Here is a 55,424-nt window from a genome sequence, read left to right as displayed (position 1 = left end):
ATGTCTCTAGACGAATCTGCAAAACTAGATGGTGCTGGACACTTCCGCCGCTTCTGGCAAATTGTTCTCCCACTCGTTCGCCCAATGGTGGCTGTACAAGCTCTATGGGCCTTCATGGGACCTTTCGGAGACTATATCCTCTCTAGTTTCTTGCTTCGTGAGAAAGAATACTTTACTGTTGCCGTTGGTCTCCAAACCTTCGTTAGCAATGTGAAAAACATGAAGATCGCCTACTTCTCAGCAGGTGCTATCCTCATCGCCCTTCCAATCTGTATTCTCTTCTTCTTCCTACAAAAGAACTTTGTTTCAGGACTTACAAGTGGTGGCGACAAGGGATAATTTATCCCCGCCACCCTTTTTCATTTTGGATCTTACTTGTAAAGTTGAAAGATTAGACACAAGACCACAAATAGTAGCAAAATCCGCTTTTCAAAAAGCAATTTCTCTACTAGACTTGAAATAAAGCACATTTCTCTATATAATAATACTCATATAGAAAACACTTTTAGAAAGATGCCTATGCTTCCATATCCATTCTCGTATTTCTCTAGTATCTGGGGATTTCGTAAGCCCCTATCAAAACGTTTCGGCCTCAACTGGTTTCAGCTTCTCTTTACTAGCATTTTCCTCATCAGTTTGTCTATGGTTCCAATTGCCATTCAAAACAGCTCGCAGGAGACGTATCCACTGGATACTTTTATCGATAATGTCTACACTCCACTGACAGATGAAGCCATCATGGACTTGTCAGAGAATGCACAAATCGTAGATGGAAAGCTGAACTACTCAGGCACTAAGAATCAGCAGCCTTCTCTTTTGATTGGTCCAAGTCTAAGCAAGGAATTGCCAAAGGATTTGCAACTTCATTTTGATACGGAAGAACTCGTCATCAGTAAGGAAAGTAAGGAATTGACTCGCATTCGCTACCACGCGATTCAGACCGAGAGCTTCCATAGTAAGGAAAGTTTGACCCAGGCTATTTCTAAAGACTGGTACCAACAGAACCGTGTCTATATCAGTCTCTTTCTCGTCCTTGGTGCTAGCTTCCTCTTTGGATTGAATTTCTTCATTGTCTCTCTTGGAGCTAGTCTTCTCCTTTATATCACCAAAAAATCACGCCTCTTTTCATTTAGAACCTTTAAAGAGTGCTACCATTTTATCTTGAACTGTTTAGGATTACCAACTCTGATTACGCTTGTTTTGGGACTTTTTGGCCAAAATATGACAACCCTGATCACTGTACAAAATATTCTTTTTGTTCTTTATCTGGTCGCTATCTTTTATAAAACACATTACCGCGATCCAGATTATCATAAATAGGAGATTTTTATGCCCGTTACGATTAAAGATGTGGCCAAGGCTGCAGGTGTCTCACCTTCAACCGTAACCCGCGTTATTCAAAACAAATCAACAATTAGTGATGAAACCAAAAAACGAGTTCGCAAGGCTATGAAGGAACTTAACTACCATCCCAATCTCAATGCTCGTAGCCTAGTTAGCAGCTATACTCAAGTTATCGGTTTGGTGCTTCCTGATGACTCGGATGCCTTTTACCAAAATCCTTTCTTCCCGTCGGTCCTTCGTGGTATCGCCCAAGTCGCATCTGAAAACCACTACGCTATTCAGATCGCGACGGGGAAAGATGAGAAGGAGCGTCTCAATGCTATTTCTCAGATGGTTTATGGCAAACGTGTCGATGGTCTGATCTTCCTCTATGCTCAAGAAGAAGATCCACTGGTCAAGCTCGTAGCGGAGGAACAGTTCCCTTTCCTTATCCTCGGAAAATCCATTTCACCCTTTATCCCTCTTGTTGATAATGACAATGTACAAGCTGGTTTTGATGCAACCGAGTATTTCATCAAAAAAGGATGCAGACGGATCGCCTTTATCGGAGGAACCAAGAAACTTTTCGTTACACAAGACCGTCTAAGAGGTTACGAATTAGCTCTCAAACAACACCAACTTTCGATTGATACTAACCTGACTTACTTTGCAAATGAATTTCTAGAAGAAAAAGGTTATCAGTTCAGTGAACTCCTGTTCAATCACGATCCGCAGATTGACGCTATCATCACCACTGACAGTCTCCTAGCGGAAGGAGTTTGTGACTACATCAGTAAGCATCAGTTAACTGTTCCTGTCTTGAGTTTTGACTCTGTCAATCCACGACTGGACCTCGTAGCTTATGTCGATATCAATAGTCTGGAACTTGGACGTGTTTCCTTTGAAACCATTCTCCAAATCATCAACGATGCTAAAAACAATAAACAGATTTGTTACCGTCAGTTGATTGCCCACAAAATTATCGAAAAATAAATACCAGCCTCAAGGCTGGTATTTTGACTATTAATTGTCTGTTTCTACGAATCGTCCTAGGATGTGGACATTTTCGGATACAGAGACAAAGGCTGTCGGATCGACCTGTTTCATGATGTGTTTAAAATCATTAAACTCTGCTCGTGTGATAACCGTAATCAAGACTGCTTTTCTCTCATGATTATAGGTTCCTTCTGCATCGTGGATCATGGTTGCTCCGCGGTGCAATTTTTTATGGATTTTTTCGATTACCTTGTCAGGATTATTGGTCACAATCATGGCCTGCATCCGTTTTTGCTTGGTAAAGACCGCATCTGTCACACGACTGGATACAAAAATGGTAATCATGGAATAGAGGGCGTATTTCCAACCAAAGGTCAGACCTGCTATCAGCATGATGGTTCCATTTACCAGGAAAGAAATACTACCGACATTTCTTCCTGTTTTCTTTCGAATGGTGAGACTGACGATATCTGTACCTCCGCTAGAAATATTGTTACGGAGCGCAAAACCAATCCCCAAGCCCATGACAACACCCCCAAAAAGGGCATTGATAATGGGATCCTCTGTCAAGATCACAACTGGCACAAGCTGGATAAAGAGGGAACTCATGGATACTGTGATAAAGGTAAAGATTGTAAACTTATGCCCAATCTGATACCAAGCCAAAATCATCAACGGAAAATTAATAGCATAAAAGGTTAGCGATATCGGAATGTAAAACCCAAACCAGTGATGACTCAAGGCAGAGATAATCTGTGCCAGACCCGTCGCACCACTGGAGTAAACGTGTCCTGGTTGAAAAAAGAAATTGACTGCTACTGCTGACAAAAAGCCATAAACCAGAGAAGCCGATACTTTCTCATCATATTTTTCCCGAGAGATACTTTGTAAAACTCGTAAGATTTTTATCTGATAAGCAAAGCGGCGCAGATAATAGCGCCACCGCTTAGTTCGTTTCGCTTGTTTCATCTTGTTCTACTTGTAGACTGAGTTCTTCTAGTTGTTTGAGAGCGACTGTTGATGGGGCTTGTGTCATTGGATCCGTCGCCTTGTTATTCTTAGGAAAGGCAATGACTTCACGGATATTTTCTTCTCCTGCTAAGAGCATGACAAAGCGGTCAAGACCGATAGCCAAACCACCGTGGGGTGGGAAACCATAGTCCATGGCTTCCAATAGGAAACCAAACTGGTCATTGGCTTCTTCAGCTGAGAAACCAAGAGCCTGGAACATGCGTTCTTGAAGGTCTTTTTGGTTGATACGAAGACTACCACCACCAAGCTCATAACCGTTCAAGACGATATCGTAAGCAATGGCACGAACTTTAGCCAAATCACCTTCTAGTTCGTGAGCTGTGTCTGCCTGCGGAAGAGTAAATGGATGGTGGGCGCTCATGTAGCGACCTTCTTCTTCAGACCATTCAAACATCGGCCAGTCAACAATCCAAAGGAAGTTAAATTTGTCGCTATCAATCAAATCAAGCTCTTTAGCAATACGACCACGAAGGGCACCGAGCGTTGCATTGGCCACTTCAAGCGTATCCGCCACAAAGAGAACCAAGTCCTTATCTTTAAGACCAAGTGCTGCAATCAAGTCTGCTTGGATGCCCGTCAAGAATTTAGCAACTGGCCCATTCAATTCACCACCAACAACCTTAACCCAAGCAAGACCTTTAGCCCCGTACTGCTTGGCTACTTCGGTCATCTTGTCGATATCTTTACGTGAATAATTGTCCGCAGCCCCTTTAACCACAATGGCTTTCACAGCAGGTGCTTCTGAAAAGACTTTGAAGTCTACACCTTTGACCACTTCTGTCAAGTCCCGAAGCAACATGTCAAAACGAGTATCAGGCTTGTCAGAACCATAAAGAGCCATCGCGTCATCGTACTTCATACGAGGGAATGGAAGGCTCACTTCAATCCCTTTCGTTTCCTTCATCACGCGCGCAATCAAGCCTTCTGTGATATCTTGGATCTCTTGCTCTGTAAGGAATGAAGTTTCCAAGTCGACCTGGGTAAATTCAGGCTGGCGGTCTCCACGCAAGTCTTCGTCACGGAAACATTTGACGATTTGGTAGTAACGGTCAAATCCAGCATTCATCAACAACTGCTTGGTAATCTGTGGACTTTGAGGAAGAGCGTAGAAACGCCCTTTGTTGACACGAGATGGAACCAAATAGTCACGCGCCCCTTCTGGCGTTGATTTAGAAAGGAATGGCGTCTCCACATCGATAAACTCCAACTCATCCAAGTAATTACGGATAGAGTGCGTTACTTTAGCCCGAAGTTTAAGATTTTCCAACATTTCTGGACGACGAAGGTCAAGGTAACGGTAACGTAGACGTGTATCGTCATTTGCCTCAATACCATCCTTAATCTCAAAAGGTGTTGTTTTGGCTGTATTGAGCACTGTCAGAGCCCTTACGTTCAACTCAACTGCTCCAGTTGGCAATTTATCATTTGCTTGCTCACGCGCCACAACCTGACCCGTCACCTCGATGACAAATTCGCTGCGAAGGCTTTCAGCTGTTGCCATAACCTCTGCTGAAACTTTTTCAGGGTTGATAACCAACTGCATGATTCCTTCACGGTCACGAAGGTCGATAAAGATCAAACCACCAAGGTCACGACGACGGCCAACCCATCCTTTCAAGGTAATTTCTTGTCCGATATGTTCCTCACGAACACGACCAGCATACATACTACGTTTCATGTTTTCTCTCCTCTTTTATTCTGTTACTATTTTACCATAAAAGCGCAGGCTCTTCATGAAAATCAGCAGAAAAGTTTGATTGACTTTAGGAATCAAAACAAACAGACAAAAAATCCGATGAAAACGTCATCGGATTCCCTAAATATGATTTTTAACCTTTTTTTCGCTTTTCGGCAATCTCAGCTGCCTTTTTGGGTAGGACAATCTCCGTCGCATAAGCCGAAGCAAAACGTAAGATTCCAGCAATAGGCGCAAAAACCACTGCTAGATAGTTGTAAAAGAAATCGCCTTTAAAGGCATAGGCAAGGCCCCCAATAATAAAGAAGAGAACGACTGCCTGTATCACTGCTAATAAAATTACTCGTTTCATGTGACCTCCTGACTCTATTATAGCATGAGTATCATCAAAAAGCCGATTAAATTATTCAAAGCATGTAAAGAAATGCTATAAAGAAGACCTTTTCGGCTCACATAAGCCAATCCCAAACTCAATCCCAGACTGGCATAGACTAAAAACTGTTGCAAACTACCTGGAAAATGAATCAAGGCAAAAAGCACACTCGATACGAGGAGAAATAAAGCTGTCTGTTTGCTGTTGTTCTGCTTAGAAAAGAGATAGCGCGCTAACATCCCTCTAAAGATGAGTTCTTCCGTTAGAGGAGCAAAGACCACCACCATAAAGAAACCAAAGACAGGCTGAGCAACTGTCAGTTGTGATACGATTTGTTGATTGACCGACGGATCATCTGGCAAAAAGAACTGGGCTGTAATCGCCACTAGCAAAACCAGAGTAGGCAACCAGATATAACGATTAAAAACTGTCGTCTGGATGCTAACCTTTTCTGTCTGATACCACTTGTAAACTCCATAAACATAGGCCCCTGACAGGACGATATAGAGTGGCAAGACTCCAAAGATTGAAGCCCCTAGTCCAAGAGCTGACAGCGCCATACTCTGAACCAGACCATAGCCAAAGAAAAAGGATAGGACAGCTAGAAGAAACCAGCCAAGATTTTTAAGTAATTTCATATGAGGCTCCTATTTTCCTTTATAACTATTTTTCAATACAAAGAGATTTGCTATTCCTAGCACAACTACCCAGGCAAGTAACATACCAATATTAGAAAAAGAGATTTCCCCACCTTTTTTATTTAAAAGATTTGCAATAGGACCAATGAACGAGTAATCCAACACTTTTTGAACCGTATCATTTTGAAGAGCAATTATAGGTAAAAAAGAGACAATTAACATAGGAAAGATACTATAGACTTGCGCTTTAGACTGAGTATCTGACACCGCACCGATTAGAAGGTTGAGAAAAATAATACTAATAGTTGCTAGGATCAAATAGATAACATAGGCAAATAAGTAACCTGATACATCTACTTTAAGATAGATTGGTAGTAAAATCATTCCAAGCAACATAATCAACAAAGGTAGAACAAGCATACTGAAAGTATATTCTGTTGCTGTCACACCACTTAGAATGAGTGATTTAAGATTGCGCTTTTCCTTATCTTCTGCCATCATAATCGATACCATAAAACCACTTCCCATACTCAAGACCATTGTCAAACTCGTAGAGAGGAGAAACATACTCAATTCTCCATTCTTATTTAAGAATTCATTTTGTAGAATAGTTATTCCAAAAGGCATCAATAGAGTCGCCAACAAAGTTGAATTGCTGATAAGAACTTGTAATCTTAACCATAGTAGGGCATTTAATTTTCTAAACATCTAACTTTTCTCCTGTCAATCTAATAAAGATTTCTTCTAAAGTCGGTTCACAAGAATGAACAGCTATCAGATCTGTCGTATACAGATGAGGCAATTCTTCAAAAGAAACCACTTGTTCGCGTCCATCTTGATAGTTTAAACGAACCTTTTTATCCACATGGTATTTCTGGATAATCTCTTGTGGACTACCATACTCAATCAAGTTCCCCTTATTTAAAAGAGAGAGGCGATCGCAAAGCAAGGTTGCTTCATTCATATCGTGGGTTGTTAAAAAGATCGTTGTTCCAGTCTGCTTTAATTCTTGTAAGAGAGCATGAATCGATTTTGAAGTGGTAGGATCAAGACCACTTGTTGGCTCATCTAGAAAGAGGATTTCGGGAGCATTTAGAAGAGCACGAGCCAAGAACATTCGCTGTTTCATACCTGTAGATAGTTTTTCCGCGATAAGATTTTTAGCATCTGATAACCCAACTTGATCAAGCACTGTATCTACTCTAGAAGCTTTAAGGCCATATAATTTTGCATAAATGAGCAGATTTTTATAGAGACTCATCTTTTCATAAAAACCACTGTTATCACTAACAATCCCGATTTGTTCCAAATCATTTGAAGTCAAATTTCGAGAGGACTTTCCTAGGAGAACGGTCTCCCCCTGATCTGCAGCTAACTGCCCCGTCAGAACATTGATCATGGTTGTTTTACCTGAACCTGAGGGACCTAGGAAACCAAAGATTTCACCTTCTTGAATCTCAAAAGAAATATGATTCAGAGCTTTCTTGCCTCCAAAACTTTTGCTTACATTTTCAACACGAATCATAGGAACTCCTTTATTTGAAATAGCGTTTTACCATAGGTAATTGCATCACATTGATATAAATATGTATCGCTCCTACAAGCAAGAAGGCTAGTAACTGAATCTCTCCTGTCAGTAAGGAAAAGAGATCAATCAAAAAGTAGAGACCTGGCAAGACATACTGGTTTAATTGGAATAAAATCCGAAAACTCTGTTCCAAATTAGCCTGACGCTCCCCTTCATCATAGGAGTTTATGTAGTCCAAGACATCCTTTGGTGTAGAGAAGAATTCCAAATCAAACTGACGAACGATCGCAATGGTCTTATAGAGATATTTTTGAGCACTGAAAATCATCACTAATGCCAAAAAAGAAAGAGATAATGTTAGATGGCTTGCATTTAGTACAATTACTTCACTACCTGAGATGAAAAGAGCTAATAAAATCGCTACGCCTGTTATATTAAAAGCAATGGTTCCAAACTCAAGATTACGATACATTTGCACATAATAGGTTTCATTCAGATCATCATCCATTTCCTCTTGATACAAGGAGTGAAACTTTCTACTTTTCTTTAAGAAATTGAACGTCAAAACAATGCCAACGAAACCTAATAGTAAACAAATAGCTGATAGCCATGGAATCACGGTTTTGACATCTAAAATGCTTCCATAGTTTTCGGTATAGGCCTTAAACATCCCTGCAAACATGCCCAAGAAGCCTCCCAAGATAACAGCCATTAAAAATAACAATCCACGTTTCTTTTTCATATTCATCCTCTTTCTAAACTAGTCCAACCAACCACTGACCAAACGCTTTGCCTGATTCAAAAATAGATGTCAATCCCTCTGAACCAAGTGATACTAAAATCAAACAAACAGCAAACAAGAGAATAGCTTGGTTTCTCGCTTTTTTTGCTCCATCTCCCAAGGGTTCATTGCCAAGCCAACCTGCTAGATAAGCATAGAGAGTTACTGTTATAATCCCAATCTCTGTCGAAGAGAGAAACAGCAAGACTGTCACCAAACGAACGATATTGGCTTGAATGTTAAAATAATTGCCTAAACCTGCACAAACACCTGCAAGTTCTTTGTGTTCAGTATCTACTTGAAAATCTGCTAAAAACTTTTTCATATTCATTCTCCTTTTTCACTTGCTAGATTTTTGGTTTTCTTTTCAATCCATTCAACTACTGGGATGAGAGCAAAGTAGGCCCAAACAAATTGGTCACTTTGATACGGATTAAACCAGCCTAAGTCCATCCCAATCAGTAGAAATACGCTGACTAATAGAGCTATCGCAACTACATAATATATCACTTTATACTTGTTCATCACTCGTCCTCCTCCAAGCGAAATACTGATTCGACTGTTTCGTTGAAAATCTGGGATATTTTCAAAGCAATCACAATGGACGGGGTGTATTCGTCCCGTTCTAATAGACTGATGGTCTGTCTGGAAACCCCTGCTAGCTTAGCTAGGTCGGTTTGATTGAGACCATCGCGAGCTCGAAGCTCTTTTAGACGATTTTTAAGTTGCATGTTACACACCTACTCTCCGTCAAATTCAACGGTTTGGATATCCTCAATGCGTTGTAGTTTGAATTTTTCTTTTCCTTTTTTATCAACACGACGTAGCTTGACCCATTCCTCATCAACATCCACAACTTCCCAGTTATCTGTTCCAAAAACTTGTCCAACGATTGTCGGTGTTTTCCCAATCAATTCTTTTAATAATCTTGACATTTCTATATTTCCTTTCTGTTTTTGCTCAATTCTTTTGATTTTATTCTCTAGTTTCTTGACCTTTTGGAAATGGTAGATATAATACATAATCACAAGAGGTACAAATCCTAATGCTCACATAATCGTTCCTTTCTCCTTTTCTCTTAACTTGCTTACATTGTAACACATCTTTTTCTTTTTGACAATAATATTTGTCAAAAAGTTTATGATTTTTGTCATTTTGTAAAAGAAAAAGGTCAGGAATAAGATCCTGACCAGTTTTAAATACTATTAAAATCCTAATTTTTCAAAAATTTCTGAGAAGTTTTGGCTGATGGTCTCAAGTGACACTTGAACTTCTTCTCGAGTTTGGTTGTTCTTAACTGTCACTTGTCCGCTTTCGACTTCACTCTCGCCTAGGGTGATAAGAGTCTTAGCCGCAAAGACATCGGCTGACTTGAACTGAGCTTTAAGCTTCCGGTTAAGGTAATCACGCTCTGCTTTGAAACCTTGTTGGCGAAGAGCCTGTACCAATTCCAAGGACTTGACATTTGCTCCTTCACCCAAGACTGCGATATAGACATCTAGGGCATTTTCGATAGGGAGAGTCGCACCTTGCTTTTCAAGGATGAGAAGCAGGCGCTCTACACCAAGTCCAAAACCAAATCCAGCGGTCTCAGGTCCACCAAAGTAGGCAACCAAGCCATCGTAGCGACCACCTGCACAGACCGTCAAGTCATTGTCCTCAATCTCTGTGATAAATTCAAAAATCGTGTGGTTGTAGTAATCCAGACCACGCACCATATTGGTATCGATGATGTAATCTACTCCAAGATTTTCCAACATCTGACGCACAGCATCAAAGTGAGCTTGGCTTTCTTCATCAAGGAAATCCAAGATAGACGGAGCATTCTCCACTGCCACCTTGTCTTCTTTCTCCTTAGAGTCCAAGACACGAAGAGGATTTTCCTCCAAGCGACGTTGGCTATCCTTAGACAAGGTCTCCTTGAGCGGTGTCAAGTAGTCGATCAAAGCCTGACGATAGGCCGCACGACTCTCAGGATTTCCAAGAGTGTTGAGGTGTAATTTGACACCTTGGATGCCGATTTCTTTCAAGAAATGAGCTGCCATAGCGATTGTTTCCACATCGGTAGCTGGATTGCTAGAGCCAAAACACTCAACGCCAATCTGGTGGAATTGGCGCAAACGTCCTGCCTGTGGACGCTCATAACGGAACATTGGGCCCATGTAGTAGAACTTACTTGGCTTTTGCACTTCTGGGGCGAAGAGTTTATTTTCCACATAGGAACGGACAACGGGCGCAGTTCCTTCTGGACGAAGGGTGATATGGCGGTCACCCTTGTCATAGAAATCGTACATTTCCTTGGTTACGATATCCGTTGTATCTCCGACAGAGCGACTGATGACCTCGTAATGCTCAAAAATAGGCGTACGCACTTCTGCATAGTTATAGCGCTTGAAAATTTCACGGGCAAAGCCCTCAACGTACTGCCACTTGGCAGATTCAGCAGGTAAAATATCCTGCGTTCCTTTTGGTTTTTGTAATTTCATAGGAAATCCTCTTTAAACTTAATAGTCTTATTTTACCATAAATAGAGGGATTAAAACAGTGAGAAAAAATTAGAATTCAAATGTCATTTTTGAGATTAAGACTCGTCAGAAGGATAGCCAGCAAGGAAAGTCCAACAAATAAGATCCAGGTCAACTGCATATCCCATACGGCTACAAGTGAAAAACAGGCTGTTCCCACAGGAATAGAGAGGGTAAAGAGAAGATTTAAAAAATTGCTGGTACGAGCTAGAACCTCTGGAGCTAGATTTTTCATGAGCATGGCACTAATCTTTGGTGAAACTTTACCAGACACATACAGAGTTAAAAAGAGAAATAGTAAACCAAGCACAACTTGATTGAATAAATTAGCTAGACCAACTAGACTGAGTCCTAAGGTCGCCCACATCATCAATCTAGGCAAGGACTGCTTCCCAAAATAATCATTGCCCGTAAGGCTACTGATGATGATTGCTACTAAAACACAGACTTGATTGATAAATAGTGCCTCTGTGTAAGAAAAATTCAAGAGTGAATGGCTCAAAAAGAAGATGTTATAAATGCCTCCCAAAGCACCACCCAAGGCATTGATAAGCAAGACAGCAAAGAGCATAAAACCAAAGTTTTTCTGTCCACTTTTAAGAAAAACGAGATGTAAATTTCGGTAAATCGATAGAAACTGATCTTTGATAGAAAGAGTCTCATTTTTCAGTAATTCACCATCAGGAGATGAAATTGATAGGCTTAATTTGCTTTTTCCTAAAAAGAGAATAGCGGCTGATACTAGGAAAAAACAGGCATTGATTCCCGCAACGAGAGAAAAATTATTGACCGATAGCCCTAAGAGCCAGACTCCGAAAGCTTGACCACCAATAGCTGAAATATAGGTGATAAACTGGGAAAAAGAATAAGCCTCCATCAAATCATTTTCAGCTACCTTTTCCTTAATAAGAGGCATGCGCAAACCACCAGCAAAATCACTGATTATATCACTAATGACATTGATTAAACACAGGCTAGAAAAGGCAAATAAACTAGCTTGCTGAACAACTAAAGCTGCTAGAAAAAATAAAACTGCCTGAAACAAACCGCTATAGACCATCCATTTGACCTTGTCCCTCGTGTAATCTGCCCGAATCCCTACAAAAACTGTAAAGAGAGTCGGAAGAATCATCACAATATTCGCCATAGCAACAGCAAAAGAGGCTTGTGGTAAAGTTGATGCATAGACGATAAATACCAGGTTGAAAATCGAAGCACCAAAAGCATTGAAGAATCGTGACAAAGTCAAGAGACGATAAGCTTGATTTCTAAACAATAATTTCATAGATAATCTCCCTTCTTGTTCGAATACTCAATGAAAATCAAAGAGCAAACTAGGAAGCTAGCCGAAGGCTGTACTTGAGTACGGCAAGGTGAAGCTGACGTGGTTTGAATTTGATTTTCGAAGAGTATAAGTTCTATATAAAGTATGACTATAGTATAGCACTTATGAATTAGCGAAAAAATTTTTTGAATATATGCAACAAAAAAATAAGCAAAAAACGATAGAACTTCTTTAATAACCTGAGAGAGGTCAAGAGTTTTATCGCTTCAAATTTCAAATTATTTTCTTACCTTGCAGATATTCAAGCATCAGTCGTTTTTCTATAGTATTCGGCAGATTTGTTACAGCCAAGCATCTCAAAAATACGGACAGCATCTTCCATCTTTTTTTGTCCTTCTTTAACTCTTCCTTGCTTGCTATCAAGGAGACCTTCCGCCCACAAATAGACAATTCGGAAATAGGTCTCGTTTTCCTTGTAGAAATGCTCTTCGATAACACGTTTAAAATAAGAGGCATTGGTAAATTCTTCACACTCAATGCTGGCTAAAAAACCATTCAGTAGCATGGTGTGAAATAGGTGCCGATTTCCCTTCATTTCCATTAGAAAATCAGATTTTCGGACCATTTCTCGTACATATCTAGTGAAAAGAGGAACAGATAAGAGTGGGGAACTAACTGAGAACAAATTGAGTTCATAGTTCCCCCAAATCTCGGTAGAAAACAGGTAATCATGAAGGACTTTCCCTTCCTCTGTTGTTAACTCTACCGTTTCATCCATGCTCTTCATATAAGACTTGATCATAATGGCATTTAGAATATGTTTCTGTTTGTTTTGAGAATTGGCATACTTTTGATACTCCTTACGATACAGGTCTTCGAGAGGTGCTATATTCTTTGGATCCAAGACATCTATGATTTCTTTTCTCAACTCAGAATCGGTATCATAGTGAAAACCTCTCGCTAGGAAGAGGATTTCCTCCACACTCGCAGATATATTTTCCAGTGCAGATAGAAACTTTTCCACTGAAAGCTCACTCTGACCTGTTTCAAATCGGGACAACATGGACGGCGAAAATTGTCCCCCAGTTGCTTGTCTCAGCGAGATATTTCTTGACTCTCGTAATTGTCTAAAGACTTTTCCAATCTGCTCCATAGACTTCCCCTTAATTGAGTATTTTCTTCATTTTATCATATTTTTCAGAAAATTCATCAAAAACTTGCCAAATTGTCAGAATTATGAGAAAATAGAGGATATTTATCACGTGGAGGGACTGCTATGAGAGACGATATCAAAATCAATGACCGCGCTTTGGCCATACAAGACCAAATTATTGAAAAACTAGAGAGGGTTTTTGATACAGATGTGGAATTGGATGTTTACAATCTGGGCTTGATTTATGAAATCAATCTGAACGAAACAGGTCTCTGCAAGATTGTCATGACTTTCACTGATACTGCCTGTGATTGCGCCGAAAGCCTGCCTATCGAAATCGTCGCAGGTCTGAAACAGATCGAGGGCATCGAAGATGTCAAGGTTGAAGTTACTTGGTCTCCTGCCTGGAAGATCACACGAATCAGTCGCTACGGCCGTATTGCCCTTGGACTGCCACCTCGTTAATACTCTTCAAAAATCAAATTCAAACCACGTCAGTGTCGGCTTGTCGTACTCAAGTACTGCCTGCGCCTAGCTTTCTAGTTTGCTCTTTGATTTTTATTGAGTATAAGCAGGCAAATCACTTTTGAAGATGAAAAGAAGCAAGCCGAAAATGGCTTGCTTTTCTTGTTTATTTTTTACCTGACTTGTCCATATTCCAGAAGTCTGTCACGGCTCCGCGTGAAGCAGATGATACGATATGGGCGTATTTACCGAGGACACCTCGACTGTAAAGTGGTGGCAAGGTTGTTTCTGCCTTGCGTTTTTCAAGTTCTTCTTCGGATACGGCCATGGAAATTTCTTTGGTATCCTGGTCAACCGTAACGATATCCCCTGTACGGAGGTAGGCAATTGGTCCACCATCCTGAGCTTCAGGAGCGATATGTCCGACAACCAGACCATATGTACCACCAGAGAAACGTCCGTCTGTTAAAAGGGCAACCTTGTCTCCTTGACCTTTACCAACGATCATTGATGAAAGTGATAGCATCTCAGGCATACCAGGACCACCCTTAGGTCCAACGAAACGCACAACGACTACATCGCCATCAACGATTTCATCTGTCAGAACGGCCTGGATAGCATCTTCTTCTGAGTCAAAGACCTTAGCTGGTCCAACGTGGCGACGCACTTTAACACCTGATACTTTAGCAACCGCGCCGTCAGGGGCAAGGTTCCCGTTCAAGATGATAAGCGGACCGTCTGCACGTTTTGGATTTTCAAGTGGCATGATGACTTTTTGACCTGGTGTAAGGTCTGCAAAGTCAGCCAAGTTCTCAGCGACTGTCTTACCAGTACATGTAATGCGGTCGCCATGAAGGAAGCCATTTGCCAGCAAGTACTTCATAACCGCAGGTACTCCACCGACTTCGTAGAGGTCTTGGAAGACATACTGACCAGATGGTTTCAAGTCGGCCAAGTGAGGAACGCGTTCTTGGATCGTATTGAAGTCCTCAAGTGACAAATCAACATTAGCCGCATGGGCAATGGCAAGCAAGTGAAGAGTGGCATTAGTAGAACCACCGAGAGCCATGGTTACTGTGATAGCATCTTCAAAGGCTTCACGAGTCAAGATATCTGATGGTTTGAGACCAAGCTCCAGCATCTTGACAACAGCACGTCCTGCTGCTTCGATATCTTCTTTCTTGTCAGCTGATTCAGCTGGGTGAGATGAAGATCCTGGCAAACTCATACCGAGAACTTCGATAGCAGTCGCCATAGTATTAGCTGTATACATACCACCACAGCCACCAGGGCCAGGGCAGGCATTACATTCGAGACGCTTGACGTCCTCAGCTGTCATGTCACCGTGGTTCCACTTACCGATTCCTTCAAATACCGAAACCAAATCGATGTCTTTTCCATCAAGATTTCCCGGTGCAATGGTTCCACCATAGGCGAAAATAGCTGGAATATCCATATTGGCAATGGCAATCATAGAACCAGGCATGTTCTTGTCACAGCCACCGATAGCGACGAAGGCATCCACGTTGTGACCACCCATAGCCGCCTCGATGGAGTCCGCGATGATGTCACGAGATGTTAGAGAGAAACGCATACCAGGAGTTCCCATGGCAATCCCGTCTGCTACGGTAATGGTTCCAAACTGTACCGGCCAAGCGCCCGCAGATTTGACACCTTCTTTAGCCAATTTCCCAAAATCATGCAAGTGAATGTTACATGGTGTATTTTCCGCCCAAGTTGAAATCACTCCCACAATCGGTGTTTCAAAGTCCTTATCTGTCATACCAGTCGCACGAAGCATGGCACGGTTTGGTGATTTAACCATACTGTCATAAATGCTACTGCGGTGACGTTTATCTAATTCTGTCATCTTATCCCTCCCATTTCAGTTTTTACCATTATAGCACAATTTTCGCATGAAGAACAGAATAAAATTCTTGAATTTTCAGAAAATTCCGATTAACAACTTCTAATTTTTTCATCTTTTTTTGTCAAGTAACTTTACTTTACAAAAAAAATGTGTTATCCTAGTATGGTTGATGAAAATCAGTAGATTGAATCGAATATAAATACCTAAAGGAGAAATCAAAATGGCAGTACCTGCACGTCGCACTTCAAAAGCGAAGAAAAACAAACGTCGTACACACTACAAAGTAACAGCTCCATCTGTAAACTTTGACGAAACTACTGGAGATTACTCACGTTCTCACCGCGTATCACTTAAAGGATACTACAAAGGACGTAAAATCGCTAAAGCTGCATCAGCTGAATAATAGAAGGGAGATACCATGCGCGTAAATATTACACTTGAACACAAAGAATCTGGTGAACGCTTGTACCTTACTTCTAAAAACAAACGTAACACTCCAGACCGTCTTCAATTGAAGAAATACTCACCAAAACTTCGCAAACACGTTGTGTTTACAGAAGTGAAATAAGGGTTCACTACACGTCAATAGACTTTAGAAACCTTGATTTAAAGCAATTCTTGAAATTCAAGATTTCACTACATTGCAACATAAATCAATCGAATCACTACCTTTTATGAAATAAGAAACTGATTCGTTTATTTAAAAAAAAGAGGAACTTTAGTGTCAAGCTCCTCTTTTTTATTTGTTCTTTTACTTACAAATCGTAAGACCTGGTTTTGAAAGTATGGGCTTCAGTTGGACTAAAAATGGCGTAATATCAAGGCTTTTCAGAACGATATATACTTATTCATTTCATGAAATTTGAATCAATATTTTTTTAATAGGGGAATAGTTTAGTTCTGTAAAAATTAACTTCTACACCCACAAAGATTAATCTGATGGACTTTATAACAGTCCAAGCAAAAAAAGTAGAGAAAAAGGTAGAGATTGAAATAATAGTAGAAATTCAGCGATCACAGTTTCCCTCTCTATATTTTAATCACTCTGATAACTCTGTTTCCACCTTGTATTTTCGTTATACAGTTACTTAAATCTTGAGCGTACAAAAACTTACTCAAATTGACGAATAATAAAGATTGAATATTGTTAGTCTATGAATTATCCACCTGTTTTTCTAAATGGATTATTAAAACTGTATATTAAGCTCTAACTACTCAAAAATATTATTTTGAAAACTGATTTGTTACATTTTTCCGAATATCTCTTCTAAACTCTTTTCTATTTCTTTATGAACATAATCACTTAATGGTGTATTTCCACTAGAATTTCTTGAGAATAAAAGAGTTGAAAAATCACTACTACGACTAGAAACATCTTTAGGGACTCTGTTTAATGAGTGATAGCTTTGTAGTATTTCATCATATATTTTTTCATAACACTTACTTAAATCACCTAGCGATACTTCAATTAAATTTTTATCTCCGGAATATGCCACATGATAATAACCTATCCACGGATTTCTTTCATCATCCTTATAAGTGACCAGTAGTTTGTATGGCATATCTTGAATTTTCGAAAAATATCTATAAATATTTGGAAAGTTATATTTTACCATTTCCAAATAACTCGCCTCGGCGAAATTTAAAAATGTCTCAACTATTTTTATTTTTCTTTTTGTAGAATATAAGTTCATTACTAAGCCATTTGACTCTGAATATTCTCTATCACGATCAGGTATGACAAAACTTCTATAATCTACATCAGACTGCAGCAAAATAGTTATCAGTTTATTTAAACTAAACAGCTCTACTCCTTCAGAAGTAGTATAACTTGCAACCTCAGGACAATCTTGAAGGATTTCATCTATCCTTTTTCTAACATTTTTACTCATTAAAGATATTTCATCAATATCTTTAAGCCAAGGTAATTTATTTTTTATTTCTTTCAAAAGTTCACATAAAATATAATTACTTGCAGGTAATGATTTCTTTTCTAAAATAGTTTTCAGATTATCTTTAATAATATCTATTGCTATTTTTCTACCACTATCTCCTATAAGGCCTGATAATTCTAAGTTTGTACTACGCTGAACCATTTGAGTCGTTTTAAAAAAGATAGTAGCCTGATATTCTTGAATCGCTTGACTCAACAATTCAGCGCTGATAATTTTTACATCTGGAACGCCTTTGTCCACGATATCAAACCAATAATAAAGGGTGTTTTCTTCCATACCTCCAGCAATTCCTATTTTTGATTCCAATCTACAATTTTCCATGATAAATGGTTCAAATTGCTCTGATATAGAGGAGAAATAGTTTTCTACTATAAATTTATATGTTTTGAGAATCTCTGATAATATTCTTTCTACATTATCTTCCCTAGAGAAATCTGTAATCCCATTACTCCTCAATAAATCATTTTTAGAATTAACACATTCAACATAAAGAGGCAAGTTATGTTGTAGAATAAAATCTAAAAATTTATCCTGCTCTTCAATGGTTGAAAACAATCCAGAGATAAAAATGACTACTTCTCGCCATTCTTCATTATGGATAAGTTTTTCTAGAAGTGCTGTATCTGATGAAACTATTAGGTTATTTGTAATATAGTATGCAGCACAAAACTCCTTAAATAGCTTATGAGAAAAAGTAATTCTATCTGAAGTACTAAAAATTCCAAAATTTATAAAATAATCAATTAGATTTCTTTTATTTGGTGTAGAAACTGGATAAGCACTTATTATTTTATCTACTTCACTGTATGTAAAACTAGATTGATTAAAATTCTCGTAAGAAAATTTACCAAAAAGATTTAATGTTTCATGAAGGGATAATTCTGAATAACTATTTTTGTAGCGATAATTCTTTTCGAAATACTCTGTAAAAATTTGGGTTCTATTAAGCAACTCTTTATTCTGTCTATCAGTCAGAATAGTCTTACCAATTTTATACAATAAAGGGTTCCTAAACAGTTCAAGATATGCTTTAGGAAACTTGCTATACTCCCAAAGTCTAATTAAACTACTTTGAATTATACTATCGGAAAGACTTGTTAGAAAGAAACTCTTTTCTTCTCCAAGCTCATGATTATATCGATTATTTCGTGTTGTGAAAAAGAAAAAATTTTGATTATATTGTGTCATTAATTGATTTGCTTCAGAAAAAAATTTTAATCTCTTTCTCTCATCCACAATATCATCAATCCCGTCGAAGAACAATGCCAATTGATTATTAACAAATAGCTGATTAATGGCTTGTTTAGAGTTTCCTTCACAGAATGGTTCCATTTTCGATTGAATAATCTCGAATAATGTTCCTAAACTACCCCCATACTCTATTAATGGAACATAGACAGGAATTAATTGATAGGTAGAATATTTTGTACACAATTGATTTATTAGCTTAAAAGTTTCAAATGTTTTCCCAAATCCTGCTTCTCCTTTTAATACAACTTTATGGTGTTGTAAAAGGATATCTAACGAGTCTTTCACCTTACTGTCTACTGTATCCTGAAATAGATAACGATCAAAATAGTCAGACTGAACAAATGAAGCACTAGACGTTTCTAACATGGTTTTAATATAGAGGTATATTCTAAAATTTCCATTTACAACCTGCTTTAACATTGCATTACTATCATCCACAGTCGCCGATATGTACTGTAACCGTCTGTCTAATCCATCAACAATCTCTCTAATAGTTCGACACAGTGCTTGTGATTCAGAAGTACCGATTTTATTAAGTTGTTTAAATATGACTTCAAAATATTTTTGAAGAATTTGTTTTAAATCCCCATCATATAGTTTATATTTAGGATATTTTTCAATAAACAAATTGATGTAAAAATCTACTGATTGATTTATTGTTTTCGATTGCAAAACATCTTGGTTAAGAAAATTTTTTATTATCTTTTCAAGAACATTTTGTTCAATTAAAAATCTATCAAAATCAAGATAATATATCCTATCTCCATATTTCTCTAATATCGAGACTTCGACTTCATTTTTTAGTTTTTTACTGAAAAGCTTCAGTCTTAACTTCCCAAATACTCCTCTAAAATAATTTCCTAGTTCTTCTATCAGTAAGTTTTCTATTAAAGAAATAACAAGCATACATAATCTCCTTCTATATTCGATAGTATTCCATGTAAGCATTATCCAATGCTTTTTTAATATCTCAATTTTATCTCTGATACTAGTATTTTTAGATTTTTGATGAAGATATAAATTATCAACAGCATTTGAAACAGTAGTTACTAAGCCAAGTGCCGATTAATGTTGTCCCATTTTCAACTGAAAATATCTCTTTTAATTCAAAATTTGCTCATTATAAAATTTACAATAAATCTCTCTTTAAGTTTCTTAGTTTCTCCTTTTTCCCATCTCTCTAGTTTTTTTAAATTGTGACTCTTTAAGAGTCTTTTTCAATCCTAGTTTGATTTAAATCCATCTTAGAGAGTTTGAAAACAGCTTGATATCAAAATTTGCCAGAGATCATCTGTTTTCTTTTTTAGAAAATTTGAATAAATTTGATCGAAATATGGAAATTTCTCAATACTTTTTAACTTGTTTGTATGTATGTAATCATAATTTAGAATAATAAAGAAACTAACAAAATGAGAAGTTTATAATTTCTGTTATAGATAAAAAGGGAGCTCAATACATATTATATCCCTTTACTATTTATAGTGTTATTATAGCAAAAAACAATGGAATTTCCATTGTTTTTATATTCAAATTCAAAAGATTTTATTAACTTTCCGAAAAATTTATATTTTCCGGAAAAATATCGAAATTAAATCAAAACTAAAAATATCTCATACATTTGAACTGCACCCCATATATCTACTAAGCTTTTCCCGTCAAATACTTTAGCTTCCATAGCTTCATCAATTGTATCAAACTGCTGACCTTCATAATCATAACCAACTACACATATACTCGATAAAAAGCAAGCACCTCGGCTATTATAATTAAATTCAAGATCTTTGTCTAAATATTTTTTAATTTCATCCTTTTTCATATAGGACCATCCCAACTAAAACAATCTCAACAAACAAGATTTTTTCCTTAGATTCTATTCCCACTACTAGCTTTCTATGATGCTGACGATTTCATCTTCAAAATATTCATAAAGAGTTCCATCAACATCTACCAGCAAGGAGTCAATCTCCTCGTCATTGTCAGAGGCGTCACAATAGTCTTCTACAAATCCTCTAACTACCGCGCCATTTTTAAGCGTGATAACTACATCTGTACGGTTAAATTCCCAGAGCTTCATTTAAATATCCCTTTCAATATTGGCTAATTGCTTTGCTTTTTCGTAGTAAGGTGTTAAGAAATCGATAAAACCTTGTTTGTCGCTTGGATCATGTTCCTCTAAAAATATCATCAACTCAAAGTCATTGAGAGCGTCAAACATTTCAGAGTTTTCATTAGCCCAAGCCTCGGCAAATTCCTCATCTTCTCCAAAAAGTGCGTTAAACGTAAAGGAAAAATCCCAAAAATTATCAATCTGACCACTGACTGCTTGCTGGAGCATGTCTAATACTTGTTGATCATATCCCATTACCCATCCCCTCCTAATAAGAGCGTTGCAGCATATTGAACTACGTTCCAAAAATTTAACAAATAAAATCTAATTTTGGGATGCGATTCATTCATCAAGCGTGATTTTTATTTTAATAATACTGCACTTCAATTCCATCCATGATTTCTATTAAAGTGTTATCGCCATTTTTTAAAGAAATCAGATCAATGAATGACGATACCTGATATTCTTTACCTCCAATCACCACTCTAATGTCATGAACAGAATTAGGAAAAATCCCACATACTTGACCATTATAATCAAAAGAGGCGTCCCAACCATTGTCATATAAGGCTTGTAAATCATCTAATATCGCCATATAAACTAAATCCTTTTCCATAGTATTTTCTTTCAAATAAGGCAGGTAAAAGCACCTAGATTGTTCTAAGTCCTATGAGATTGTTTCAATCGAGATAATCTCACTCTCAAAGAGAGAAATTTCGGTAGCTTCATCAGTGCTAGGATTGTCAATGAGGATAGTGATTCCATCTTGCTCATCATTGTCCATTTCGTCAACAAAGTCTATGACACGTCCCTTGATTATCTTGTCGCAATTAGTGACTACCTGAACTCTTGATCGTAGATACCTCCAAAGTTTTTTACTCATTTATTTTCCTCTCTGCTATTTTTTCGATAGTTCTTATACTTTTTATAGTTAGTCGATAAAATCGCCTAGGTTGAACTAAGCTCTAATAATTTTTATTTCCTTGATAATATCTTCAGGATATGAGCGATCATCTATGACTAATTCGTCAAGAGCATCTAAAGCATAACCGTCAAATTAATCAACCACCCTACCCTTGATGTAGGTCCCATCTTCTAAAATAAGGCGAACATTTTTATCAACATATTCCCATAGTTTCATTGAGTTCCTTCTCTCTAACAGCAGAACAATATGACCCAATATTAGTTATTTACTAATGGCTTTTAGTTCCTGTTAAAAGCATTATAGCACACCTTCTTTGCTAAAGTACAACAAGCACTCCATTAGACTAACCTGCTACCTTGCTTTTTTTGTAAAAATATTGTATACTTAAATAAAAGGGACTGGTTTGCACCCAATGACCTATTTTAGGTCGGCGCCTAAGTCAGTTCCTTTTACTGTTTCGATTACTCCAAAGGATGTGCCTTTAATATTCTTGCGTCAGTTAGTTTTTTAGGCTATAATTAAATTAACGGATAGAGGTTTTCCATCTCCCCTTGAAACAGTTCATTCTGCAGTAGGAGGTGGGACACCTCTATTTTTTATAATCGCTAACCTCCGATTATACTTGTACTAGAAATTTTTTTGAGTTATAATTAGCTTAAGGTAAAGGTGGTCTAACGCCCATGAAACAGCTTACTGTGGAGGCGGTGGGTCACCTTTATTTGATTTCAAAATCAAGAAGATGTATAATTAAGTCAAGAAAGAAGCATGGTTTTCCCGCCCAAAAGCTCTATAGCTGTGGGAGAGTCATGCTTCTTTTTTGCCTCTAAAAAGAGAACGCCAAAAAAGCCGTCTCATTCTTTGAAACGGCTATGAAATCAATCTAGCAAATATCTAAGCAAACCCAGAAATCAACGTTTTAAGACAAAGCAAAAAGCCCACTGTTGTAGGCTTTCTGTAAGATATTTCTTAAAATTAAAGCATTTTGTTGTAGAATTCAACGACAAGTGCTTCGTTGATTTCTGGGTTGATTTCGTCGCGTTCTGGCAAGCGTGTCAATGAACCTTCCAATTTTTCAGCGTCGAATGATACGAATGCTGGACGTCCAAGAGTAGCTTCTACTGCTTCAAGGATAGCTGGAACTTTCAATGATTTTTCACGAACTGAGATTACTTGACCTGGAGTTACGCGGTATGATGGGATATCAACACGTTTTCCGTCAACAAGGATATGACCGTGGTTTACGAATTGACGAGCTTGACGACGAGTAGTCGCAAGGCCAAGACGGTAAACAACGTTATCCAAACGACGTTCCAAAAGAAGCATGAAGTTGAAACCTAGGATTCCGCCTTTGATTTTTGTAGCTTGTACGAACAAGTTACGGAATTGTTTTTCACCTACACCGTAAGTGAAACGAAGTTTTTGTTTTTCAGCCAATTGCAAACCGTATTCTGACAATTTAGAACGGTTGTTTGGTCCGTGTTGTCCTGGTACGTAGTTACGACGTGCCAATTCTTTACCTGTACCTGTAAGTGAAAGGCCAAGGCGACGAGCTTGTTTCCAAGATGGTCCTGTATAACGTGACATGTGTATGTCCTCCTGATATAAATAATATTTCGGTGGAAATAGTCACTTAGAAAGCCCTGATTCGTGCAGATGCCCTTCGCCTAAACAGCCAAGGTTACTTGTCATAAGACACCTGTTGACGAGCTTCATGCTTTCCTGCTGCTATTTCACACAAAGGCTATTATACCATGAAAAGCTAGATTTGTAAAGGGATTTTACGACTTTATTTCAAATTAAGGCTGAATGTAAACTTGCTTCCTAAGCCATATTGACTTTCTGCTGTGATTTCGCCACCAAGCTGATGGGCTAATTCTCTTGCAATCGCAAGTCCTAATCCATGTCCACCTGTCTTCATATTGCGCGAAGTTTCTACACGATAAAGCCGTTTAAAGATCTTTTCCAAATCCTCAGAATGGATCCCTTGACCCTCGTCTTTCACACTGATTCTCAGCTCTTGTTCTGTTAATTGGGCAAGAACCTCGATTCTGGTTCCTGGTTCTGAATATTTAAAGGCATTGTTTAACAAATTGACCAGAATGCGAGAAAGTTTGTCAGAATGGCTCTTGATTTTCGCTGACTCAGGTGACACTTGAATGTAAACATCCCGCTCCTCTTGTTCAATCTGGAGTTGAAATTCACTCATTGACTCAATCAACAACTGATCTAAAAAGACCTCTTCGACTTCTTCATCAGCAGTATCTTGAGGTTGTGTATTGAGAGTCAAAACATCCAATTCCTCCACTAGCTTGTTTAGACGCTCAGTTTGCCGACCAATCGTGGTTAAGTAGTGGAGCCGCTCCTCTTCCTTAATCACTCCATCTAGAATTCCCTCCACAGTAACCTGAATGGAGGTAATGGGAGTTTTAATATCGTGAGAGAGCTGCGCAATCATCATTCTCTTTTCTTGCTCGCTCTCATCAAGTGATTGAAAGGTAGCTTGCAAATTGTGGGACATGTCATTAAAAGCCTGACCTAGCTCTTGAAATTCTAATGGGCCTTTGGTTTCAATTTCTGTGCTGAAATCCTTGCTGGCTATATCCTGAGCTTGTTTTTTCAAATATTTCAGAGAAGAGAACACAGGCGACAAAAGAAAGATGCTCACTGCAGCGCCAATGAAACTAGCAATCAAGGTCATGCCAACTAGAAAGTAAACTTCACTTTTCTCAATCAACATTCGTTGGACTGCCCAGAAAACGACCAAAATCGTTAGTAGAGTCGACACTAGATACCCCACTAAAATATAGTTTTTTAATTTCATTTTCTACCTCTTGGTCTTTCCATCTTATAGCCCAAACCCCAGACAGTTTTGATAGCAGGAGCATTTGAATTTGTATACTTGGTCAACTCTTGCCTCAAAGCATGGATATGAACATTGAGTGTATTGGTATCATCCACATAGTCCTCTTGCCATACCTTCTCGTAAAGTTCCGTCTTTGAAAAGACTCTCTCAGGATTGCTGGCTAATACCCATAGAAGTTCAAAGGATTTTACTGTCAATTCCAAAGGTTGATCCCCAATGCGAACCTCATGAGTCACATGGTTGATCACTAAGTCACCAAACTCGATCTGTTCTGTCTCTCCTCCACGGCTAAGGCGACGCAAGATATTATTCACTCTTAAAACCAATTCGCGTGGGCTAAAGGGTTTGACTATAAAATCATCTGCCCCCAAACTTAATCCATAAATCTTATCCTGTTCGCTTGTCTTAGCAGTTGTAAAGAGGAAGGGTTGATCCGGAGCGATATACTGAACTTCACTGATAAAATCATAACCGTCCATATTGGGCATCATGATATCTGTGATAATGAGGTCGATAGATTTTTTTCTGAAAAGTTCTAATCCCTCCTTACCATCATGGGCGACCAAAACATCGTAACCTGCCTGTATAAGATAGCGGTTTTGAATATCTAGAATATCTATCTCATCATCAACCAGCAAAATTGTCTTTTTCATCTGACACTCCTTCGATAAAAACAGTGTTATACTTGCTTTAGTATAACACTATTTTCCCTAATGTTTAAGTGGTTTGAATCTTAATCTTCTCGTTTGGTTGTCAAACCCAAAAGTCCAACAAGACCTGCCAAGGCTAGACCAAAGATACCAAGTCCAGCTGTAGCCGTTTTAGCTTCCCCAGTATTTGGTAGCATCGCTTTATCATCTTTTTTCATCATATTAGCCATTGGGCTAGAAGCTGATTGATCTACTTTCATATCTGACATATGGTGATTTGTACCCATCATACCCTCAGTCGTACCTGTAGAGCCTGTTTCAGAAGGCTTCGTATTCATCTGACCTTGTTGAGATGGTATTGTCGCCATTTCTTTTCCACGAAGCTGAATCGTTACTTGACGAGTAGCAATCAGATTGGTCAAATCAGGTTTGCCATCCTTAGAACCATACACTTTGACAGTAGCTTGGTAAGTGTGAGTGCCATTGGAACGAAGTTGGTCTAGAAGGGCTTGTCCTTCTTTGCCTGTCGTGTTGCCATTCAAATCCACTTCGTAGAAATATTGGCCTTTAGCCAAGCCTTCAAGTGGCAATAGAGCAGGATTTTTAGCTGTTCCGTTGTCTGACCATGGGGCTTTGTCGGAAGCTTTTAACAAGAGGCGAGTCAACATGCCATCACCACCGAAAGCTTCGTATGGAATAACTTGGTTGACACCTGCCAAGAATGGACCTGGAACATTTGCTTTTTCAAGATAGCTAGCTGGAACATCAATCATGTCTTTGACATTGTTAACAACAGAGTCTTTAACCTGAGTCGGTGTGGTCGAACCATTCAAATTAACAGTCAAATCTTTAGTCGCTACCAGATTAGTTAAGTCAGGCTTGCCGTCTTTTGCACCGTACACTTTGATGGTAGCTTTATAGCTATGTGTGCCGTTTTGTTTTAAGAGGTCAAGCAACTCTTTGTCAGATTTTCCTTGAGTGCCTGCTAAATCCACTTCATAGAAGTAAAGGCCTTTGCCCAATTTCTCTACTGGTGGGAGAGCAGGATTTTTAGCTGTTCCGTTGTCTGACCACGGAGCCTTGTCGGATGCTTTCAAGATAAGACGAGTTAACATACCATCACCAGCGAAGAATTCATATGGAATAACTTGGTTGACACCAGCTGTGAATGGACCTGGGAAATTGGCTTTGTCAAGGTAGCTAGCTGGGACATCTACTGTGTCTTTGGTATTGTCGGCCACACCTTTTTGCACTTCAGCTGGAGTGGTCAAACCATTCAAGTTAACATCCAAATCTTTAGTCGCTACCAGATTAGTTAAGTCAGGCTTGCCGTCTTTTGAACCGTACACCTTGATGGTAGCTTTATAGCTTTGTGTACCATTTTGTTTCAAGAGGTCAAGCAGCTCTTTATCTGATTTTCCTTGAGTGCCTGCCAAGTCTACTTCGTAGAAGTAAAGACCTTTGCCCAATTTCTCTACTGGTGAGAGAGCAGGATTTTTAGCTGAGCCGTTGTCTGACCATGGAGCCTTATCAGATGCTTTCAAGATAAGGCGAGTCAACATGCCATCACCAGCGAAGAATTCGTATGGAATGACTTGATTGACACCAGCTGTAAATGGTCCTGGGAAATTAGCTCTATCCAAGTAAGAAGCTGGGACATCTACTGTATCTTTGGTGTTGTCAGCCACACCTTTTTGCACTTCAGCTGGAGCGGTTGCTGGCTGCGCTTCACTGACTTCACGGTCTTGCCCAGAAACTGTAGATGCAGGACTTTCCACAGGTTTAACTGCATCTTCTGTTTGTTTCTTAGAGTCAGGTTTGGCTTGCACTTCTTCTTTTAGTGCCACTACTGGCTCTTTGGCATCGGCATCCGCTTTTTCTGAAGAGTCTGTAGCATCCAAACTTGTTTTAGGTGTTGGAACAGACTGTTCTGAAGGAAGAGTTACATCGACTGCTTTTTTGAGAACATCTACTGGCAGGTCGCTTTTTCCACTCACGGAAGCAACGTCTGGCACGACTTGAGCAGGAGTTGGATTGACGACGTCAGCACGTGCAGAACTTGGTTGACCGACTAGAACAAAGAAGCCACTAGCCACAACAACTGAAGCAACACCGACACTGAGACGGCGAATAGACCAACGAGTATATCTCTGATTTGGATTGAATTTCATAGGATTCTCCTCAGAACTTTCTTTTTTTGATGACTCTAGTATAATCTCCTAAAATTAAAAAGGATTAAGAAAAAGTTAAAATTTTTCTTAAATCCCTCTTATAAAATACTTATATTGACTCATTAATCATTGAAAAAGAGAGTAGCCCTTCCTTTCCTACTCACTCAGCTCTGCTAGCGTATCCAAATGTTGGTTATTAATGACTGCCATGATATAGGTATCTGCCTGCAAGAGGTCATTGGGTCCGAATTGGACATCCAGAGGAGCATTTTCGTAGGCACGAAAACCAAGTACATTGAGGTTGTATCGCCCACGTAAATCCAACTGACTGAGGCTTTTACCTACCCATGATTGGGGGATTTTCATCTCGACAATCGATACATTCTTGTCCAACTGAAAGACGTCTACGCTGTTATGAAAGAGGATGGTCTGCGCCAAAGAGCGCCCCATTTCAAACTCTGGTGAAATGACTGCGTCTGCGCCAATTTTTTCCAACACCTTTTTAGCTGTATGGCTTTTGACCTTGGCAATGACGGTCGGCACTCCTAGACTCTTGCAGTGCATAACCGCAAGAACACTGGACTCTAGATTTTCCCCCGTTGCGACAACTACGGTATCACAGGTGTCAATCCCCGCTGATAGAAGGAGTTCTTCATCCGTGATATCTCCAACTACCCCTCGCGCCAGCACAGGTTCAAATTGATTAATGCGCTCCTCGTGGTCATCAATAGCAATGATATTCATGTCATGCTTGGCTAGGGCAGCCAAAACACTGCTCCCAAAAATTCCCAAGCCTAAAATTCCAATTGTCCGATCTGACATCGTTCTTCCTTTCTTATCCGATAGTGATATCTGCTTTCATATAGTGAATCGTATCTTTCTTGTCTGGCTGGTATTCCGCTACACTGACCAGTAGTGTCAAGGGACCAATACGGCCGATAAACATCAACAACATAACGATGCTGAGGGCTAACTTACCTAACTCCGGCGTTAAATTTGCCGTCACTCCAACTGTCGCAAGGGCTGAAATGGTCTCAAACATGAGGTAGATAAAGCGCGGATTTCCCTCTGCTGTTATTCCTAGCAGGATCAAGCCCAGCAAGAAAGTTAGCAAGAAGATAATAAAGACACTGAAAGATTTTTGCACGGTTCGGGGTTCAATGGTCCTCCGAGCCACATTGGCATGAGGCAAGCCCAATAGTTCGCTGCGGGCAAAGACCAACAAGACAAAGAAGGTCGTAATCTTGAGCCCTCCTGCTGTCCCTCCAGGTGCCCCTCCCAGAAACATCTGTAGGATATAGATGAACAAGGTCACCGGTCGAGCCTGTGTGTAGTCAATTGAAGCAAATCCTGCCGTTCTCATGCTGACGGTCTGGAAAAAGCTAACCAGCAGTTTTTCTGGGAAACTAAGATTTCCAATCGTCCCAGAATTGTTCCACTCAATTAAGAGAGTCGATACTGTTCCAAAGATCAGAATTCCCGCAGTTAAAAAGAGAACCAGCTTGGTATGGAAGCGCAGACGGCGTTTTTTCTTTTTCCCAAACTGGGTCGCTAGGTCAAACCAGACCATAAATCCTAGTCCCCCCGTGATAATCAATCCTGCAATCACTAGATTGATTAAGGGATCCGTTTGAAAGGCTACCAAACTCGTACTTCCAAAATTATCAAATCCAGCATTACAGAAAGCTGAAACAGCCAAAAAGATAGAGGTTAATATCCCTCGCCCCCAGCCAAATTCCGGAATAAAGCGAAAACTTAAGAGAACGGCACCAATCCCTTCCACCAGAAAAGTCGTCAGAAAGATTGAGCGGATGAAGTCCTTTAGAGACTGGGTTTCTCCATAACCAAAACTTTCTTGAATGGTCTCACGGCCACGAAGACTGAGCTTTTGCTTGCCTTGGATATAAAAGATTCCAATAAAGGTCATAAGCCCCAAACCACCGATCTGGATCAAGAGCATACAGATCAACTGGCCCCAGATATTGTAAGTAGAGGCTACCGGCTGGGTAAAGAGCCCTGTCACACAAACCATAGACACAGTCGTAAAGAGATGGTCAAAGTAGGTCGCTTGTGACGTTGCTGCTTGCACAAAGGGGAGGCTTAAAAGAAGCGAGCCTAAGAAGATAACTAAGGCAAAACTTAAAAAGATGCGACGGGCTGGCGACAAACGTCCCAGCGTCGTCTTGATTTTTTCCAAAAAAGATTTGAATAACATAACTACATTCTACCATAAAAACAGTAAGAACACTCACATGTGGTGCACAATGGCAAGACAGAGTTCGAGTGCCTTATCAAAAGCTTCTGAGCCCCAGTCACGACTGTCGTAGTTGTCCAGATCCGCTAAGGAATCTGCGGTAAAGAGCAACTCTCCCCAGACACCCCCACGTAGCTGGGCTACTGCCGCAAGAGCAGAGCACTCCATCTCCACAACAGCACAGCCTTCTTCCTTGCGATAGGCAACCTTTTCAGCCGTCTCTCGGTAAAAACCATCTGTCGTCCAGGTCATGACCTCCTCGTAAGGAATGCCTCTTTGTTCCAAGACTTGCTCAATGGCAGAGATAGCCTCAATCTGCATCTCCATATAACGAGAAGGCGCTACATAGTGGTAGCTGGTTCCCTCATCTCGCAGAGCGCGAACAGGGACGAGAAAGGCATTTTCCTCTATATCAGCTAGGACTCCACAAGTACCAGTGGAAATGATTTGCTCCACACCATAACCAATCAACCAATCCATAAACTGGGCCGCTGGAGCAGAACCAACAGGCGCTTGAGCCAGACAAATCTTCTCACCCTTGTAGTTGATGACGTACACTGGATAAGTCTTGGTGGCAGAAACGAACTTACCAACACAGTCCGCCCCTACTTCCTGAGCATAACGGTCAATCTCCCCCTCCAAAAATGCATAGATACACTTCTTTGGCAACTTTAAGTCTAAACCCTCATGTGTTGGCATAAGGACCGCTTGGGGGTTATCATCAAACTCTAAAATGGGAATCGCATGTTTCTGAATCATAGCCCACCTCCTCTAATTTTGTACTATTGTATCAAAAGCTGACGGAGTGTCAAGGAGTTGTCTTTACATTTCCTCTAGTAAGAACACAAAAATCTCCCTTCTCTTTCGAGAAAGGAGAATTTTGCTTATCCTTGTCCGCCAGGGGCTGGACCGCCCCCTTGAGGGCCTCCATTTGGTCCACCGCCTCCAGGCATAGAGTTGACAATTTCCGTTTGTTTTTCACCGTTGAGATAGATATCTCCACCTGTGTAGGTCGCTGTTCCATCAAAGTCAAAACCTGTTTGACCAATCATTTTAATGGTTCCGCCTGTGACAGTGATATTTCCATTTGAGTCGATTGGGTCTGTGTCCCCTTGACCGACTTCTACTGTCAGGTTCCCACCGTTCATGGTGAAGAAGATTTCACTCTGTTGAGCATTTTTGTTGGCTGCATTGACTCCATCGTCCGTTGAATAGATGCTAATGTCCCCACCGTTGATAGTGATTGACTTACCTTCAAGTCCTTCTGTCGAATTCTTGACGGTGTAGGTACCACTATCGATAACCAAATCACCTGATGCGTGGATGCCATCATCTCCTGCTGTAACTGTTATGGTATTGTTAGCCAAATACATATTGCCGACAGTCATATCGTCATCATTGTCGACCTTGACCCCATCCTCTTTGGCGTCGATAGTCATGGTCGTACCAGTGATGTTGAGTTCATCATTGACATTAAAGGCATCGCCAACTGCTGTGATGTTATAGGTTCCACCCGTGATATGAAGGGTGTCGTTAGCCTTGATACCATTGTTTTTCTTGCCATCTACATTGATAGTTCCTTTCCCGTTTATGGTCAAATCTACCTTAGAAAAGAGAGCTGCATCTGCTTTTTCGTCGCTGTTAGAGCTTGAGTCAGAGAGACTGTTGGTGGTTCCCTCTGCTAGAGTCAAGTAGACGTGGCCGGCTGATGTCGCAGATATCGCTGCATTGGTATTGGTCATGGTCGCACCTTTTAGGACTAGATGAACATCTGTCGACTTATCTGCCTCGACCTTGATCTGCACTCCGTCAGACTGACCTGAAATCACATAGGTCCCAGATTTTGTGATGGTCACTGTTGATTCAGAGACTGTCACCCCATCTCCAGAGACGTTTGCTGATGAGCCAGATAGCTCAATCTTAGAAGCTGTGCTTTCATCATAAGAAGTATCATTATCCTTATCTGTAAAATAGGAAGATTGATTTGTCTTTGTTTCAGTTGTTGTAGAACTATTTGTCGTTTCATTGGTAGTGGATGAAGTTGTTGACTGGGAACATGCTGCCATCAGCACCATTGTCGTTAAACTCGTTGCGAGTAGGATCCATTTTTTTGATTTCATACCTTTTTCCTCTCCTTCGTATGATATAGCTAGACAGTCTACAGAAGATTCCTGAAACAAAACTAAAACTTTTCTGAAAGTTTCCTTAAATTTAGTTTGGATTAGATTTCGCCTAGTAATTTTTTAGAGAGGACTGCCAGAAACAGTTTTTGAACGCTAAAATACCTTTAATAGATTTTTAAAACCAACATCCCTCAGTGCGATGTTTCCTTGACCAAGAAAACCAAAAAGAAGAAAAATTTATAAGAATTAAGCTCATAAAAAGAACAGCCAAGGCTGTTCTTTTTAGTTTTCTTTTACTGGGATTTCCTTGATAACACGCGCAGGATTCCCAGCTAGGACGACATTGTCTCCAAAGGACTTGGTGATCACGGCCCCGGCTCCCGCCACTACGTTATTGCCCAGTGTCACTCCAGGAAGGACGATGACGCCACCTCCAGCCCAGAAATTGTCACCGATGGTGATGGGCTTGCCGTATTCGACCCCTGAATTGCGTTCATGCGGATCCAGTGGATGGAGTGGGGTTAAAAACTGACAGTTGGGACCAAGCATGGCATTGTTACCGATGCGAATCGGACAAACATCCAGCATGGTCAAATTCCAATTAGAATAAAAATTTTCCCCTAGATGGATATTGACTCCATAATCGACCACCAAGCGTGGATTGACATAGAGATTTTGCCCGGTTGAGCCAAACCAAGTCTTGATAATATCCGCTCCCTTCAAGGGATCTGCTTCCTTGTTAAAGGTAGCCTGTTTTTGGCAAGAAGCCTGCGCCAAGGCCCGTAATTCTGGGTCCGACGGACGGTAAGGCTCCCCTGCTATCATTTTCTGGTATTCGCTGGTCATCTCATCACCTCATACTTACTTTGGAGCCCATCATATCAAAAAGCCTTTGAAAGGTCAAGAATAGCCTGCTTTCTAAACTCTCAAAACCAAGCCCTCTCCCAAGTCAAAACAACTTGCTTGACAAAAGCTTGACTTCATGGTTTAATATACCCCATAAGGGTATATTTGGAGGTGCCTATGTTTCACTTATTATTTACAAAAATTGACAGTATTTCTACCAGCGAGTTAGAAGCTAAACTCAGAGAACCAATTCAGCTACTGGATGTTCGGACGCCTATGGAATTCCGTAGAGGTCATATCAAAAATGCCAAAAATGTCCCTCTAACCGAAATCGGTTCTTACACACCTGCGACAAAAGAAACACTTTATGTCATTTGTCATTCTGGTGTGCGAAGCAAACTAGCTGCGAAGAAGCTAAAGAAAAAAGGTTACGATGTCGTCAATGTTCGAGGCGGTATGAGCGCTTGGACAGGTAAGGTCATCTAGAAGCATAAAGGAGAAAATCAATGAAAATTATCATTGTCGGGGGAGTTGCAGGCGGTATGTCAGCAGCAACCCGCCTCAGACGTCTCATGGAAGACGCTGAAATCACTATTTTTGAGAAAGGTCCCTTTGTTTCCTTTGCAAACTGCGGACTTCCTTACTATGTTTCAGGAGAAATTGCAAACCGTGATAGTTTATTGGTCCAAACTCCTGAAAGTCTCAGGGCACGCTTTAATCTCGATGTGCGGCCATTTCACGAGGTTATCCAGATTTCGCCAGAAGAACACACTGTGACGGTGCGGCACGATGAACAGGAATTCACGGAAAGCTACGACAAGCTGATCCTCTCTCCAGGAGCTAAACCGTTTATTCCTGCCATTGAAGGTTTGGCAGAAGCTAAGAATGCCTACACGCTTCGCAATGTTCCTGACCTCGATGAGATTATGGCAGCCTGGGACAATCATCCAAAAGAAGCTGTCGTTATCGGTGCAGGCTTTATCGGGCTTGAAATGGCTGAAAATCTGGCAAAACGTGGATTGCAAGTCACCATCGTGGAGAAAGCACCCCATGTCTTGCCACCATTAGATCAGGAAATGGCGGCCTTTGTCCAAGCAGAATTGGTCAAAAACGGCGTTCGCGTTATCACTTCTCAGTCTGCGACTCGATTTGAAGAGCAAGGAAAAACCATCGTTCTCGAAAACGGTCAAAAGATTGCTTCTGACCTCACCATCCTTTCTGTAGGTGTTGAACCTGAAAACAGGCTGGCCAAAGCTGCGGGGATTGAACTGGGACTACGTGGCGGTATCTTGGTCGACGAGCACTACGAAACCAGTCAAAAAGATATTTTTGCAGTTGGAGATGCCATCGTCGTCAAGCAAGAGATTACTGGCCAAGATGCCCTCATCTCTCTCGCTTCTCCTGCTAATCGTCAAGGACGCCAAGTGGCGGACGTCATTGCAGGACTCGGTCGTACCAACAAGGGCAGTATCGGCACTGCTATCGTTCGTGCCTTTGATATGACAGCTGCTTCGACTGGTCTCAGCGAACGTAGTCTTGGCATGAATCAACTTCCTTACAAGGCCCTTCATGTCAGTGGGAAAGACCATGCTGGTTATTATCCAGGCGCTACTGATATGACCTTGAAGCTCCTCTTTGACCCAACCACTGGAAAAATCTACGGTGCCCAAGGAGTCGGGAAGAAAGGCGTTGACAAGAGAATCGATATCCTGGCAACTGCTATCAAGGGAAATCTCACCGTATTTGACTTACCAGAACTGGAGTTCACCTATGCGCCACCATTTGGCTCTGCCAAGGATCCCGTCAATATGCTGGGCTACGCAGCTTTGAACCTTATCGAAGGCCTCAGCGACAATATCCAGTGGTACCAGCTCGAAGACGAACTAGCTTCTGGTAAGAAATTCCTAGATGTACGGACAAGTGGCGAATTCCAGAGTGGCCGACTCAAAGTCGATACCATCCACATCCCCCTAAACGAACTACGTGAACGCTTGGATGAACTGGACAAGAACCAAGCCTACATTATTAGCTGCCACAGCGGTTTACGTAGCTATATCGCAGAGCGAATCCTCAAGCAAGCAGGCTTTACCGTCCAAAACCTTGACGGCGCTTATTCCCTATACAAAATGGCTAACCCAGAAGGAGTAGAATATGGTAACTAATATCAGCATGGCTGACTTTTATGAAAAATACCAAAATGAAAAACTAGATCTTATCGATGTACGTGAAGTACATGAATTCCAAGCAGGACATGCACCAGGTGCAAAAAATCTGCCTTTAAGTACCTTGGAGCAAGGCTACAAAGAACTCAAACCTGACCATGAATACCATGTCATTTGTCAAGGTGGAGTGCGTTCTGCCTCTGCCTGTCAATTTCTTAGTGCCCAAGGTCTCACCGTTATCAACGTAGAAGGTGGTATGAATGCTTGGCCCGGTCAAGTAGAATAATCAAAAAACCGATTAAGATGAACTTAGTCGGTTTCTTTAATATTTATAACTCGATGATATGAGCCTCATAGCCAATGGCTTCTAGGAATTTGAGTATATCTTTCGTATCCAAAAAGAGGGTTTTCTCGTTGGTATTGGGGTGAAAACTCATCCGTTTTTCAGACATGATTTCTTTGTCGAAATAAACCTGAATGTCCTTGTCAGTATTGTTCAGCAAGCCAAATGGAGATACTACACCTGCTGGTAACATCATTTTTTCAAACAAGCTCTCAGAGGAAGCCATACGGATTCTATTGGCTCCTACCAAGTCTTTCAAGAGGTCCATATCCAAACGTTTCTTATCATCCATAATCACGAGATAATAGGCCGTTTTCTTTTTGTTGGTGAGAAACATGGTTTTTGTACGGACACCTTCGATCCCTTCGATAAAGCTATCGGCTTGCTCTGTCGTCAAGGCTGGCTCGTGCTCCACGATTTCAAAGGGAATATCTAGCTCATTTAGCATCTCTACTACTTTTTCGTATGCTTCCATTTGCTGGCCTCCTTTAACTTGTCTTACTACCTTTAGTTATACCACAAAAATAGGTTTTCTTCCAATTTGTATCCAAGCATCTCTAGGTTTCTTTCATTTTCATACAAGTTATCTTAGACGGAACCCCAACTGTTAGGCTGGGCATGATTTCCAGCCAGCAAGCCCATCTTTTCTTTCCACCGCATAGCCACAAGGTATATCCGCGACTTGTCCGATGGATGCGTCTAGTTTAAATGCTTCAGCTAGGGAAATGAGGCGTGCATCCTCTCCAGTGTGGTCTTCTGAACACAAAAATTGCCACATGCCATCCTCTTCATCGTGGGAGATAAAGGTGATCGGATTTTTCCCAGCCAAGACATGGTGACAAACTATACAGGCTGTGTTGGGTGCATCCTTAAATGCAAAAGTCATCTTGAACTCCCTCCTTGAAATACACTAGCAATTACATATTTTTTGCATGGCCGAAACGCTGATTGATTGTGTGACTCAAGGTGACTAATTTTTCCAGAATATCTCTCTTGCAGATAAATAGCACATAACTATCACTATTAATATCCATACAAGCAAGACAGAAATCGTGTCCAGCCCATCTTTCGTCCAAAATTTTACACCAAGTAGGGATGTCATCACCCTCGTCGAACCAATTCTCCTCCAAATCAAGAGTTTGTTTAGCTGCCAGAGGCTCTAGTTGGTACAGAAATTCATCCTTATCTGTCTTCCAGTCTAACTCAATCACTGCATCCACAGCAAGCAGTTCATCAGCAATAGCAAGCCATTTTATCGTAGCTTCATCAACCTCTTCGCTTATTCCTCGCTCGTCATATCTATCTGCATACTGCTTGAAATAGGCTTTCGGTGATTCAAAACAGGAGGTCAAACGAGATCGTACCTCACTATCATCTGTTAGCAGTTGGGTTATTTCTTGATAGATTGCGATATTTTTCTGCTCATCTGTCCGCATATCTAGTACAATTTCCCAGTCTTCTAGCTCTGATGTGACTCTGTTCTCCAAATATGCCCGAAGCATGTCTTGAGTTTCTTTCTTGCTCAGCCCATTTTTTTCGTAGATTACATTCTCGTTGATTCGTTCGGCGTCGGCAACACTGATCTCAAAACGAAAAGCGTCCGAATCTTCATCCTGACAAACCTGTACAAAATCCGATACAAGCTGACTCCCCTTTAGTTTAACTGGCTGCTGAGGTATTAAAGTGAGAAAATCCCTATCACCATCTTGTACAGCTGCTAGTTGCTGCCATACTTCCTCAAGTTCAAAGCCATTTTGTTCCTTCTCACCATCATCTAGCATCCAATCCGCAAAGATTCTTCCGGAAATACTCGCAAAATCTTCTCCCTCATCTCCTGCTAGATAAGGCTGATCACTTGTAACAGGGGCCATCTCTTTGACAACCTTTTCAGTCTCTTTTTGAATCCAAACTTGTCTAAAGAAATGGGCAACAACGCTAGGAAAGATCAAGACAGGCAGACAAATAAGAGTCCCTGCAAGTGCGAGACCCTTATATCGATTTTTTGTGGGGCTCCCTTCTGATAACTGATTTAGAAAGTCCGCTACTTGATTAAAAAGTTCGCCCCCAGTGACCCACAATAGGAACAAACATTCCACACCAAGTAGGCCAAGCCAGATAAACGCCATTCGCTTCGCTGCCTGACTACAGATCTCCATTTTAGTTTGCATAGGAATGGCTTCTGTCTCAGGAATACTCTGAAACCATTTTTCTGCTCGTTCTTCTTTTGTCATCTTTCATCTCCTGTGATCTACTTTCTTATCCTTGTTCTAACACGTAGAAAACGACTATTTTCGTTTGATTAGGTACTGAACAGCCTTTTCTAAGCGTTCTTTTTGAGCTTCAGGGTCGTCTAGGGGTTGGTTGATGCAGGCTGTGAGATTCTCGGTAATGATCATCTCAATCACACGCTCCACACTCGAACGAACCGCTGTCAACTGAGTAATGATATCTGCACAATCACGCTCTTCTTCTATCATTTTTTGGATACCACGTAACTGGCCTTCTGAGCGTTTAAGCCGTGTAATATACTTTGAGTTTGTCATTGATTTATCCTTGGTCACTTTTTCTTCATTATATCTCTAATGGACTTCTTTGTCAAAGTTCTCGTTCCCTCTTTATCTATAGAATCTTACCCTGCTATCGCTTTCATGGTATAATAGAATGACAAATACTATTAGAATCTATGCTCGTAGCAATACGAGTCATTCTTAGAATGGACCAGCCTATGAACTCTATCTACGGCACTTGCGAAGCCTACTTACCCACTATCTTGCAGACCTTTGTCCAAGATATAGAAAAAGCTGCTACAAACTACAAACAAGAAACCTCCCTCAAGCTATATGAACACTTGCACGCACGAATCAAAACCGAGGAAAGCATGCGCGAAAAATGCCGACGTAAAGGCCTGCCTCAGACGAGTCAATCCGCTCTCAAAGAAATCCGAGATGCTATCGGTGTTCGGATTATCACAGGCTTTACAGATGATATCTACCGCATCATAGAGTATATTCGCCAGATGCCAAGCATCCATATTTTTAAAGAGAAAGACTATATCCGTCAGGTCAAACCTAATGGCTACCGTTCCTACCATCTGATCCTCGAAGTGACTACTCCCTACCCAGACTGTCTGGGAAATGCCCAAGGGATCTACTTTATCGAGATCCAGCTACGCACGATTGCCATGGATTCCTGGGCCAGCCTTGAACACCAGATGAAATACAAGAAAAACATCCAAAATCCTGAGCGAATCACGCGCGAGCTCAAACGTTGTGCCGATGAGCTTGCTTCATGCGACTTGACCATGCAGACCATTCGTGATTTGATTCAGCGATCTGACCAAGACTAAGGAGAACCTATGAAAATCCTACTTGCCGAAGATGAAGCTCAACTAAATCGCGTCATCACTGTTGCTTTAGAACGCGAAGGCTATAGCGTTGATTCTGTTTTTAACGGACAAGACGCTGTCGAAAAGGCTAAATCTAACCACTATCACCTCATGATTTTTGACATCATGATGCCAATCAAAACTGGAATCGAAGCCCTCAAAGAAATTCGCCAGGCAGGCAATACGACCCACGTCATCATGTTGACAGCCATGGCCGAAGTGGATGACCGCGTAACTGGACTTGATGCAGGTGCTGACGACTACTTGACCAAACCTTTCTCGCTCAAGGAACTCTTGGCTAGACTCCGTTCTACCGCACGCCGCCTGGAAGACTATACCCCGGATACAGTCCAATTAGGAAATACCCGCTTGGATATTGACGAGCAAGAATTGGCTGCTACAAACAGCATTCGTTTAGGGAAAAAGGAGACTCAACTCTTGACCCTCCTCATCCAGCATGCTAACCAAGCCCTCAGTTGTCAACAACTACTAGAGCAGGTCTGGCCAGACGAGCTGGAAGAAAGTGATCACGAGCTCGTCTTTCTATATATCTCCTACCTACGCCAAAAACTCCAAAGTGTCCAGTCTAGCTTACAAATACTTGGGGATGCAGAAGGCCCCTTCCAATTGACAGGAGGTGACTAGATGTTTCGAAAACTTCGTATCAAATTTATCGCAACGGCCACTCTTGCCATCACTCTGATTCTAACCTTCTTTCTAGTTTTGATGAATAGTATCGTCTACACTCAGACAGAGGATAATATCCAAACCGTCCTCTCCATCTTGTCTAAAAATGAAGGCGAACTCCCAATCACAGATGAAATCAAGGAAAGTTTCACCAAAAAGAACATCCAGGAAGGGATTATCTACAATTTTCAGTATTTCTCTGTCAGAGAAAAGGCAAATGACTACACTATTTCTCTAGGGAATGTCCAATCACTGACCGAAGCAGACGTTAGAGGTTTTCTCCAGAGAATTCTTAAAAAACAGGAAACCTATGGCACGATTACTCGCAATGGGCGCTACTTCACCTACCAGATTAGTCAGACAGCTTCGGGTAAGCTCCTAGTCTTCTTTGAAGCTACCAACTACATTCGCGAACGGGACACCCTCTTTCAAGTCTCTATCTGGTTATCACTGGCTAGCCTATTTCTCCTTGCTCTGCTCTTTACCTTGATTTCTGGGATTGTTATCCGTCCCTTCGTCAAAAACTATGAGAAACAACGGATGTTTATCACCAATGCAGGACACGAACTCAAAACACCGCTGGCTATTATTTCGGCCAATACCGAGCTTCAAGAACTCATGGAAGGAGAGACCGAGTGGAGCATCAGTACCAAAGAACAGACCGAGCGTCTCAACCACTTGATTGGAAGACTTATCCGACTTGCTCGACTCGAGGAGCAAGAGGATATCAAACTAGCTCCTCAAAACATCTCCGTCATCGCTGAAAAGGTCGCCTCAGACTTTGCTCCTCTCTTTACCAAAGAGGATAAAAAATTTGAAAGCCTGATTGAAGCAGACCTTATAGAAAAAGTAGCCCAAGAGGAATTTTATGAGCTTCTTAGCATTCTTCTTGACAATGCCCGCAAATACTGTGATCCAGCAGGCACCATCCGTCTAACTCTCAAACGCAAAGCCTATCTCCTACGCAAGCGCACCTGTATCACTGTGTCTAACGACTATAAGGATGGGCAACCTGCCAATATCAAACGCTTCTTTGATCGCTTCTACCGCGCCGAAACATCACACAATAACCAAACCACCTCTGGGTATGGCATTGGTCTCTCCATGGCCCAGCACCTCGTCAGTCTGTTTAGAGGAAAAATCTTTGTCACCTATAAAAAACAAGTGATTACCTTTACCATCTGGTTGTAAACGTGGGAAAGCCTAGTCGGAGTTTACTCAATCAAAATACAAGGAGACGCCAATGGAATTTTTAGTAGCTGAAGAGGGTATTCCTCAATGCATCGGTTGCGAAGGAGCAACGATAGCATATTATGGGAGTGAGATAGAATTTCATTATGAAACAGTGCCACCGCATGGAGATGAAATTTTTTCTGCAAACTTGCCACTGTTAGATACGCAGCTTCCATTTTGGATCTATGGGAGAAATTTGATATTTTTAGATGCCTATTATATGCTTGCTGAAACCGTACAGAAAGGCACTTGGGATCCGATAACAAGCATGCTTATCAATATCCATACAGGGAAATATGCCAGTTTAGAGCACTGGTACAACAACATATCCGTTAAAGAAAAAGAAGTCGAGCTGAAAAACGACTACGATGGAGAGTCTATGGTTTTAAAAGATGTTGATGGGCTTAAGTGGGTTTAGAAATGTAAAATGCAAATGTTAGTTTTATATTAAAGGAGAAGAACAATGGCCAAAAAAAGAGTCACCTTACCTAAAAATTTTGATGAACTGATTACAGCAGGAGATATTGAAGCTCTTAAAGCAGTATATGATAAATGTGAGCTTACTGCTCATAACGGCAGATACAGCTTAAATACGGCACTTCATTATGGAGGTGTTCCTAACGAGCTTGTTATCTGGTTAGTAGAACAGGGTTTAGATGTAAATACTCCTGATTATTATGGGCGTACACCATTATATAAACATGCCGCTTTGGGGAGAGATACTGTAAAACTGCTGTATGAATTAGGCGGAGATATACAAAAACCTGATACATATGGGAGTACACCTCTACATACGGCAGCAAGGTTTTTCCGACCTAAGATAGTAAGTTTTTTGATTGAAAAAGGTGCAGATGTTAATCCCAAAACTGTTATGGGACGAACTCCTTTAGCTGAAGCCCTTGCTACTTGTAGGCAGATTAATATTGCACAGGTAGCAGAAATTGCAGAAATGCTCATAAAGGCGGGCGCTGAGGTAACTCCTGATATGGCAGAAAGAGTCGAACTAATCGGAAAGGATTTTGAATTTCACAGAGAAAACTTTAATAAAGATTACTTGACTGAAACAGAAGCAGGGCTTGAGAAACTCTATGCACTGTTTGATGTAAAGCCTGCTCCGAAACGCAAGATACATGACGGAGTTTCTCCTATTATTGTAAAAAAAGGTTCTTGGAAGGAGCAGTATAACGAGCTTTGGGATTTACTCATTCCTTCAAGCGGGCCAGCAAAAACTGTACAAGGCGAAGTGATCCGTATAACAGGGCGCGTACAGGATGAGCTCTATAGAAATGGCGGTGTCAACTGGGATAAACACTATCGGAACATGCTGAAAGCCCTGCCAAATCATTTCGCTTCAGGTACACCACTTTCCAAAGAAGAACTGGAAGAAACTAAGGAACTGATTTCCAGCATCCGTGCAAAAGGCTGTGATGAAGATACTATAACTGAACGTTTGTGTGAACTTTCGGTTCTCTGGGTAAGCCTAAATCCTGATCCGCTTCCTTTAGGGGAAATAAATTATAACAGATGAGTACATAATCTGTAGGAGACTTAAAATGGTCAAATTAAAAGATATAGGAAATTTTAAATCTGTTCCACAAATTGTAGGTGATATTATAAAGGGGAATATACCCGCACTAGATGAGTATTTTTCAAAGGGATGGGATATTGAAAAGGGTATAAAAATAGGTAAGTATACCACTTTGTCACCTTTAGAAATAGCTTTGATTATGGAAAGTTTTAACTCTGTAAAATGGCTTGTGCAAAAGGGCGTCAATCTGAATGTAAAAGGAAGTCCTTCATTTTTGCTTGCTGTAAGGTATTGTGACGAAGCTATTATCAGGTATCTGGTAGAACATGGCGCAAAGGTGAACTGTGTAAATGAGGTAAAAACAGAAGCCTTTGAACAGGCTTTATATGAAAAAAATACGAGAACCTGCCTCTTATCCACGAGTTAGGTCATAGGGTAGAAAAATACGGTGGACAGGCATTTCGCAGTGCAGTTTCAGACAGAAATTATGAAGTGCTTGATTTCTTTATAAAGAACGGAGTTAATATTAACTACAATGCCCCTGATACGGTCTATCCTTTTAAACCAACCCCGCTATGTGTAGCCGCAAGGTATGTTGATTTGAAAATGTGTCAATATCTTGTAGAAAATGGAGCAGATGTAACAATAACCGAAAAAGACGGGATGCGTCCATACAGTATCGCACTTGAAAATGGCGATGAAGAAATGGCTGCATATTTTAAGCAGTTAGAACCTGAAGAATACCACAGTTTACAAAATAAACTGGATGAACTGAAGTCATTTAAATTGCCTAAGGTAGTAATTGATTTTCTTCAAAGTGAGGAATTACATTTCGAGCTTAAAGACTGTGATTTTAAATGGATAGAGTTTTTCTCTTTAGTCAATACTGTTCCGATTAAAAAAGGTAGACAGAAACTTCTGCGTATATCTAAGCTGACAGGAGATTATGACCATATCTATATTGTATGGGATCCTAAAACAAAGAAAGTGGCTTCCTATGATATAGAGCATGAAGAGTTGAAAGATATGTGCAGTTTTGCGGAATTTGTAAATGATATGCCAGCATATATGCAACAAATAATCGAAGGAGATCTGTAACTAAGCAAATAAAGGGTGGATGGTATGCAGATAAGTGATGAGATAAAAAAGATAGAAGAGTACATCTGTGAAAATTTTGAGGAATGGGATTTGGATGACCCTGTAGAGGAAGAATATCTGGACGATTATCAGGAAATCCCTGGAGCTTCTGAGGAAGAACTGGTAGCATTTGAGGAGAAATTTGGGATAACGTTGCCTGATGAGGTAAAAGAGCTCTACAGGTATAAAAACGGGAATAACTATCTCAGTATTCTGCCTTGCCTTGTAGATGAAAGAGACATGGCATTTTGCTTGCTGAGCCTGCAGGCTATCGAAAACACTAAACACTATTTTCAAAACAGAGACTCCCTCTTAACTGAATTTCCTGAGCATTTTACAAGCCAAGACATTGAAAAAATGCGGGACGAGAGGATAAAACCCTATCTTTTTAATAAAAAATGGATTCCTTTTGCCGAGTATTGTGACAGCTGTTTCCTGATGCTGGATTTTGATCCGAATACAGAGGGAAAAGAAGGGCAGATTATCGGCTATATCCATGATCCTGATGAAGTTGTGTATGTGGCAGAAAATCTTAAAGACCTAATTTTTTCGATCATTAGGGAAATAAAAGCATAGAATGAATGCATTTGTAGGAAAAATGATAATGAGTACACAATTCTCTAACTCAGAAAGTACCAACCTAAAATAAAAGATTTAGAAAGGAGCTGTTTATGGAAAAAATACAAACTTCACAAGAGTGGTTGCAAAAATACCAAGAAATAAAACACCTGCTCACTTCGTCTATCAATTATGCAGACTGTTTTGATAGGAAAGAAATACAGGACATGGAAGTTTTTGTTTTGGATATGGGGGAAGTGACTTTCCCTAGCGGAGAAATTCTGGTTCGCGATCCTTTGGTCTGGCTCCGTAGAGAGGAAAAGCCCTACTTACAATCTGTACCCAAAGGAACATATAGAATAAAAACCTTAGTAGCCAAGTTAGAAGAAGATCACTACAGGTATGTAGCAACGAGAATCCAATTTACAGATCAAGTGCCAGTCATCTACTATGAAGCACTGACTGGTGATGAAGATATAGACACTGTTGAAAAAGACTCTTATTTTGGATTTGCAGTTGACGCAGGTCTGGCAACAATAGTGGACGTTGACACCAAGAATGCCTACTGCGATTTTGAAGACAATTGGTATAAAGAAAATCCTGACAAAAATATCTACGACGATTTCTTTGCAGCAGTTTTTGCCCAAAATGCCATAGACAATCCCCTTTATCAACGTGAGGGCGGGGATTGGATTAATTTTAAAATCCCCAACGCTGACCTAAGCATTCCGATGATCCAATCAGGTTTTGGAGACGGAGTCTATCCCGTCTACTTTGGCTATGATAAGGATAATCAGCTTTGTGATTTGGTTGTCGAATATATTTACCTAGGATAGAGAGGAATAGCAATGTCACTAGAAAAAGTCTATGATTATTTTCATCATTATGATTCTAAAACCTACCAAGTTGTAGCCTGCATGGGAAATGAACACTCCGAACAGGATATAGAAGATTTTGAAAAACTGTATCAAATCAGTCTTCCAGACGACTTTAGAGAATTTACCATGTCACCCCTAGGCGGACTATATATGGAAGTCAGGGAGGAACTGTGGCCTAGAGCTAAAGCATTTGATGTGGCACCATTTTGGACATTTTGCCGTGGTATTAAAGTCTATGGTATTGCAAATGAGATACCTAATTTTCTAGATATTCGACTGAAGACCAAAGAATTACATGAACTAGGTTTTGTAAATTATATCCCTTTTCTGTCTATCATCGGTGATGGAGATGTGATTTTCTGCTTTGATAAAAATAATCACATTGTCGCCTTAGATTGGTATAGTAGTGGAGAGGCTGAAGAACTCGATAGTGACTTTTCAGATCTTTTGCTCAAGCAAATCCAAGAACTGGAGGAGCGTAAAAACAGAATGTTAGAGAGAATCGAGAAACAGAAAAAAGAAAAATAAGCCATGTACTGACCAAACTGCCTCTAATGTCAATACAACAGCACGGAACCCAAAATGAGTTGGGACAAAAGTCTAACCTTAAATATAAAAAGCGAACAAGTCCGCATTCTAAAAACAGAATGCGAGCTTATCCGCCTTTCTCTATGTATATGATGCGTTTTCCTCATCTCATCGTTCCAAGCGAATGCGAGTCACAATCCCATCTGGATCTACCAAATCCAACTCACTCGAATTTAACCACTTGATCGGTGCTTCTAGCTCTTGTGCTTGCTTAACGATGTTCAGGAGTTCTTCTTTGCTTTCGACTTCAAGGACATAGTAAGCCAAACCTGGCAAGCCTTGCTCACGCGGAGCTAGCCCTTTTCCAGCCCATTCGTTGACAGCCAGGTGGTGATGGTACTGACCAGCCGCTATCCAACTAGCACTAGGAATGCTAAATTTATCTTCTAGCCCTAACACTTTTTGATAAAACTGACTCGCCGCGTGGCTATCCTTCACCGATAGATGGATATGCCCCATTCTCGTCCCTTCAGCTAGGATAAAGGGATCTACCTTTTCTCCTAACTCATAGATATCCTGTGCCGCAAGGGCTTCGGTCACACCGATAATGCGGCCGTCTTCTCGAATATCCCATGAAGACACTGGCTTATCACGGTAGAGTTCAATGCCATTTCCTTCCAAATCCTCTAGATAAATAGCCTCGCTGTATCCATGATCTGTACCCCCGACCAGAGGAATCCGCAAGTCAATTAGGTATTTCAAGACATCTGCCAAGGCTTTTCGTGTTGGCAACAAAATCGCCAGATGGTAAAGCCCATAGTGCTCCCTTACTTCGCCAGACTTTTCTGCCTGAATCAAGTGAACCAAGGCTTTTCGACCAAGTCCCAAAATCGCTTCTGTCTCCGTTTGAGATAAAATCTCCAAGCCAATAATCTGGTGATAAAAAGCCGTTTGACTCGTCAAATCCTTGACATTTAAAACCGCCTCTGCTAGGTAAATATGGCTTTGGTATGCATAAGTCATCGGGTGTCTCCTTCTGTTGTAACTTTATAAATTACATCAATTATACACTATTGAGATAAAATGTCAACGAAGACAACTCAAAAGAGCTGGAAACCAGCTCTTCTTTTTATTTGACAACAAGCTCGTAGCGAGTTTTGCTGGTGAAGGTTTGACCTGCTTTGAGAATGACTTGGTCTTTGAGGTCGCTGTGAATAGCATCTGGTAAGGCCTGCGCTTCAAGGGCAATCCCATTGTGCTGTACCATTGGCTGGCCTCCTATGATGACACTCTCATCCACAAAGTTTGCTGTGTAGACCACAAAGCAAGGGGCCTCTGTCTTGAAAAGTAGGAAACGACCTGAGTTTTGGTCATAAAGGAAACCAGCATTGTCATGACCTGTAGGAAGGGCAAATGGGTGATCCAAACCAGATACCAACTGGATTTGCTCATCATCCTCTGCAAAGATATCCTTGAGCAAAGCACCATTGTAGATGTGTTTCACCACATCACGATCAGCATCTGGAGTCTTTGCTGGAACACCGTCTGGAGCGATTGGGTAAATGCCCTCCGTATTTAGCTGAAAGACATGGCGGTCAATTGTCTGTGTGAAATCACCAGACAAGTTGAAGTAGCTGTGATTAGTTGGATTGACAAGCGTATCCTGATCTGTCGTCACCTTATAGCTGACTTCGTAGGCACCAGTTTCTTCCAAGTGGTAGCTAATCCAAATCTTGAGATTGCCAGGGAATCCCCCTGTCCCGTCTGTACGCTCTGTGTAGAGAGTCAAGCCATGGTCGCTCACCTCAACCAATTCAAACAAGCTCGAATCCCAACCTGTTGAACCACTGTGGTTGCAGTTGCTAGCGTTGTTGACTTCAAGATTATAGGTCTGACCATTGAGCTCAAATGTCGCACCTGCAATACGGCCCGCTACAGGACCTACACTTGCTCCATGTTTGGGACTATTGCCTACATAGCTAGCAAAATCATCAAAACCCAAGATAACATTGGCAAAATTTCCAGCCTTGTCAGGTGTGACATATCGTAAGATGGTCGCACCATAAGTCATAACTTCAAGCTGGTAACCACCATCAGTCTCAAAGCGATAGGCCAAGACATCCTTGCCCTCATGATTTCCAAATACACGCTCTGTGTATGCTTTCATTCTTCTCTCCTTTGATCCATTTCTCTTAAGTAAACAAACCATAGAGAGTGTATTCACCATCTATGGTTGTAGTTTCTATTTTCAGAATCCTTTGTCAGAAAACCTTAAGTATCTTCTTAACAAAAGGGAATTCTTCTATTCTTGTTTTATGCTTCTACATGTTCAGTCCATGAAGTCGCTGTTGTTTGAAGAACCTTGTTGAGTTCGTCAATGTTCTCAAATCCTGTTGTACGCAACCATTCACGAGCTGCTGCTTCACCATCTTTGATGTAAGCTTCAACCGATCCAGCCCAGGTTGCACGGCCGCAAAGAACGCCGTTGAAGTTTGCGCCTGATTCGTGGGCAAAGACAAGTGTTTCTTGGAAGAGTTTAGCTGACACACCTGCACTCAAGTAGATGTATGGAAGATTTGTCGCTTCATCTTGAGCTTTGAAGAAGGCTGCTGCTTCTTCGCGAGTATGGACGATTTCTCCATCACCAAAGCCTTCAACGTATTTGACATTGACTGGAACTTCCACTTTTAAGACGTCAATGTTAAAGCGTGGGTCTGAGAAGACCTTCATGGCACCGATAACCTTGTGTGGTTTCACTTTTGCGTATTCTGCAGAACCTGCGTCAGCAATTTTTTCATCGTAAGCCAAGATTTCAAGGAAGAATGGGATGTCTTCCGCCACACACTCAGAACCGATGCGTTCGATGTAGGCTTGTTTTTCTTGGTTGAGTTCGTTAGCACTATCTACGTCATAGTAAAGCAAGAACTTCACAGCGTCTGCGCCTTGTTCCTTGATGCGTTTTGCAGACCAAACATCCAAGCAGTCAGGCAAGCGTTTGGTGCTTGTTGTATCGTAACCAGTTTTTTCATAAGCAAGGAGAAGACCAGCATTTGGATCAAGCGCTTTTGTAGCTGGAAGTCCATACTCAGGGTCAAGAAGCATAGAAGATGCGTATTTTGTCAATTCATCTGCAACCAAGACTTTGAGTTCTTCCATTTGAGCAACAGTTGGCTCTTCCGTTTGGTATTGAGCCATGAGGCGTTTCAAAGCACCACGTTGGTCAAAGGCAAGAGCTGAGATAATGCCGTTTTCATCTGAAAGTTTTTGCAGGCAGGCTACTTTATTGGGACTTAATTGTAATTTACTCATAGACACTTCCTTATTTTTGATAGTCATGAATGATAACACCTTGTACCACACGGTTTACTGTACCTGTTGGAGACGGTGTATCTGGTTTATTTTCTACCTTGAGTGAAGTCAAAAGGGCAAAGAGTTGGGCATATACGATGTAAGGGAAGACACGGTAAATATCATTCAAGACTCCACCACAGCCAAGAGCCACTTCTTTGACATTTTCAAGACCAAAGGCTTGATCACTCAAAAGAACGACACGACGAGCAATCTGGTCACCAGCAACTTCACGAACCAAGTCCAAGTCGTACTTGCGAGTGTAATCTGTCGTTGTACCAAAGACCAAAACAACTGTATCTTCGTTGATCAATGATTTTGGACCGTGACGGAAGCCAACTGGACTTTCATACATAGTCGCCACCTGACCAGCTGTTAATTCCAAAATCTTCAACTGAGCTTCATGAGCAAGCCCAAAGAAAGGACCAGCGCCCAGGTAGATAACACGGTTAAAGTCAAGGTCAACCAGCTCTTTGACATCTTCTGCATTTTCTAGAACTTTGCGGGCAAGGCTAGACACAACTTCAAAACGTTGAACTTTCACAGCAAATTCTGTAGGATCAAAGACCAAGAGAGCTGTTAGCATCATAGACGTAAAGCTAGAAGTCATGGCAAATCCAGCGTCATTGGAAGCAGCTGGTTGCAAGAGCAAAAGATTGCGGTCATCGCCATGAGCTTGAAGCGCCAATTTCCCTTCTGCAGCACATGTAATGGTCACTTGATAGAGGTCATCAACCAAGGCTTTAGCCAAATCAACCGTCGCCACACTTTCAGGTGAATTCCCACTACGAGCAAAGGAAACAAGGACAGTCGCCACATCTTTTTTCAGATAGGTCTCTGGATTGACAACAATATCAGTTGTCGCAATGGCATTGAAGTTCCATTTGCGTTCGTCATAGACTTCCTTAAAGTATGGTACCAAGGTATCTCCCACATAAGCAGAAGTACCAGCACCCGTCAAGATAACCTTGATATAGTCATGTTTATCAGCGATCCCTTGCAAAAAGGCTGCAATTTCTTCTCGTTTTGCTTGATAGGCTTCAAAAGCCTCTTTCCATACATCAGGCTGTTGGTAGATTTCACGAGTCGTGATTTCTGCACCCAGTTCAAGTAATTCTTCTTTTGTGTAATTTAGCATAGAGTTCCTCTAATCTATTGTTGTTTCATTCCTATTGAAAATATGGGAATGGGAGTGACTCCCATTCCCATGTATATTCTATATAAGATGCTCTAAGTCACATCTTATTCATCTTCGTCATCATCGAAGCCCGCTAACAGGTCGTTGACTTTTACAATGCTTTCTGCAGCACGGCTCTTATAATCCGCATCTGCACCTGTAAGGCTGGCATTGATAAATTCAATCACCATTGGAAGATTCATCCCTGCGTAGAGTTCAATGTCGCGACCTTCCATTATCAAACGGCTTACCACGTTACATGGTGTACCACCGAGAAGATCCGCAAAGACTAGGAAATCATCCAATCCTTCGATAGCAGCTTCAAATTTTGCAGTAAATTCTTCTGGACCATCTTCTGGAAGAAGAGCCACTGCATGAATGTTGTCTTGTGGGCCCATAATCATTTCTGTGCTACCTTTAAGTTCTTCACAGAAACGACCATGACTCACCAAAATTAATGATTTACTCATAAATTATGCGCCCATTCCAAGCAAGAATTTACCGATGAATGAAAGACCTACTGCAAGAACGATAATGATACCGATAGCTTTAGTAGAGTTCATACCTTTCTTACCAAGCAACCAGAAGATGAAGGCAGTAAAGATTGCTGGAAGCAAGCGTGGGAAGATTGAGTTCAAGATATCTTGGAAGTCAATCAATTTTTCACCGATTGGCAATTTGTAAGAAATGTCAAAGTTGATCATTGTTGCTACAAGAGCACCCATCATGAAGACACCAAGTACAGATGCAGCGTCAATCAAAGCTGTCAAGGTACTTTGCATGTTGTTGATAAGGTTAACCCCTTCTTTGTAAGCAAATTCCAACTGTTTCCAACGGAAGATGTCATAAGCTACTGCAACTGCGATCCAAAGGAAGATACCCCATGGTTGGCCAGCGATAGCCATAGTTGCTGCGATAGATCCCATGATAGCAGGTACAAGTGAACCAAAGATTGTATCTCCAAGAGGAGCAAATGGTCCCATCAAACCTGTCTTGATACCGTTAACGGCGTCTTTTGAACCTACACCATCTTTTTCTTCCATGGCAAGGTCAAAACCAGCGATAATTGTGTGGAAGAATGGTGAAGTATTGAAGAATTGAGTATGAACTTTCATCATTTCTTTCAATTCAGGAGTTCCATCCCCATACATTTTACGCAATTGAGGCAAGATCATGTAAAGGTAACCAGAGGCTTGCATACGCTCGTAGTTCCAACCTAATTGGAAAGTAAACAAGCTACGTTTGTTGATTTGATTAAAATCTTCTTTTGTAAGTTTGTAATTAGAATTCGTCATCTTCGATTTCCCCACTTTCTGATGGTGTAGAAGGTGCTGCTACAGCTACTTTTTGGCTGTTCTTAAAGTGAACAACTGCAAGGAAGATACCTACGATAGAAACACCGATCATAGACAAACCTTTGAAGTTATTAGCAAAGCCAATCTTTTCAGCAACATCAGCAGGAAGAGTACCAAGGATACCCGCAACAACTCCACCAAGACCTGTTACATATGAGTAAAGAACAGTCAACATAGCTGTCAAACCGAATCCCATTGCAAGGTAGTGAAGGTTACGTTTAACTGGAAGGTAACGAAGCAAGATTGCAAATCCAAGACCTGGAAGCATACGTCCTGCAAGTGTCAAACCGTCCGCAACCCATTGGTATTCTTTAACAAGGTTTACAACACCTTGTACGAATTCTCCACCAAAAGCAAGAGCGAAGAAAACTGGAAGGGCACGTGATGCAGCCCAAGGAAGCGCACCAAGTAGGTAGTTGCGTTCGATACCTTTGTAGTCAAAGCGTTCGATTGCAGCATCAATACGGTGTGCAAAGAAAGTAGTAGTCATACGACCAAGTACGTCGAAGTAAGTCAAGAGAGCTGCTACTGGTACAGCGATTGTTGTGATCGCAAGATCTGTATTGATACCTTGTGAAACAGAGAAAGCTGTTGCAAGAACCGCACCAGAAGTTGCGTCGATACGAGAAGCACCACCGAAGGTACCAACTCCAAGAACAAACAACTGCAAGCTACCACCGATAAACAAACCGGTTGTCAAATCTCCCATAATCAAACCAGTAATAAAACCAGCGAATACAGGGGAACCTGCAGATGAAACGATTGTCAACTCATCACAGATTTGATAAGCTGAGTACAAAGTGAGAAGTAAAATTTGCCACCATTGTATCATAACAATGACCTCCTAAAAATTTTTTCCTATTTTAATAAGCTCAAAAAGTCTGAAACTGGATCATTTGGAACCATTTGAGCAGTGAGTTTCACACCTTTTTCTGCTAGTTTGTGGAAATCTTCCACATCCTTGTCTACCACGTTGATAGAACGTGTGATAGAGCGAGTTTCTGGTGTTTGAGACATATTACCAACGTTGAGTGTTTCAAGCGGTACACCTGCTTCGACCAAACCAAGGAAACGGTCTGGTTTACGTGCAACGATAAAGAGACGTTGGCTATCGTATTTACCAGCAAGGATATTTGCCGCTGCTTTCTCAATTGGCAAGATACTAAGTTTTACACCTGGTGGTGTAGCAAGCTTCAAACCACTCTTTTCAATATCGTTATTAACGACTTCATCGTCTACAACCATAATGCGTGAAACATTTAGTTTTCCAGCCCAAAGATTGGCTACTTGACCGTGGATCAAACGTCCATCGATACGGCATCCTACAATTGTCATAAGTTTTCCCCCTTTATGTGTTTTAGTGTAGGTTTACGAGTTAAATGAATCTCTTCTTTATATTCACCTTCAGTTTCAAAGATGATGATGCGGTTAGCACCTTCCTTGAGATAGCTATGAGGGATATAAAGTGAGAGGGTCGGGCCGACATTCCAGAAACGTCCTAGGTGACGCCCGTTGACAAAGGCAACTCCCTTACCAAACTCAGATAAATCTAAGTAGGTATCCTTAGGCTCTTCAACAGTAAAGTCGAAAGCGTAAAAGGCTGGTTGTCCTTCTGTCCATCCTTTTGAAAAATCAATTTTCTCAGGATTATCCAGTGGTAGTGGATATTGTTTCCAATTTAACATGAAGTGTAGATCTTTACAGATACCTGTACGAATTCCTTTATGTTGCGTATCTGCTAAGAACTTGTGTCCGTAGTTGACACGCCCCATATTTTCGACCAAGATGTCAATCTCTGAAAAACCTTCTTGATTTCCCTGACAATAGATATCTTCACCAATTTCTGTCTGGTATTGAGTGGCAATCCATTGACCATCTACAAAGAGTTGAGCGCGGTCACGTCCATCGATGATACGGAGACGTTCCTCTTCTGCATCCCAACTTGCTTCAGTACGATAGAGAAGGTAGCCATAACTTTGACCAAGTTCTTCCATCGCTTTTGGATAGAGGCTCTCAGTTGGACTTGCCAGACTATCCAGGGTTTCAAACAAGGAAACTTTTTCGGCTAGTGGAATGGCCTCTATCTCCATGCTTTCCTTGTAGAGTGGGGCCAACTGTGGATACTCTGGGAAGTGTGTTGCCATCATCTTCTTGACTGCTAGGTATTTAGCAGTTGGATTTCCTTCTTCATCGAGAAGGGCATCATAATCGTAAGATGTAACTTGTGGCAAATCTAGAGTTCCTCGAGCCGAGCAACCATTCATGAAACCAAAGTTTGTGCCGCCATGGAACATATAGAGGTTGATGGAGCCTAGCTCTAACACCTCTCGAACAGCTTCTGCCAATTCTTTCGGATCACGTGTGATGATAGGTTCTTTCCAACGATTGAACCAGCCATCCCAGAATTCCATACACATGAGGGGCCATTTCTTACCATGCTCATCAAAGAATTCCTGCATCTGTGAAAAGTTGTACGGAGCTTTAGAACCGAAGTTCCCTGTCACAAAGAGGTCGTCTTCGATCAATGTTCCAGCTTTCAGAGTAGCCCTCCATGGACCATCTGAAGTAAAGAGTGGGCAATCAATCCCTCGGTCTTCCATCAATTTTCGAATCGCTCTCAGATAAGACTTATCTTCTCCATAAGAACCATATTCATTTTCGACTTGCATCATGAGAATGTTTCCGCCATTTTCCAACAAGCGAGGCACAAGCCTTGGCAATAATTGGTCATAATAGCGAGCAACTGCCTCAATGTAGGCTGGGTCGGACGAGCGGATTCGCATGTCCTTGGTCAAGAGCCAAGCCGGCAAGCCACCAAATTCCCATTCCGCACAGATAAATGGAGACGGGCGTACAATAGCGTAGAGACCCAAATCTTGTGCAATTTGAAGAAATCTCTCCAAATTTCTGGCACCTTCAAAATCAAACTCCCCTTCAACAGGTTCGTGTAAATTCCAAGCCACATAAGTCTCGACTGTATTAAAGCCAAGCGCCTTTAAGTTGTAGAGGGAATGATACCAATCCTCTGCTGGAATCCTAAAATAATGAATGGCGCCGGATAAAATCTTGAACGGTTTTTCATCTAAATAGAAATCGTCCTCAATTTTAAATCTTGTCATGTTACTACCTCTGACGAATTAAGTTTGCGCTTTCATTTATTATAATATTAACTATAATCAAATCTCGTGCATTTGTCAATAGGTTTTAGAAAATTCTTTAAAATTTTTCTATTTTTTTACTTCTTTTTTACCAAAATTATCTAAAAAATAGCATGAAATGAGGGCTTTTGCACGACCTCTGTTTTGACGGCGATTTTATATATGTGCAAAATAATATTTTTAATGTATTATGTTATTTTTTCATCTAAATGCTACTATTTTCTTTGTGTTTGTGGTAAAATCAAAGAAGGAGAAAGAAAAAAATTGAGGTGCAATTATGGCTATTCCAAAATACCAATATATTAAAGACGAACTCAAGAATAAAATCATCTCAGGTCAATTTGCGAGTGGAGACAAGTTTTATACTGAAGCAGAGTTGATCGCGATGTATGATGTCAGTTCTATCACAGTTGTTCGTGCCTTGAACGACCTTGCCAAAGATGGCTATATTGTCCGCCAGCAAGGAAAAGGAACTTTTGTTTCACGCGCTCGTAAGCACAAACTCGTTGAGTTTTCAGATGTGGAAATTTTTGAAACAAAGGACGATAAGGTAACTGTCCTTTCTATCGAACGTGGAAATAAGCTTGAATATTTGGAAAAACTTGGTTTGCGTGGAGACCAGTTCTACTACAAGATCGAACGGACACGTCAAACTAACGGTGTGACCTATATCTACCACACTTCTTATATTCCCGAACAATATATCAATGCCAACTATCCAAATCTTGACTACTATAGCTCTATCTATAAACGTTTCAAATTGGATTACCGCATTCACATGACTGATGAGCATTTTGAAGAAATCAACGAAATCGCATTCCCAACACCCGAGCATGCTGCTTCTACGCTGGGAATTGATACACAATTTCCAACTGTCTTCCAAACGAAGACTACAAAACTTGAGGCCACTGGCCAAGTCCTTGCCTATAGTGAAACTTATAAACGAGCTGACTACTACAAAATCAAATTCATCTCGTGTGATCGAGGTCATTAAGAAAAAGCTTGAGCCTAGCTCAGGCTTTTTCTATTTCATTATAGCACGCTTGATTTGTAATGAACAGGCGAGAAAGGGTGAATCTTTAATTAGTAGTGCTTTTACTAAAACAAGTTAAATATTGGCTAGATTTTCCTTGTTTT

General features: G+C 40.7%; 63 protein-coding genes (1 of these 63 running past the window's edge). 20 read left to right on the top strand and 43 right to left on the bottom strand.

Going from position 1 to position 55,424, the window contains the following annotated elements; genetic code table 11:
• From HMPREF9965_RS03490 to HMPREF9965_RS03480, 3 genes are all read left to right on the top strand, one after another.
• Positions 1 to 339, top strand: the end of a protein-coding gene (locus tag HMPREF9965_RS03490; protein ID WP_001065640.1) for a sugar ABC transporter permease. The gene continues 504 nt to the left of window position 1, outside the view; the window shows 339 of its 843 coding nt (coding positions 505–843); its start codon lies off the left edge, out of view; its stop codon occupies positions 337 to 339.
• Positions 340 to 519: 180 nt separating this feature from the next.
• Positions 520 to 1,320: a DUF1189 domain-containing protein gene (locus HMPREF9965_RS03485; RefSeq protein ID WP_000938241.1), complete on the top strand. Its 801-nt coding sequence runs from the start codon at positions 520 to 522 to the stop codon at positions 1,318 to 1,320.
• A 9-nt stretch (positions 1,321 to 1,329) separates the two neighbouring features.
• Positions 1,330 to 2,316 carry a LacI family DNA-binding transcriptional regulator gene (locus tag HMPREF9965_RS03480; protein ID WP_001145431.1) on the top strand — a complete coding sequence of 329 codons (987 nt, stop codon included), beginning with the start codon at positions 1,330 to 1,332 and terminating at the stop codon, positions 2,314 to 2,316.
• A 30-nt stretch (positions 2,317 to 2,346) separates the two neighbouring features.
• Here HMPREF9965_RS03480 and HMPREF9965_RS03475 read toward each other — a convergent pair whose 3' ends face one another.
• The 14 genes from HMPREF9965_RS03475 to HMPREF9965_RS03410 form a co-directional block, all read right to left on the bottom strand.
• Positions 2,347 to 3,288 carry a YitT family protein gene (locus tag HMPREF9965_RS03475; RefSeq protein ID WP_000806303.1) on the bottom strand — a complete coding sequence of 314 codons (942 nt, stop codon included), beginning with the start codon at positions 3,286 to 3,288 and terminating at the stop codon, positions 2,347 to 2,349.
• Positions 3,266 to 5,029, bottom strand: a complete 1,764-nt coding sequence (aspS, locus tag HMPREF9965_RS03470; protein ID WP_000830903.1) for an aspartate--tRNA ligase — start codon at positions 5,027 to 5,029, stop codon at positions 3,266 to 3,268. The genes HMPREF9965_RS03475 and aspS overlap by 23 nt, the downstream gene beginning before the upstream one ends.
• Positions 5,030 to 5,180: 151 nt before the next feature.
• The gene (locus HMPREF9965_RS03465) at positions 5,181 to 5,399 is read right to left on the bottom strand and encodes a hypothetical protein (protein ID WP_000832190.1); all 219 of its coding nucleotides are present in this window, start codon (positions 5,397 to 5,399) and stop codon (positions 5,181 to 5,183) included.
• Between the two features lie 17 nt (positions 5,400 to 5,416).
• On the bottom strand, positions 5,417 to 6,058 hold the full coding sequence (locus HMPREF9965_RS03460; RefSeq protein ID WP_000771222.1) for a CPBP family intramembrane glutamic endopeptidase: 642 nt from the start codon (positions 6,056 to 6,058) through the stop codon (positions 5,417 to 5,419).
• A gap of 9 nt (positions 6,059 to 6,067) precedes the next feature.
• Positions 6,068 to 6,766 carry an ABC transporter permease gene (locus HMPREF9965_RS03455; RefSeq protein WP_000488853.1) on the bottom strand — a complete coding sequence of 233 codons (699 nt, stop codon included), beginning with the start codon at positions 6,764 to 6,766 and terminating at the stop codon, positions 6,068 to 6,070.
• Entirely contained in the window at positions 6,759 to 7,583 is an 825-nt protein-coding gene (locus HMPREF9965_RS03450; RefSeq protein WP_000621669.1) for an ABC transporter ATP-binding protein, read from the bottom strand. The genes HMPREF9965_RS03455 and HMPREF9965_RS03450 overlap by 8 nt, the downstream gene beginning before the upstream one ends.
• A gap of 10 nt (positions 7,584 to 7,593) precedes the next feature.
• The gene (locus HMPREF9965_RS03445) at positions 7,594 to 8,328 is read right to left on the bottom strand and encodes a DUF3169 family protein (RefSeq protein WP_000730202.1); all 735 of its coding nucleotides are present in this window, start codon (positions 8,326 to 8,328) and stop codon (positions 7,594 to 7,596) included.
• Between the two features lie 13 nt (positions 8,329 to 8,341).
• Positions 8,342 to 8,692, bottom strand: coding sequence for a PspC domain-containing protein (locus HMPREF9965_RS03440; RefSeq protein WP_000713851.1), 351 nt, complete (start codon positions 8,690 to 8,692; stop codon positions 8,342 to 8,344).
• 2 nt (positions 8,693 to 8,694) lie between these two features.
• Positions 8,695 to 8,892 carry a hypothetical protein gene (locus HMPREF9965_RS03435; protein WP_001046133.1) on the bottom strand — a complete coding sequence of 66 codons (198 nt, stop codon included), beginning with the start codon at positions 8,890 to 8,892 and terminating at the stop codon, positions 8,695 to 8,697.
• Positions 8,892 to 9,098: a helix-turn-helix transcriptional regulator gene (locus HMPREF9965_RS03430; RefSeq protein WP_001176229.1), complete on the bottom strand. Its 207-nt coding sequence runs from the start codon at positions 9,096 to 9,098 to the stop codon at positions 8,892 to 8,894. Before HMPREF9965_RS03430 ends, HMPREF9965_RS03435 begins: the two co-directional genes overlap by 1 nt.
• 9 nt (positions 9,099 to 9,107) lie before the next feature.
• On the bottom strand, positions 9,108 to 9,389 hold the full coding sequence (locus tag HMPREF9965_RS03425) for a hypothetical protein (RefSeq protein WP_000291473.1): 282 nt from the start codon (positions 9,387 to 9,389) through the stop codon (positions 9,108 to 9,110).
• Between the two features lie 183 nt (positions 9,390 to 9,572).
• Positions 9,573 to 10,853: a histidine--tRNA ligase gene (hisS, locus tag HMPREF9965_RS03420; RefSeq protein WP_000775844.1), complete on the bottom strand. Its 1,281-nt coding sequence runs from the start codon at positions 10,851 to 10,853 to the stop codon at positions 9,573 to 9,575.
• Positions 10,854 to 10,929: 76 nt separating this feature from the next.
• Positions 10,930 to 12,177, bottom strand: coding sequence for a hypothetical protein (locus tag HMPREF9965_RS03415; protein WP_000770632.1), 1,248 nt, complete (start codon positions 12,175 to 12,177; stop codon positions 10,930 to 10,932).
• A 301-nt stretch (positions 12,178 to 12,478) separates the two neighbouring features.
• Entirely contained in the window at positions 12,479 to 13,330 is an 852-nt protein-coding gene (locus HMPREF9965_RS03410; RefSeq protein WP_000434990.1) for a helix-turn-helix domain-containing protein, read from the bottom strand.
• 123 nt (positions 13,331 to 13,453) lie between these two features.
• Between HMPREF9965_RS03410 and HMPREF9965_RS03405 the strand changes: the two genes are divergently transcribed.
• The gene (locus tag HMPREF9965_RS03405) at positions 13,454 to 13,795 is read left to right on the top strand and encodes a metal-sulfur cluster assembly factor (RefSeq protein WP_001204049.1); all 342 of its coding nucleotides are present in this window, start codon (positions 13,454 to 13,456) and stop codon (positions 13,793 to 13,795) included.
• Between the two features lie 166 nt (positions 13,796 to 13,961).
• Here the strand turns inward: HMPREF9965_RS03405 and ilvD are convergent, their stop codons facing one another.
• On the bottom strand, positions 13,962 to 15,665 hold the full coding sequence (gene ilvD / locus HMPREF9965_RS03400; RefSeq protein ID WP_000137343.1) for a dihydroxy-acid dehydratase: 1,704 nt from the start codon (positions 15,663 to 15,665) through the stop codon (positions 13,962 to 13,964).
• A 220-nt stretch (positions 15,666 to 15,885) separates the two neighbouring features.
• Between ilvD and rpmF the strand changes: the two genes are divergently transcribed.
• Positions 15,886 to 16,068, top strand: a complete 183-nt coding sequence (gene rpmF, locus HMPREF9965_RS03395; protein ID WP_000290417.1) for a 50S ribosomal protein L32 — start codon at positions 15,886 to 15,888, stop codon at positions 16,066 to 16,068.
• Positions 16,069 to 16,083: 15 nt separating this feature from the next.
• Positions 16,084 to 16,233: a 50S ribosomal protein L33 gene (gene rpmG / locus HMPREF9965_RS03390; RefSeq protein ID WP_001265622.1), complete on the top strand. Its 150-nt coding sequence runs from the start codon at positions 16,084 to 16,086 to the stop codon at positions 16,231 to 16,233.
• A gap of 676 nt (positions 16,234 to 16,909) precedes the next feature.
• On the opposite strand, the gene HMPREF9965_RS03385 is transcribed toward rpmG, so the two are convergent.
• The 15 genes from HMPREF9965_RS03385 to HMPREF9965_RS03315 all read right to left on the bottom strand — a co-directional run bounded on the left by HMPREF9965_RS03385 (position 16,910) and on the right by HMPREF9965_RS03315 (position 32,810).
• Complete coding sequence (locus tag HMPREF9965_RS03385) at positions 16,910 to 19,777, bottom strand: NACHT domain-containing protein (protein WP_000960341.1); 2,868 nt, start codon at positions 19,775 to 19,777, stop codon at positions 16,910 to 16,912.
• Between the two features lie 682 nt (positions 19,778 to 20,459).
• Positions 20,460 to 20,687 (bottom strand): hypothetical protein, encoded by a 228-nt coding sequence (locus HMPREF9965_RS03380; RefSeq protein ID WP_000710707.1) that lies wholly within the window; start codon positions 20,685 to 20,687, stop codon positions 20,460 to 20,462.
• Between the two features lie 66 nt (positions 20,688 to 20,753).
• Entirely contained in the window at positions 20,754 to 20,945 is a 192-nt protein-coding gene (locus tag HMPREF9965_RS03375) for a hypothetical protein (RefSeq protein ID WP_000780385.1), read from the bottom strand.
• A complete protein-coding gene (locus tag HMPREF9965_RS03370) occupies positions 20,946 to 21,233 on the bottom strand; it encodes a hypothetical protein (protein ID WP_000540185.1) in 288 nt (95 codons plus the stop codon).
• 112 nt (positions 21,234 to 21,345) lie between these two features.
• Positions 21,346 to 21,573, bottom strand: coding sequence for a hypothetical protein (locus HMPREF9965_RS03365; RefSeq protein ID WP_042898776.1), 228 nt, complete (start codon positions 21,571 to 21,573; stop codon positions 21,346 to 21,348).
• Positions 21,574 to 21,645: 72 nt separating this feature from the next.
• The gene (locus tag HMPREF9965_RS0102105; RefSeq protein ID WP_000038789.1) at positions 21,646 to 21,861 is read right to left on the bottom strand and encodes a hypothetical protein; all 216 of its coding nucleotides are present in this window, start codon (positions 21,859 to 21,861) and stop codon (positions 21,646 to 21,648) included.
• Between the two features lie 1,014 nt (positions 21,862 to 22,875).
• Positions 22,876 to 23,487: a 30S ribosomal protein S4 gene (rpsD, locus tag HMPREF9965_RS03355; RefSeq protein WP_000092756.1), complete on the bottom strand. Its 612-nt coding sequence runs from the start codon at positions 23,485 to 23,487 to the stop codon at positions 22,876 to 22,878.
• A 202-nt stretch (positions 23,488 to 23,689) separates the two neighbouring features.
• Complete coding sequence (locus tag HMPREF9965_RS03350; protein WP_000769399.1) at positions 23,690 to 24,724, bottom strand: sensor histidine kinase; 1,035 nt, start codon at positions 24,722 to 24,724, stop codon at positions 23,690 to 23,692.
• The gene (locus tag HMPREF9965_RS03345) at positions 24,721 to 25,419 is read right to left on the bottom strand and encodes a response regulator transcription factor (RefSeq protein ID WP_000751221.1); all 699 of its coding nucleotides are present in this window, start codon (positions 25,417 to 25,419) and stop codon (positions 24,721 to 24,723) included. Before HMPREF9965_RS03345 ends, HMPREF9965_RS03350 begins: the two co-directional genes overlap by 4 nt.
• 80 nt (positions 25,420 to 25,499) lie before the next feature.
• The gene (locus tag HMPREF9965_RS03340; RefSeq protein ID WP_000671347.1) at positions 25,500 to 27,587 is read right to left on the bottom strand and encodes an SSURE domain-containing protein; all 2,088 of its coding nucleotides are present in this window, start codon (positions 27,585 to 27,587) and stop codon (positions 25,500 to 25,502) included.
• Positions 27,588 to 27,743: 156 nt separating this feature from the next.
• Positions 27,744 to 28,409, bottom strand: a complete 666-nt coding sequence (locus HMPREF9965_RS03335) for a potassium channel family protein (protein ID WP_001283883.1) — start codon at positions 28,407 to 28,409, stop codon at positions 27,744 to 27,746.
• A gap of 13 nt (positions 28,410 to 28,422) precedes the next feature.
• A complete protein-coding gene (locus HMPREF9965_RS03330) occupies positions 28,423 to 29,802 on the bottom strand; it encodes a TrkH family potassium uptake protein (protein WP_000897929.1) in 1,380 nt (459 codons plus the stop codon).
• A 33-nt stretch (positions 29,803 to 29,835) separates the two neighbouring features.
• Positions 29,836 to 30,600 (bottom strand): nucleoside phosphorylase, encoded by a 765-nt coding sequence (locus HMPREF9965_RS03325; protein ID WP_000615027.1) that lies wholly within the window; start codon positions 30,598 to 30,600, stop codon positions 29,836 to 29,838.
• A gap of 125 nt (positions 30,601 to 30,725) precedes the next feature.
• Positions 30,726 to 31,961 (bottom strand): carbohydrate-binding domain-containing protein, encoded by a 1,236-nt coding sequence (locus HMPREF9965_RS03320; protein WP_000837380.1) that lies wholly within the window; start codon positions 31,959 to 31,961, stop codon positions 30,726 to 30,728.
• 285 nt (positions 31,962 to 32,246) lie between these two features.
• The gene (locus HMPREF9965_RS03315; protein ID WP_000200253.1) at positions 32,247 to 32,810 is read right to left on the bottom strand and encodes a sugar O-acetyltransferase; all 564 of its coding nucleotides are present in this window, start codon (positions 32,808 to 32,810) and stop codon (positions 32,247 to 32,249) included.
• Between the two features lie 177 nt (positions 32,811 to 32,987).
• On the opposite strand from HMPREF9965_RS03315, the gene HMPREF9965_RS03310 reads away from it, so the two are divergent.
• Genes HMPREF9965_RS03310 through HMPREF9965_RS03300 form a run of 3 tightly spaced genes read left to right on the top strand, consistent with a single transcriptional unit; the run spans position 32,988 to position 35,258 of the window.
• Positions 32,988 to 33,296, top strand: coding sequence for a rhodanese-like domain-containing protein (locus HMPREF9965_RS03310; protein WP_000468872.1), 309 nt, complete (start codon positions 32,988 to 32,990; stop codon positions 33,294 to 33,296).
• Positions 33,297 to 33,316: 20 nt separating this feature from the next.
• Entirely contained in the window at positions 33,317 to 34,972 is a 1,656-nt protein-coding gene (locus tag HMPREF9965_RS03305; protein WP_000691453.1) for an FAD-dependent oxidoreductase, read from the top strand.
• On the top strand, positions 34,962 to 35,258 hold the full coding sequence (locus HMPREF9965_RS03300; RefSeq protein WP_000258398.1) for a rhodanese-like domain-containing protein: 297 nt from the start codon (positions 34,962 to 34,964) through the stop codon (positions 35,256 to 35,258). The genes HMPREF9965_RS03305 and HMPREF9965_RS03300 overlap by 11 nt, the downstream gene beginning before the upstream one ends.
• Before the next feature lie 43 nt (positions 35,259 to 35,301).
• Here HMPREF9965_RS03300 and HMPREF9965_RS03295 read toward each other — a convergent pair whose 3' ends face one another.
• From HMPREF9965_RS03295 to HMPREF9965_RS03280, 4 genes are all read right to left on the bottom strand, one after another.
• Positions 35,302 to 35,790, bottom strand: coding sequence for a prolyl-tRNA synthetase associated domain-containing protein (locus tag HMPREF9965_RS03295; protein WP_000388665.1), 489 nt, complete (start codon positions 35,788 to 35,790; stop codon positions 35,302 to 35,304).
• Positions 35,791 to 35,922: 132 nt separating this feature from the next.
• A complete protein-coding gene (locus HMPREF9965_RS03290) occupies positions 35,923 to 36,201 on the bottom strand; it encodes a hypothetical protein (RefSeq protein WP_000141637.1) in 279 nt (92 codons plus the stop codon).
• Between the two features lie 31 nt (positions 36,202 to 36,232).
• Positions 36,233 to 37,546 (bottom strand): DUF6630 family protein, encoded by a 1,314-nt coding sequence (locus HMPREF9965_RS12605; protein ID WP_000159360.1) that lies wholly within the window; start codon positions 37,544 to 37,546, stop codon positions 36,233 to 36,235.
• Positions 37,547 to 37,600: 54 nt separating this feature from the next.
• Positions 37,601 to 37,858, bottom strand: coding sequence for a metal-sensitive transcriptional regulator (locus HMPREF9965_RS03280; RefSeq protein ID WP_000185163.1), 258 nt, complete (start codon positions 37,856 to 37,858; stop codon positions 37,601 to 37,603).
• 182 nt (positions 37,859 to 38,040) lie between these two features.
• Between HMPREF9965_RS03280 and HMPREF9965_RS03275 the strand changes: the two genes are divergently transcribed.
• The 10 genes from HMPREF9965_RS03275 (at position 38,041) to HMPREF9965_RS03235 (ending at position 45,249) form a co-directional block, all read left to right on the top strand.
• Positions 38,041 to 38,661, top strand: coding sequence for a GTP pyrophosphokinase (locus HMPREF9965_RS03275; protein ID WP_025170811.1), 621 nt, complete (start codon positions 38,041 to 38,043; stop codon positions 38,659 to 38,661).
• A 9-nt stretch (positions 38,662 to 38,670) separates the two neighbouring features.
• Positions 38,671 to 39,345: a response regulator transcription factor gene (locus HMPREF9965_RS03270; RefSeq protein ID WP_000698149.1), complete on the top strand. Its 675-nt coding sequence runs from the start codon at positions 38,671 to 38,673 to the stop codon at positions 39,343 to 39,345.
• Positions 39,346 to 40,578, top strand: a complete 1,233-nt coding sequence (locus tag HMPREF9965_RS03265; RefSeq protein ID WP_000488865.1) for a sensor histidine kinase — start codon at positions 39,346 to 39,348, stop codon at positions 40,576 to 40,578.
• 52 nt (positions 40,579 to 40,630) lie between these two features.
• The gene (locus HMPREF9965_RS03260) at positions 40,631 to 41,038 is read left to right on the top strand and encodes a hypothetical protein (RefSeq protein WP_000395299.1); all 408 of its coding nucleotides are present in this window, start codon (positions 40,631 to 40,633) and stop codon (positions 41,036 to 41,038) included.
• Positions 41,039 to 41,083: 45 nt separating this feature from the next.
• A complete protein-coding gene (locus HMPREF9965_RS03255) occupies positions 41,084 to 42,148 on the top strand; it encodes an ankyrin repeat domain-containing protein (RefSeq protein ID WP_001085629.1) in 1,065 nt (354 codons plus the stop codon).
• Between the two features lie 25 nt (positions 42,149 to 42,173).
• Positions 42,174 to 42,575: an ankyrin repeat domain-containing protein gene (locus tag HMPREF9965_RS13280; protein ID WP_255264837.1), complete on the top strand. Its 402-nt coding sequence runs from the start codon at positions 42,174 to 42,176 to the stop codon at positions 42,573 to 42,575.
• A gap of 65 nt (positions 42,576 to 42,640) precedes the next feature.
• On the top strand, positions 42,641 to 43,246 hold the full coding sequence (locus tag HMPREF9965_RS13275; RefSeq protein WP_255264836.1) for an ankyrin repeat domain-containing protein: 606 nt from the start codon (positions 42,641 to 42,643) through the stop codon (positions 43,244 to 43,246).
• Positions 43,247 to 43,270: 24 nt separating this feature from the next.
• Positions 43,271 to 43,861, top strand: coding sequence for an SMI1/KNR4 family protein (locus HMPREF9965_RS03245; protein ID WP_001167226.1), 591 nt, complete (start codon positions 43,271 to 43,273; stop codon positions 43,859 to 43,861).
• Between the two features lie 95 nt (positions 43,862 to 43,956).
• Positions 43,957 to 44,679, top strand: coding sequence for a DUF4241 domain-containing protein (locus HMPREF9965_RS03240; protein ID WP_000411536.1), 723 nt, complete (start codon positions 43,957 to 43,959; stop codon positions 44,677 to 44,679).
• A 12-nt stretch (positions 44,680 to 44,691) separates the two neighbouring features.
• Complete coding sequence (locus tag HMPREF9965_RS03235) at positions 44,692 to 45,249, top strand: SMI1/KNR4 family protein (RefSeq protein WP_000051125.1); 558 nt, start codon at positions 44,692 to 44,694, stop codon at positions 45,247 to 45,249.
• A gap of 168 nt (positions 45,250 to 45,417) precedes the next feature.
• Here the strand turns inward: HMPREF9965_RS03235 and HMPREF9965_RS03230 are convergent, their stop codons facing one another.
• From HMPREF9965_RS03230 to HMPREF9965_RS03190, 9 genes are all read right to left on the bottom strand, one after another.
• A complete protein-coding gene (locus tag HMPREF9965_RS03230) occupies positions 45,418 to 46,272 on the bottom strand; it encodes a VOC family protein (RefSeq protein ID WP_000220451.1) in 855 nt (284 codons plus the stop codon).
• Between the two features lie 106 nt (positions 46,273 to 46,378).
• Complete coding sequence (locus tag HMPREF9965_RS03225) at positions 46,379 to 47,416, bottom strand: aldose epimerase family protein (RefSeq protein ID WP_000649397.1); 1,038 nt, start codon at positions 47,414 to 47,416, stop codon at positions 46,379 to 46,381.
• Between the two features lie 146 nt (positions 47,417 to 47,562).
• On the bottom strand, positions 47,563 to 48,558 hold the full coding sequence (lacD, locus tag HMPREF9965_RS03220) for a tagatose-bisphosphate aldolase (protein WP_004242967.1): 996 nt from the start codon (positions 48,556 to 48,558) through the stop codon (positions 47,563 to 47,565).
• 10 nt (positions 48,559 to 48,568) lie between these two features.
• The gene (locus HMPREF9965_RS03215) at positions 48,569 to 49,735 is read right to left on the bottom strand and encodes an SIS domain-containing protein (RefSeq protein WP_000936011.1); all 1,167 of its coding nucleotides are present in this window, start codon (positions 49,733 to 49,735) and stop codon (positions 48,569 to 48,571) included.
• A gap of 104 nt (positions 49,736 to 49,839) precedes the next feature.
• Positions 49,840 to 50,244 carry a PTS sugar transporter subunit IIA gene (locus tag HMPREF9965_RS03210; RefSeq protein ID WP_000045700.1) on the bottom strand — a complete coding sequence of 135 codons (405 nt, stop codon included), beginning with the start codon at positions 50,242 to 50,244 and terminating at the stop codon, positions 49,840 to 49,842.
• Between the two features lie 3 nt (positions 50,245 to 50,247).
• Positions 50,248 to 51,069: a PTS system mannose/fructose/sorbose family transporter subunit IID gene (locus HMPREF9965_RS03205; protein WP_000185283.1), complete on the bottom strand. Its 822-nt coding sequence runs from the start codon at positions 51,067 to 51,069 to the stop codon at positions 50,248 to 50,250.
• A complete protein-coding gene (locus tag HMPREF9965_RS03200) occupies positions 51,056 to 51,961 on the bottom strand; it encodes a PTS mannose/fructose/sorbose/N-acetylgalactosamine transporter subunit IIC (protein ID WP_000616986.1) in 906 nt (301 codons plus the stop codon). Before HMPREF9965_RS03200 ends, HMPREF9965_RS03205 begins: the two co-directional genes overlap by 14 nt.
• A gap of 26 nt (positions 51,962 to 51,987) precedes the next feature.
• Positions 51,988 to 52,464, bottom strand: coding sequence for a PTS sugar transporter subunit IIB (locus HMPREF9965_RS03195; RefSeq protein ID WP_000156959.1), 477 nt, complete (start codon positions 52,462 to 52,464; stop codon positions 51,988 to 51,990).
• A complete protein-coding gene (locus HMPREF9965_RS03190; protein ID WP_000196612.1) occupies positions 52,461 to 54,248 on the bottom strand; it encodes a glycoside hydrolase family 35 protein in 1,788 nt (595 codons plus the stop codon). Before HMPREF9965_RS03190 ends, HMPREF9965_RS03195 begins: the two co-directional genes overlap by 4 nt.
• 316 nt (positions 54,249 to 54,564) lie before the next feature.
• Between HMPREF9965_RS03190 and HMPREF9965_RS03185 the strand changes: the two genes are divergently transcribed.
• Positions 54,565 to 55,281 carry a GntR family transcriptional regulator gene (locus tag HMPREF9965_RS03185; protein ID WP_001007187.1) on the top strand — a complete coding sequence of 239 codons (717 nt, stop codon included), beginning with the start codon at positions 54,565 to 54,567 and terminating at the stop codon, positions 55,279 to 55,281.
• Positions 55,282 to 55,424: the final 143 nt, after the last annotated feature.

The sequence above is a fragment of the Streptococcus mitis bv. 2 str. SK95 genome, from assembly GCF_000222705.1.
Taxonomy (GTDB): Bacteria; Bacillota; Bacilli; order Lactobacillales; family Streptococcaceae; genus Streptococcus; species Streptococcus mitis_AY.
The sequence above is the reverse complement of the archived record's forward strand: the minus strand, read 5'-3'. Positions and strand labels throughout refer to the sequence as shown.

What these genes read in the sequence shown, in the direction of transcription:
- HMPREF9965_RS03485 (WP_000938241.1), top strand. Translation starts at nt 520, where the DNA reads ATGCTTCCATATCCATTCTCGTATTTCTCTAGTATCTGGGGATTTCGT.
- HMPREF9965_RS03480 (WP_001145431.1), top strand. Translation starts at nt 1,330, where the DNA reads ATGCCCGTTACGATTAAAGATGTGGCCAAGGCTGCAGGTGTCTCACCT.
- HMPREF9965_RS03475 (WP_000806303.1), bottom strand. Translation starts at nt 3,288, where the DNA reads ATGAAACAAGCGAAACGAACTAAGCGGTGGCGCTATTATCTGCGCCGC.
- aspS (WP_000830903.1), bottom strand. Translation starts at nt 5,029, where the DNA reads ATGAAACGTAGTATGTATGCTGGTCGTGTTCGTGAGGAACATATCGGA.
- HMPREF9965_RS03465 (WP_000832190.1), bottom strand. Translation starts at nt 5,399, where the DNA reads ATGAAACGAGTAATTTTATTAGCAGTGATACAGGCAGTCGTTCTCTTC.
- HMPREF9965_RS03460 (WP_000771222.1), bottom strand. Translation starts at nt 6,058, where the DNA reads ATGAAATTACTTAAAAATCTTGGCTGGTTTCTTCTAGCTGTCCTATCC.
- HMPREF9965_RS03455 (WP_000488853.1), bottom strand. Translation starts at nt 6,766, where the DNA reads ATGTTTAGAAAATTAAATGCCCTACTATGGTTAAGATTACAAGTTCTT.
- HMPREF9965_RS03450 (WP_000621669.1), bottom strand. Translation starts at nt 7,583, where the DNA reads ATGATTCGTGTTGAAAATGTAAGCAAAAGTTTTGGAGGCAAGAAAGCT.
- HMPREF9965_RS03445 (WP_000730202.1), bottom strand. Translation starts at nt 8,328, where the DNA reads ATGAAAAAGAAACGTGGATTGTTATTTTTAATGGCTGTTATCTTGGGA.
- HMPREF9965_RS03440 (WP_000713851.1), bottom strand. Translation starts at nt 8,692, where the DNA reads ATGAAAAAGTTTTTAGCAGATTTTCAAGTAGATACTGAACACAAAGAA.
- HMPREF9965_RS03435 (WP_001046133.1), bottom strand. Translation starts at nt 8,892, where the DNA reads ATGAACAAGTATAAAGTGATATATTATGTAGTTGCGATAGCTCTATTA.
- HMPREF9965_RS03430 (WP_001176229.1), bottom strand. Translation starts at nt 9,098, where the DNA reads ATGCAACTTAAAAATCGTCTAAAAGAGCTTCGAGCTCGCGATGGTCTC.
- HMPREF9965_RS03425 (WP_000291473.1), bottom strand. Translation starts at nt 9,389, where the DNA reads ATGTATTATATCTACCATTTCCAAAAGGTCAAGAAACTAGAGAATAAA.
- hisS (WP_000775844.1), bottom strand. Translation starts at nt 10,853, where the DNA reads ATGAAATTACAAAAACCAAAAGGAACGCAGGATATTTTACCTGCTGAA.
- HMPREF9965_RS03415 (WP_000770632.1), bottom strand. Translation starts at nt 12,177, where the DNA reads ATGAAATTATTGTTTAGAAATCAAGCTTATCGTCTCTTGACTTTGTCA.
- HMPREF9965_RS03410 (WP_000434990.1), bottom strand. Translation starts at nt 13,330, where the DNA reads ATGGAGCAGATTGGAAAAGTCTTTAGACAATTACGAGAGTCAAGAAAT.
- HMPREF9965_RS03405 (WP_001204049.1), top strand. Translation starts at nt 13,454, where the DNA reads ATGAGAGACGATATCAAAATCAATGACCGCGCTTTGGCCATACAAGAC.
- ilvD (WP_000137343.1), bottom strand. Translation starts at nt 15,665, where the DNA reads ATGACAGAATTAGATAAACGTCACCGCAGTAGCATTTATGACAGTATG.
- rpmF (WP_000290417.1), top strand. Translation starts at nt 15,886, where the DNA reads ATGGCAGTACCTGCACGTCGCACTTCAAAAGCGAAGAAAAACAAACGT.
- rpmG (WP_001265622.1), top strand. Translation starts at nt 16,084, where the DNA reads ATGCGCGTAAATATTACACTTGAACACAAAGAATCTGGTGAACGCTTG.
- HMPREF9965_RS03385 (WP_000960341.1), bottom strand. Translation starts at nt 19,777, where the DNA reads ATGCTTGTTATTTCTTTAATAGAAAACTTACTGATAGAAGAACTAGGA.
- HMPREF9965_RS03380 (WP_000710707.1), bottom strand. Translation starts at nt 20,687, where the DNA reads ATGAAAAAGGATGAAATTAAAAAATATTTAGACAAAGATCTTGAATTT.
- HMPREF9965_RS03375 (WP_000780385.1), bottom strand. Translation starts at nt 20,945, where the DNA reads ATGAAGCTCTGGGAATTTAACCGTACAGATGTAGTTATCACGCTTAAA.
- HMPREF9965_RS03370 (WP_000540185.1), bottom strand. Translation starts at nt 21,233, where the DNA reads ATGGGATATGATCAACAAGTATTAGACATGCTCCAGCAAGCAGTCAGT.
- HMPREF9965_RS03365 (WP_042898776.1), bottom strand. Translation starts at nt 21,573, where the DNA reads ATGGCGATATTAGATGATTTACAAGCCTTATATGACAATGGTTGGGAC.
- HMPREF9965_RS0102105 (WP_000038789.1), bottom strand. Translation starts at nt 21,861, where the DNA reads ATGAGTAAAAAACTTTGGAGGTATCTACGATCAAGAGTTCAGGTAGTC.
- rpsD (WP_000092756.1), bottom strand. Translation starts at nt 23,487, where the DNA reads ATGTCACGTTATACAGGACCATCTTGGAAACAAGCTCGTCGCCTTGGC.
- HMPREF9965_RS03350 (WP_000769399.1), bottom strand. Translation starts at nt 24,724, where the DNA reads ATGAAATTAAAAAACTATATTTTAGTGGGGTATCTAGTGTCGACTCTA.
- HMPREF9965_RS03345 (WP_000751221.1), bottom strand. Translation starts at nt 25,419, where the DNA reads ATGAAAAAGACAATTTTGCTGGTTGATGATGAGATAGATATTCTAGAT.
- HMPREF9965_RS03340 (WP_000671347.1), bottom strand. Translation starts at nt 27,587, where the DNA reads ATGAAATTCAATCCAAATCAGAGATATACTCGTTGGTCTATTCGCCGT.
- HMPREF9965_RS03335 (WP_001283883.1), bottom strand. Translation starts at nt 28,409, where the DNA reads ATGTCAGATCGGACAATTGGAATTTTAGGCTTGGGAATTTTTGGGAGC.
- HMPREF9965_RS03330 (WP_000897929.1), bottom strand. Translation starts at nt 29,802, where the DNA reads ATGTTATTCAAATCTTTTTTGGAAAAAATCAAGACGACGCTGGGACGT.
- HMPREF9965_RS03325 (WP_000615027.1), bottom strand. Translation starts at nt 30,600, where the DNA reads ATGATTCAGAAACATGCGATTCCCATTTTAGAGTTTGATGATAACCCC.
- HMPREF9965_RS03320 (WP_000837380.1), bottom strand. Translation starts at nt 31,961, where the DNA reads ATGAAATCAAAAAAATGGATCCTACTCGCAACGAGTTTAACGACAATG.
- HMPREF9965_RS03315 (WP_000200253.1), bottom strand. Translation starts at nt 32,810, where the DNA reads ATGACCAGCGAATACCAGAAAATGATAGCAGGGGAGCCTTACCGTCCG.
- HMPREF9965_RS03310 (WP_000468872.1), top strand. Translation starts at nt 32,988, where the DNA reads ATGTTTCACTTATTATTTACAAAAATTGACAGTATTTCTACCAGCGAG.
- HMPREF9965_RS03305 (WP_000691453.1), top strand. Translation starts at nt 33,317, where the DNA reads ATGAAAATTATCATTGTCGGGGGAGTTGCAGGCGGTATGTCAGCAGCA.
- HMPREF9965_RS03300 (WP_000258398.1), top strand. Translation starts at nt 34,962, where the DNA reads ATGGTAACTAATATCAGCATGGCTGACTTTTATGAAAAATACCAAAAT.
- HMPREF9965_RS03295 (WP_000388665.1), bottom strand. Translation starts at nt 35,790, where the DNA reads ATGGAAGCATACGAAAAAGTAGTAGAGATGCTAAATGAGCTAGATATT.
- HMPREF9965_RS03290 (WP_000141637.1), bottom strand. Translation starts at nt 36,201, where the DNA reads ATGACTTTTGCATTTAAGGATGCACCCAACACAGCCTGTATAGTTTGT.
- HMPREF9965_RS12605 (WP_000159360.1), bottom strand. Translation starts at nt 37,546, where the DNA reads ATGACAAAAGAAGAACGAGCAGAAAAATGGTTTCAGAGTATTCCTGAG.
- HMPREF9965_RS03280 (WP_000185163.1), bottom strand. Translation starts at nt 37,858, where the DNA reads ATGACAAACTCAAAGTATATTACACGGCTTAAACGCTCAGAAGGCCAG.
- HMPREF9965_RS03275 (WP_025170811.1), top strand. Translation starts at nt 38,041, where the DNA reads ATGAACTCTATCTACGGCACTTGCGAAGCCTACTTACCCACTATCTTG.
- HMPREF9965_RS03270 (WP_000698149.1), top strand. Translation starts at nt 38,671, where the DNA reads ATGAAAATCCTACTTGCCGAAGATGAAGCTCAACTAAATCGCGTCATC.
- HMPREF9965_RS03265 (WP_000488865.1), top strand. Translation starts at nt 39,346, where the DNA reads ATGTTTCGAAAACTTCGTATCAAATTTATCGCAACGGCCACTCTTGCC.
- HMPREF9965_RS03260 (WP_000395299.1), top strand. Translation starts at nt 40,631, where the DNA reads ATGGAATTTTTAGTAGCTGAAGAGGGTATTCCTCAATGCATCGGTTGC.
- HMPREF9965_RS03255 (WP_001085629.1), top strand. Translation starts at nt 41,084, where the DNA reads ATGGCCAAAAAAAGAGTCACCTTACCTAAAAATTTTGATGAACTGATT.
- HMPREF9965_RS13280 (WP_255264837.1), top strand. Translation starts at nt 42,174, where the DNA reads ATGGTCAAATTAAAAGATATAGGAAATTTTAAATCTGTTCCACAAATT.
- HMPREF9965_RS03245 (WP_001167226.1), top strand. Translation starts at nt 43,271, where the DNA reads ATGCAGATAAGTGATGAGATAAAAAAGATAGAAGAGTACATCTGTGAA.
- HMPREF9965_RS03240 (WP_000411536.1), top strand. Translation starts at nt 43,957, where the DNA reads ATGGAAAAAATACAAACTTCACAAGAGTGGTTGCAAAAATACCAAGAA.
- HMPREF9965_RS03235 (WP_000051125.1), top strand. Translation starts at nt 44,692, where the DNA reads ATGTCACTAGAAAAAGTCTATGATTATTTTCATCATTATGATTCTAAA.
- HMPREF9965_RS03230 (WP_000220451.1), bottom strand. Translation starts at nt 46,272, where the DNA reads ATGACTTATGCATACCAAAGCCATATTTACCTAGCAGAGGCGGTTTTA.
- HMPREF9965_RS03225 (WP_000649397.1), bottom strand. Translation starts at nt 47,416, where the DNA reads ATGAAAGCATACACAGAGCGTGTATTTGGAAATCATGAGGGCAAGGAT.
- lacD (WP_004242967.1), bottom strand. Translation starts at nt 48,558, where the DNA reads ATGAGTAAATTACAATTAAGTCCCAATAAAGTAGCCTGCCTGCAAAAA.
- HMPREF9965_RS03215 (WP_000936011.1), bottom strand. Translation starts at nt 49,735, where the DNA reads ATGCTAAATTACACAAAAGAAGAATTACTTGAACTGGGTGCAGAAATC.
- HMPREF9965_RS03210 (WP_000045700.1), bottom strand. Translation starts at nt 50,244, where the DNA reads ATGAGTAAATCATTAATTTTGGTGAGTCATGGTCGTTTCTGTGAAGAA.
- HMPREF9965_RS03205 (WP_000185283.1), bottom strand. Translation starts at nt 51,069, where the DNA reads ATGACGAATTCTAATTACAAACTTACAAAAGAAGATTTTAATCAAATC.
- HMPREF9965_RS03200 (WP_000616986.1), bottom strand. Translation starts at nt 51,961, where the DNA reads ATGATACAATGGTGGCAAATTTTACTTCTCACTTTGTACTCAGCTTAT.
- HMPREF9965_RS03195 (WP_000156959.1), bottom strand. Translation starts at nt 52,464, where the DNA reads ATGACAATTGTAGGATGCCGTATCGATGGACGTTTGATCCACGGTCAA.
- HMPREF9965_RS03190 (WP_000196612.1), bottom strand. Translation starts at nt 54,248, where the DNA reads ATGACAAGATTTAAAATTGAGGACGATTTCTATTTAGATGAAAAACCG.
- HMPREF9965_RS03185 (WP_001007187.1), top strand. Translation starts at nt 54,565, where the DNA reads ATGGCTATTCCAAAATACCAATATATTAAAGACGAACTCAAGAATAAA.